The organism is Chryseobacterium sp. MFBS3-17 (assembly GCF_020687745.1).
In the GTDB taxonomy this organism is placed as follows: domain Bacteria; phylum Bacteroidota; class Bacteroidia; order Flavobacteriales; family Weeksellaceae; genus Marnyiella.
The window spans coordinates 115,344-173,014 of record NZ_JAJEWK010000005.1 but is presented as its reverse complement, the minus strand read 5'-3'; the positions used below and the strand labels follow the sequence as shown (position 1 = coordinate 173,014).

General features: G+C 44.1%; 55 protein-coding genes and 1 tRNA gene (2 of these 56 cut by a window edge). 35 read left to right on the top strand and 21 right to left on the bottom strand.

Features of this window, described 5'->3' with window-relative positions; all coding sequences use genetic code 11:
- From LKO26_RS03405 to LKO26_RS03385, 5 genes are all read left to right on the top strand, one after another.
- On the top strand, positions 1-90 hold the 3' portion of the coding sequence (locus tag LKO26_RS03405; RefSeq protein WP_227586433.1) for a hypothetical protein. Its footprint begins 597 nt before the window's first position; 90 of the gene's 687 nt are visible here — the last part of the coding sequence; the start codon falls outside the window, past its left edge; it ends in the stop codon at positions 88-90.
- Between the two features lie 57 nt (positions 91-147).
- Complete coding sequence (locus LKO26_RS03400; RefSeq protein WP_227586432.1) at positions 148-807, top strand: hypothetical protein; 660 nt, start codon at positions 148-150, stop codon at positions 805-807.
- Positions 808-946: 139 nt separating this feature from the next.
- Positions 947-1,996, top strand: a complete 1,050-nt coding sequence (queA, locus tag LKO26_RS03395) for a tRNA preQ1(34) S-adenosylmethionine ribosyltransferase-isomerase QueA (RefSeq protein WP_227586431.1) — start codon at positions 947-949, stop codon at positions 1,994-1,996.
- 94 nt (positions 1,997-2,090) lie between these two features.
- Positions 2,091-3,125 (top strand): 23S rRNA (adenine(2503)-C(2))-methyltransferase RlmN, encoded by a 1,035-nt coding sequence (gene rlmN / locus LKO26_RS03390; RefSeq protein WP_227586430.1) that lies wholly within the window; start codon positions 2,091-2,093, stop codon positions 3,123-3,125.
- 21 nt (positions 3,126-3,146) lie between these two features.
- A complete protein-coding gene (locus tag LKO26_RS03385) occupies positions 3,147-4,037 on the top strand; it encodes a hypothetical protein (RefSeq protein WP_227586429.1) in 891 nt (296 codons plus the stop codon).
- Positions 4,038-4,057: 20 nt separating this feature from the next.
- Here the strand turns inward: LKO26_RS03385 and LKO26_RS03380 are convergent, their stop codons facing one another.
- On the bottom strand, positions 4,058-5,443 hold the full coding sequence (locus LKO26_RS03380) for a peptidoglycan DD-metalloendopeptidase family protein (RefSeq protein ID WP_227586428.1): 1,386 nt from the start codon (positions 5,441-5,443) through the stop codon (positions 4,058-4,060).
- A 118-nt stretch (positions 5,444-5,561) separates the two neighbouring features.
- Between LKO26_RS03380 and LKO26_RS03375 the strand changes: the two genes are divergently transcribed.
- From LKO26_RS03375 to LKO26_RS03355, 5 genes are all read left to right on the top strand, one after another.
- Positions 5,562-6,539 carry a polyprenyl synthetase family protein gene (locus tag LKO26_RS03375; RefSeq protein WP_227586427.1) on the top strand — a complete coding sequence of 326 codons (978 nt, stop codon included), beginning with the start codon at positions 5,562-5,564 and terminating at the stop codon, positions 6,537-6,539.
- A gap of 177 nt (positions 6,540-6,716) precedes the next feature.
- A complete protein-coding gene (locus LKO26_RS03370) occupies positions 6,717-9,146 on the top strand; it encodes a thiamine pyrophosphate-dependent enzyme (protein WP_227586426.1) in 2,430 nt (809 codons plus the stop codon).
- A 118-nt stretch (positions 9,147-9,264) separates the two neighbouring features.
- Positions 9,265-10,155, top strand: coding sequence for a restriction endonuclease (locus LKO26_RS03365; RefSeq protein ID WP_227586425.1), 891 nt, complete (start codon positions 9,265-9,267; stop codon positions 10,153-10,155).
- A gap of 115 nt (positions 10,156-10,270) precedes the next feature.
- Entirely contained in the window at positions 10,271-11,662 is a 1,392-nt protein-coding gene (lpdA, locus tag LKO26_RS03360; protein WP_227586424.1) for a dihydrolipoyl dehydrogenase, read from the top strand.
- A 168-nt stretch (positions 11,663-11,830) separates the two neighbouring features.
- On the top strand, positions 11,831-13,402 hold the full coding sequence (locus tag LKO26_RS03355; protein ID WP_227586423.1) for a membrane dipeptidase: 1,572 nt from the start codon (positions 11,831-11,833) through the stop codon (positions 13,400-13,402).
- A gap of 41 nt (positions 13,403-13,443) precedes the next feature.
- Here LKO26_RS03355 and LKO26_RS03350 read toward each other — a convergent pair whose 3' ends face one another.
- From LKO26_RS03350 to LKO26_RS03340, 3 genes are all read right to left on the bottom strand, one after another.
- The gene (locus LKO26_RS03350; RefSeq protein ID WP_227586422.1) at positions 13,444-14,169 is read right to left on the bottom strand and encodes an ABC transporter ATP-binding protein; all 726 of its coding nucleotides are present in this window, start codon (positions 14,167-14,169) and stop codon (positions 13,444-13,446) included.
- A 72-nt stretch (positions 14,170-14,241) separates the two neighbouring features.
- Positions 14,242-14,736, bottom strand: a complete 495-nt coding sequence (locus tag LKO26_RS03345; protein WP_227586421.1) for a hypothetical protein — start codon at positions 14,734-14,736, stop codon at positions 14,242-14,244.
- Positions 14,737-14,889: 153 nt separating this feature from the next.
- Positions 14,890-14,963: transfer RNA gene (locus tag LKO26_RS03340), tRNA-Arg, on the bottom strand.
- A gap of 45 nt (positions 14,964-15,008) precedes the next feature.
- Here LKO26_RS03340 and LKO26_RS03335 point away from each other — a divergent pair.
- Genes LKO26_RS03335 through LKO26_RS03325 form a run of 3 tightly spaced genes read left to right on the top strand, consistent with a single transcriptional unit; the run spans position 15,009 to position 18,771 of the window.
- Complete coding sequence (locus LKO26_RS03335; RefSeq protein ID WP_227586420.1) at positions 15,009-16,055, top strand: ABC transporter substrate-binding protein; 1,047 nt, start codon at positions 15,009-15,011, stop codon at positions 16,053-16,055.
- Positions 16,056-16,102: 47 nt separating this feature from the next.
- Positions 16,103-16,747 (top strand): monofunctional biosynthetic peptidoglycan transglycosylase, encoded by a 645-nt coding sequence (gene mtgA / locus LKO26_RS03330; protein ID WP_227586419.1) that lies wholly within the window; start codon positions 16,103-16,105, stop codon positions 16,745-16,747.
- 8 nt (positions 16,748-16,755) lie between these two features.
- On the top strand, positions 16,756-18,771 hold the full coding sequence (locus LKO26_RS03325; RefSeq protein ID WP_227586418.1) for a site-specific recombinase: 2,016 nt from the start codon (positions 16,756-16,758) through the stop codon (positions 18,769-18,771).
- On the opposite strand, the gene LKO26_RS03320 is transcribed toward LKO26_RS03325, so the two are convergent.
- The 4 genes from LKO26_RS03320 to LKO26_RS03305 form a co-directional block, all read right to left on the bottom strand.
- Positions 18,768-19,061 carry a DUF721 domain-containing protein gene (locus LKO26_RS03320; protein ID WP_227586417.1) on the bottom strand — a complete coding sequence of 98 codons (294 nt, stop codon included), beginning with the start codon at positions 19,059-19,061 and terminating at the stop codon, positions 18,768-18,770. The genes LKO26_RS03325 and LKO26_RS03320 overlap by 4 nt on opposite strands.
- Before the next feature lie 37 nt (positions 19,062-19,098).
- A complete protein-coding gene (gene pnuC / locus LKO26_RS03315; protein WP_227586416.1) occupies positions 19,099-19,773 on the bottom strand; it encodes a nicotinamide riboside transporter PnuC in 675 nt (224 codons plus the stop codon).
- Positions 19,774-19,869: 96 nt separating this feature from the next.
- Positions 19,870-20,325, bottom strand: a complete 456-nt coding sequence (locus tag LKO26_RS03310) for an OsmC family protein (RefSeq protein ID WP_227586415.1) — start codon at positions 20,323-20,325, stop codon at positions 19,870-19,872.
- A 31-nt stretch (positions 20,326-20,356) separates the two neighbouring features.
- A complete protein-coding gene (locus tag LKO26_RS03305) occupies positions 20,357-20,668 on the bottom strand; it encodes a rhodanese-like domain-containing protein (protein WP_227586414.1) in 312 nt (103 codons plus the stop codon).
- A 220-nt stretch (positions 20,669-20,888) separates the two neighbouring features.
- On the opposite strand from LKO26_RS03305, the gene LKO26_RS03300 reads away from it, so the two are divergent.
- Entirely contained in the window at positions 20,889-22,334 is a 1,446-nt protein-coding gene (locus LKO26_RS03300) for an amino acid permease (protein ID WP_227586413.1), read from the top strand.
- 131 nt (positions 22,335-22,465) lie between these two features.
- Entirely contained in the window at positions 22,466-23,473 is a 1,008-nt protein-coding gene (locus tag LKO26_RS03295; RefSeq protein ID WP_227586412.1) for a WD40/YVTN/BNR-like repeat-containing protein, read from the top strand.
- A 13-nt stretch (positions 23,474-23,486) separates the two neighbouring features.
- Here the strand turns inward: LKO26_RS03295 and LKO26_RS03290 are convergent, their stop codons facing one another.
- The 3 genes from LKO26_RS03290 to LKO26_RS03280 form a co-directional block, all read right to left on the bottom strand.
- A complete protein-coding gene (locus LKO26_RS03290) occupies positions 23,487-23,645 on the bottom strand; it encodes a hypothetical protein (RefSeq protein ID WP_227586411.1) in 159 nt (52 codons plus the stop codon).
- Positions 23,620-23,931, bottom strand: a complete 312-nt coding sequence (locus LKO26_RS03285) for a hypothetical protein (RefSeq protein WP_227586410.1) — start codon at positions 23,929-23,931, stop codon at positions 23,620-23,622. The genes LKO26_RS03290 and LKO26_RS03285 overlap by 26 nt, the downstream gene beginning before the upstream one ends.
- A 114-nt stretch (positions 23,932-24,045) precedes the next feature.
- Entirely contained in the window at positions 24,046-24,456 is a 411-nt protein-coding gene (locus LKO26_RS03280; protein WP_227586409.1) for a hypothetical protein, read from the bottom strand.
- A 176-nt stretch (positions 24,457-24,632) separates the two neighbouring features.
- Between LKO26_RS03280 and hemN the strand changes: the two genes are divergently transcribed.
- Positions 24,633-25,994, top strand: coding sequence for an oxygen-independent coproporphyrinogen III oxidase (gene hemN, locus LKO26_RS03275; RefSeq protein ID WP_227586408.1), 1,362 nt, complete (start codon positions 24,633-24,635; stop codon positions 25,992-25,994).
- Between the two features lie 57 nt (positions 25,995-26,051).
- On the opposite strand, the gene LKO26_RS03270 is transcribed toward hemN, so the two are convergent.
- Positions 26,052-27,410, bottom strand: a complete 1,359-nt coding sequence (locus LKO26_RS03270; RefSeq protein ID WP_227586407.1) for a PQQ-dependent sugar dehydrogenase — start codon at positions 27,408-27,410, stop codon at positions 26,052-26,054.
- 206 nt (positions 27,411-27,616) lie between these two features.
- Here LKO26_RS03270 and secD point away from each other — a divergent pair, with 206 nt between their 5' ends.
- The 5 genes from secD (at position 27,617) to LKO26_RS03245 (ending at position 33,724) form a co-directional block, all read left to right on the top strand.
- The gene (gene secD, locus LKO26_RS03265; protein WP_227586406.1) at positions 27,617-30,514 is read left to right on the top strand and encodes a protein translocase subunit SecD; all 2,898 of its coding nucleotides are present in this window, start codon (positions 27,617-27,619) and stop codon (positions 30,512-30,514) included.
- Between the two features lie 200 nt (positions 30,515-30,714).
- Positions 30,715-31,953: a TCR/Tet family MFS transporter gene (locus LKO26_RS03260; RefSeq protein ID WP_227586405.1), complete on the top strand. Its 1,239-nt coding sequence runs from the start codon at positions 30,715-30,717 to the stop codon at positions 31,951-31,953.
- A gap of 59 nt (positions 31,954-32,012) precedes the next feature.
- A complete protein-coding gene (locus LKO26_RS03255; RefSeq protein WP_227586404.1) occupies positions 32,013-32,348 on the top strand; it encodes a twin-arginine translocase TatA/TatE family subunit in 336 nt (111 codons plus the stop codon).
- A 4-nt stretch (positions 32,349-32,352) separates the two neighbouring features.
- On the top strand, positions 32,353-32,913 hold the full coding sequence (locus LKO26_RS03250; RefSeq protein WP_227586403.1) for a phosphatase PAP2 family protein: 561 nt from the start codon (positions 32,353-32,355) through the stop codon (positions 32,911-32,913).
- A 1-nt stretch (position 32,914) separates the two neighbouring features.
- Positions 32,915-33,724, top strand: a complete 810-nt coding sequence (locus LKO26_RS03245) for a tetratricopeptide repeat protein (RefSeq protein WP_227586402.1) — start codon at positions 32,915-32,917, stop codon at positions 33,722-33,724.
- 4 nt (positions 33,725-33,728) lie between these two features.
- Here the strand turns inward: LKO26_RS03245 and LKO26_RS03240 are convergent, their stop codons facing one another.
- A complete protein-coding gene (locus LKO26_RS03240; RefSeq protein WP_227586401.1) occupies positions 33,729-34,202 on the bottom strand; it encodes a 23S rRNA (pseudouridine(1915)-N(3))-methyltransferase RlmH in 474 nt (157 codons plus the stop codon).
- Positions 34,203-34,233: 31 nt separating this feature from the next.
- Between LKO26_RS03240 and LKO26_RS03235 the strand changes: the two genes are divergently transcribed.
- On the top strand, positions 34,234-35,229 hold the full coding sequence (locus LKO26_RS03235) for a YihY/virulence factor BrkB family protein (RefSeq protein ID WP_227586400.1): 996 nt from the start codon (positions 34,234-34,236) through the stop codon (positions 35,227-35,229).
- Positions 35,230-35,314: 85 nt separating this feature from the next.
- Here the strand turns inward: LKO26_RS03235 and nhaA are convergent, their stop codons facing one another.
- The 3 genes from nhaA to LKO26_RS03220 form a co-directional block, all read right to left on the bottom strand.
- The gene (nhaA, locus tag LKO26_RS03230) at positions 35,315-36,496 is read right to left on the bottom strand and encodes a Na+/H+ antiporter NhaA (protein WP_227586399.1); all 1,182 of its coding nucleotides are present in this window, start codon (positions 36,494-36,496) and stop codon (positions 35,315-35,317) included.
- 12 nt (positions 36,497-36,508) lie between these two features.
- Positions 36,509-38,713: a RelA/SpoT family protein gene (locus LKO26_RS03225; RefSeq protein ID WP_227586398.1), complete on the bottom strand. Its 2,205-nt coding sequence runs from the start codon at positions 38,711-38,713 to the stop codon at positions 36,509-36,511.
- Positions 38,714-38,824: 111 nt separating this feature from the next.
- Positions 38,825-39,190, bottom strand: coding sequence for a hypothetical protein (locus tag LKO26_RS03220; protein ID WP_227586397.1), 366 nt, complete (start codon positions 39,188-39,190; stop codon positions 38,825-38,827).
- A gap of 225 nt (positions 39,191-39,415) precedes the next feature.
- On the opposite strand from LKO26_RS03220, the gene LKO26_RS03215 reads away from it, so the two are divergent.
- Complete coding sequence (locus LKO26_RS03215; protein WP_227586396.1) at positions 39,416-39,814, top strand: DUF3667 domain-containing protein; 399 nt, start codon at positions 39,416-39,418, stop codon at positions 39,812-39,814.
- Positions 39,815-39,822: 8 nt separating this feature from the next.
- Positions 39,823-40,218: a hypothetical protein gene (locus LKO26_RS03210; protein WP_227586395.1), complete on the top strand. Its 396-nt coding sequence runs from the start codon at positions 39,823-39,825 to the stop codon at positions 40,216-40,218.
- A gap of 49 nt (positions 40,219-40,267) precedes the next feature.
- Here LKO26_RS03210 and acs read toward each other — a convergent pair whose 3' ends face one another.
- On the bottom strand, positions 40,268-42,175 hold the full coding sequence (gene acs / locus LKO26_RS03205; protein ID WP_227586394.1) for an acetate--CoA ligase: 1,908 nt from the start codon (positions 42,173-42,175) through the stop codon (positions 40,268-40,270).
- A gap of 278 nt (positions 42,176-42,453) precedes the next feature.
- On the opposite strand from acs, the gene LKO26_RS03200 reads away from it, so the two are divergent.
- From LKO26_RS03200 to LKO26_RS03165, 8 genes are all read left to right on the top strand, one after another.
- Positions 42,454-43,125, top strand: a complete 672-nt coding sequence (locus tag LKO26_RS03200) for a YceI family protein (RefSeq protein WP_227586393.1) — start codon at positions 42,454-42,456, stop codon at positions 43,123-43,125.
- Between the two features lie 239 nt (positions 43,126-43,364).
- On the top strand, positions 43,365-44,255 hold the full coding sequence (locus LKO26_RS03195) for an aspartate carbamoyltransferase catalytic subunit (RefSeq protein WP_227586392.1): 891 nt from the start codon (positions 43,365-43,367) through the stop codon (positions 44,253-44,255).
- Between the two features lie 81 nt (positions 44,256-44,336).
- Positions 44,337-45,416: a carbamoyl phosphate synthase small subunit gene (locus LKO26_RS03190; protein ID WP_227586391.1), complete on the top strand. Its 1,080-nt coding sequence runs from the start codon at positions 44,337-44,339 to the stop codon at positions 45,414-45,416.
- Between the two features lie 102 nt (positions 45,417-45,518).
- Complete coding sequence (locus tag LKO26_RS03185; RefSeq protein WP_227586390.1) at positions 45,519-45,863, top strand: four helix bundle protein; 345 nt, start codon at positions 45,519-45,521, stop codon at positions 45,861-45,863.
- Positions 45,864-45,944: 81 nt separating this feature from the next.
- Positions 45,945-49,124 (top strand): carbamoyl-phosphate synthase large subunit, encoded by a 3,180-nt coding sequence (gene carB, locus LKO26_RS03180; protein WP_227586389.1) that lies wholly within the window; start codon positions 45,945-45,947, stop codon positions 49,122-49,124.
- Between the two features lie 242 nt (positions 49,125-49,366).
- The gene (locus LKO26_RS03175; protein WP_227586388.1) at positions 49,367-49,783 is read left to right on the top strand and encodes a c-type cytochrome; all 417 of its coding nucleotides are present in this window, start codon (positions 49,367-49,369) and stop codon (positions 49,781-49,783) included.
- Entirely contained in the window at positions 49,743-51,077 is a 1,335-nt protein-coding gene (locus LKO26_RS03170; protein WP_227586387.1) for a cbb3-type cytochrome c oxidase subunit I, read from the top strand. Before LKO26_RS03175 ends, LKO26_RS03170 begins: the two co-directional genes overlap by 41 nt.
- A 27-nt stretch (positions 51,078-51,104) precedes the next feature.
- Positions 51,105-51,527, top strand: a complete 423-nt coding sequence (locus tag LKO26_RS03165; RefSeq protein WP_227586386.1) for a DUF1801 domain-containing protein — start codon at positions 51,105-51,107, stop codon at positions 51,525-51,527.
- A gap of 40 nt (positions 51,528-51,567) precedes the next feature.
- Here LKO26_RS03165 and LKO26_RS03160 read toward each other — a convergent pair whose 3' ends face one another.
- Positions 51,568-51,786, bottom strand: a complete 219-nt coding sequence (locus tag LKO26_RS03160; RefSeq protein WP_227586385.1) for a DUF2314 domain-containing protein — start codon at positions 51,784-51,786, stop codon at positions 51,568-51,570.
- Positions 51,767-52,075: a transposase gene (locus tag LKO26_RS12795; protein WP_227586464.1), complete on the bottom strand. Its 309-nt coding sequence runs from the start codon at positions 52,073-52,075 to the stop codon at positions 51,767-51,769. The genes LKO26_RS03160 and LKO26_RS12795 overlap by 20 nt, the downstream gene beginning before the upstream one ends.
- A 567-nt stretch (positions 52,076-52,642) precedes the next feature.
- Here LKO26_RS12795 and LKO26_RS03150 point away from each other — a divergent pair.
- Positions 52,643-52,972, top strand: a complete 330-nt coding sequence (locus LKO26_RS03150) for a single-stranded DNA-binding protein (RefSeq protein WP_227586271.1) — start codon at positions 52,643-52,645, stop codon at positions 52,970-52,972.
- Positions 52,973-53,107: 135 nt separating this feature from the next.
- Here the strand turns inward: LKO26_RS03150 and LKO26_RS03145 are convergent, their stop codons facing one another.
- Together LKO26_RS03145 and LKO26_RS03140 are read right to left on the bottom strand one after the other, a co-directional pair.
- A complete protein-coding gene (locus tag LKO26_RS03145) occupies positions 53,108-54,316 on the bottom strand; it encodes a vWA domain-containing protein (RefSeq protein WP_227586384.1) in 1,209 nt (402 codons plus the stop codon).
- A 94-nt stretch (positions 54,317-54,410) separates the two neighbouring features.
- Positions 54,411-55,373: an SIMPL domain-containing protein gene (locus LKO26_RS03140; protein ID WP_227586383.1), complete on the bottom strand. Its 963-nt coding sequence runs from the start codon at positions 55,371-55,373 to the stop codon at positions 54,411-54,413.
- Between the two features lie 129 nt (positions 55,374-55,502).
- Between LKO26_RS03140 and LKO26_RS03135 the strand changes: the two genes are divergently transcribed.
- Both LKO26_RS03135 and LKO26_RS03130 read left to right on the top strand, forming a co-directional pair.
- Entirely contained in the window at positions 55,503-57,290 is a 1,788-nt protein-coding gene (locus tag LKO26_RS03135; RefSeq protein ID WP_227586382.1) for a histidine kinase, read from the top strand.
- A protein-coding gene (locus LKO26_RS03130; RefSeq protein WP_227586381.1) for a LytR/AlgR family response regulator transcription factor crosses the window boundary here: on the top strand, positions 57,287-57,671 show its 5' portion. 347 nt of this gene lie beyond the right edge of the window; 385 of the gene's 732 nt are visible here — the first part of the coding sequence; the start codon lies at positions 57,287-57,289; its stop codon lies beyond the right edge, outside the window. Before LKO26_RS03135 ends, LKO26_RS03130 begins: the two co-directional genes overlap by 4 nt.

Sequence of the window (57,671 nt, the reverse complement as noted above, 5' to 3'; positions counted from 1 at the left end):
AAGGCATCACGGAGTGGTACCGTCAATGAATTTCTTAAAACAAGCCTCGTACTTAAAATTCCGAAAAAACTATACCTGTTCGAATCATGAAGCTAAACCGCAAAAATGATAAAAAATATATTGTTATTCCTCTGTATATTGCAGTGTATGGCATACGCTCAGCAACTTTCTTTTGATTATTTTATAGATACTGAAAATGTTTTTAAAAGAAGAGGCCTCGGTACTGATCTCCGTAATTATTATCATTTTTTGAATGCTGAAACGGGTGAGACCATGTCGGTGGCAAAGATAAGTGGCGGGTATCTGGCTACAATCTACGATAATCAGAGAAAGAAACTTCATTATTTCCGCATTTACCGGTCGGGTGACATTTTCCGGAATGTGTATGACGCCTCTGTTGAATATGACAAAGAAGTAAATCCAAAGGCATTTCTGAACAATGTCTCACAATCTAATATTTCTGCGGTAGACGGCAGAATGTCTTTACTGACTGAAACCGGACCACTGCAATATGAAATAAAAGTTTTCCGCAAGCCGGAATCGCGCAAACCATCGAGCATTATCAAAATTGAACTCCAGCCTTCGGCGGTTACCTGGATTCATATGCCGGGTCTGGATGTCCGGGATCCTATGGAACAGGAAATACTGCAGCATGAACTGCAAAAAAAAGGATGTTGCTTTATGGTGAAGCATAGCGCTGTGCAGTGGACGAAAAGTAAATCTTCCAGTAATCAATCCGTCAAAGAATTTTTAAAAACAAGTCTTACACTTACATTTCCGGACAACCTGAAGATGATGAAACTTTAAACAAGTGTTTAAATAATCCCCGCGCGATTTTTAATTTTCTTTCCATATCTGGTTTTTATTAAATCAGGCAAGCCCTTGACTTTCGCTTTTTATAGTCGTATCTTTGCAGACTTAATTTTTAATAAAATCCGTAAGTTTTATGAAGACATCCGATTTCAATTTCGAACTGCCCGAAAATCTGTTGGCAGAACACCCAAGCGAACACAGAGACGAAGCTAAACTAATGGTTCTCAATAGAAAAGACAGAACCATTGAACATAAATTATTCAAAGATGTAGTAGATTATTTTGATGAAAAAGATCTGTTCATCTTCAACAATACCAAAGTTTTCCCAGCCAGATTATACGGAAACAAGGAAAAAACCGGAGCCAAGATCGAGGTTTTCCTGCTCAGAGAACTGGACAAGGAAACCCGCGTGTGGGATGTACTGGTAGATCCGGCCAGAAAAATCAGAATCGGAAACAAGCTGTTTTTTACCGAAGATGAAGCACTGGTAGCAGAGGTGATAGACAATACCACTTCCCGCGGGAGAACCCTGAGATTCCTCTACGACGGTTCTTATGAAGAGTTCCGTGCCAAGCTGAAGGAACTGGGAGAAACACCACTGCCCAAATACATTAAACGTGAAGTAGAGCCGCAAGATGCAGAACGCTACCAGACCATCTACGCAAAACATGAAGGTGCTGTGGCTGCGCCTACCGCCGGACTGCATTTCTCCAGACACCTGATGAAAAGACTGGAAATTAAAGGAATTGATTTCGCCGAAATTACCCTGCACGTAGGTCTGGGAACCTTTAACCCGATTGAGGTGGAAGACCTTTCCAAGCACAAAATGGAATCTGAAGAAGCAATTATCGACCAGAAAAATGCAGACATCATTAATAAAGCGGTAGAAGAAGGCCGCAGAATCTGTGCAGTAGGAACTACTACCATGCGCGCCCTGGAAACGTCGGTTTCATCTAATAAGAAAATCGGACCTTATCACGGCTGGACCAATAAGTTCATTTTTCCGCCGCATGATTTTGGAGTGGCCAATGCGATGATTACCAATTTCCATACGCCAAAATCTACACTGCTGATGATGATTGCCGCATTTGCAGACAAAGATTTTATTATGGAAGCCTATCAGGAAGCCATTAAGAATGACTATAAATTCTATTCGTATGGTGATGCCATGCTGATTCTGTAGAGTCATTCTCACTGAACCTTAAAACCCGGGCGCAGAAAGTGAACACCCTGCTCATTTCCTGCGTCGGTAAAGGGTTTTTATATATTGAAAATTGATGAAAGATATCCGCACTTTATCTCTGGAGCAGCTTACCGATTACTTTTTGTCCATCGGTGAGAAGCCTTTTCGTGCCAAACAGGTGTACGACTGGTTATGGAGCAAAAATCTCCATTCCATAGATGAAATGACGAATATCTCTAAAAACCTCCGGGAAAAAATTGCACAGGAATACACCATTAATCCGGTTTCTGTAGATTTATTACAGAAATCAGCCGACGGAACCATTAAAAACGGTGTGAAACTGCATGATGGCCTGCTGGTAGAATCTGTACTGATTCCCACCGAAACGCGGACTACCGCCTGTGTATCCTCCCAGGTAGGCTGCTCGCTGAACTGTGAATTCTGTGCCACCGCCCGGCTGAAAAGAATGCGCAATCTGGAAGTTGCCGAGATTGTAGATCAGGTAGCCCTCATAGACCGCCAGAGTAAACTCTATTTTGACCGTCCGCTGTCCAATATCGTGTTTATGGGTATGGGGGAGCCGATGATGAATTACAAAAATGTGGTTGAGGCTATCCGTAAAATTACCCAACCAGAAGGTTTGGGCATGTCGCCCCGAAGAATTACCGTTTCCACTTCCGGAATCCCGAAGATGATTAAAATGCTGGCCGATGAAGAGGTGAAGGTGAAACTGGCCTTATCCCTGCATTCTGCAATAGAGGAAAAACGGAATGACATCATGCCTTTTTCAGAGAAGTTTCCGCTGACCGATATCATGGAAGCGCTGCAGTACTGGTACAGCAAAACCGGCAGTCCGGTGACGTTCGAATATTGCGTTTGGGGTGGCATTAATGATACTGAGGAAGACATTAAAGCGTTGATTAAGTATTGCCGTAAAGTTCCTTCCAAGGTCAATATTATTCAATATAATCCGATAGGTGAAGGTAAATTTGATCACCGCAGTACAAAAGCCGAGGAACGATATGTAAGTGAACTGACCAAAGCCGGAATCACGGTCATGGTCCGCAAAAGCAGGGGAGGTGATATTGATGCAGCCTGCGGACAGCTGGCCAATAAATCTGCGGAATAATTTCTACATTGCTGAACCGTCATGAAAAATATTCTGCTGTTCATCGTTCTCTTTCATTATGCGTGGGCAGGTGCGCAACAAACTGATTTTCTCAGGATTAAAAAGTACAAGGTGGCCACACTTCCCGACGAGTTGCGGGAAACATCCGCATTAGTCTTTATCAATGATGCACTTTTTTCGCTGAATGACAGCGGGAATGCTGCAGATCTCTTTCAGATCGATACTGAATCCGGCAAGATCCTGCATCAATACGGAACCGGTTTGCCGCATACAGACTGGGAGGCACTCACTGCAGATGGCACATCCCTGTATATTGGTGATTTTGGAAATAATACCGGTAACCGAAAGGATTTAACTGTTTATAAAGTTCACAAAGACAGTCTGAGGAAGGGGAATTCAGATGTTGGGGTGGTGGCTGTTCCATTTTTTTATCCGGAACAGCAGGATTTTTCCTCCCGCAATCTCCGGCATAATTTTGATGCGGAAGCCATGATTTTCCTCAATGGAAAAATTCACATTTTTACAAAGGAATGGCTTTCTGCGGGAACCACACATTATATGGTGAATCCTGAGGCAACTGATGCAGAGCCAGCCAGGAAGGTGGAAAGCACAGCCACCGGCTTTATGGTAACCGATGCAGCATATTTTAATCAGAGACTCTATCTACTGGGTTACACTAAAAAAGCGGAAGTATTTCTCAGTGTTTATCATGAAACTAATCCGGGTGTTTTCTTTGATCAGAAACCGCAAAAGTATTATCTGGGAACCGCTTTTGGTGTAGGCCAGACTGAGGGAATTGCAGTCAATTCAAACGGTATTTACATTTCTGCCGAAGCCTTCAGTACACCACTGGGTACTTCCGGGCAAAGTCTGTATTTCATTCCCCATCATCAAATAAAAACCGGGAAATGATCCCGGTTTACTGCCGAATTTTAATGTAAAAGTTTAAAAGTTTCTTCAAAGTGCTCTGCAGAGATTTTCATTATGTATTGTCCCCTGGCACCATGAAACGGAAGTTGGTTCAGACCTTTCCTTAAAATGATTTTTCTTTTATTAATCAGTCTTCCCTCCATCGAATAAATTTCCAGGGTGTATTCCTGGTTGGCTTTTCCCTGATATTCGATCTGAATCTGCTGGTTTTTCACCGGATTGACCACCTTAATGGGCGACTCATTTGTTTGTCCTTCCGCAACAGAGAGCACTCCATACGTGAAATTATGGATTTGGGTCATGCCGTTTACGGTCACCGTAGCTTTCCAGGCTCCGCTCTGCCCAAAATAGGAAGCCGGCACCGAATAGTACCAGTATGATGCGGTATAAAACTGAGGCATATTAAACGTGTTGTTGTATCCTACTGAGTTATCCGGCCGGATCAGCTGAAAGTTCACCGGTGCGCCTGCAGCTATATCAGATAAAAACAGATAAGCATACACCGTTTCTCCGGCATTAAAAGCATTTTTAAACAGCGTAGTTTCCTGTACGCCGCAGCCGTTATTCAGAATCACTTCGCCACTGTGCGTAGAGATGGAATTGATTTTCGGATTGTTATAATTTTTCTGATTCTGCCACCAGGATTGTGTGGCAGAGGCCCAGGTGTTGCAGGCTCCCTGATAGGGGTCTACCAGCTGATTATTGCTGTTATACACTTCAAAATGAAGGTGAGGGCCGGTAGAATTGCCGGAGCTTCCCACAATTCCCAGATATTCGCCCTCTGCTACAGATTGTCCCACACTTTTGGTGGTCACAGAATTGTTTTTCAGATGTCCGTACCAGGCTACACTGCCATCACTGTGCTGTATATAGACCGCATTCCAGTTACTGCTGTTGAAGGCACAGTTCCGGTCATAGTTGCCGTTGCTTTTTGCGAGAATGACTCCCGGTGCCGCTGCAATGACTTCACTTTGATTGTAATCCATCTGATACCAACCGAAAGGCCAGGTGAAAATGTCAATGCCGGCATGGTTGTAACCGGCGCTCGTATCGTAAGTCCGGGTGCCGCAGTTGTAATCCTGAAGCAGATTGGGGAAATTGGGATTGTGATCCACATAATTGGAAATACTCCAGACTTCGTTGTAGGGTGCTCCGCTGCTTTTTTTTACAGGCCAGGAGAATAAGGGCGTAACCAGCCCGTTTTTGGCCATCAGTTTACCTTCTTTCTGAAGTTGTTGCCGGTTGTTTTCCAGCATTTTTTGCACTTGCGCACGCGCTTCCGGTGAAAGGCACTCTGCAGATTGAAATTTAAATTCGCCGCCGCCGGTTTGGGCCCATGCCAAATGAAGGGCTGCACAAAGTCCCAGTGTTAAAATTTTTGTTTTCATATTTGTAGTTTTTAGTCTTTCAAATGTACAAAATTATCAGTGGCGTCCTTATTTAAATAAATAATTAATTTATATTTGCTGAAAAAGAACAAATAGTCATCCGCAAACATAGAATTACGTGGCCAATATCGTAGAAGAAATTAAAAAGCCGATTGGCAGGGAGATGAAACTTTTTGAACAGAAGTTTTATGAATCCATGCAAAGCAACGTGGCGTTGCTGGACAAAGTAACCCGTTTTATTGTGACTACCAAGGGGAAGCAGATGCGCCCGATGTTCGTCTTTTTATGTGCGAAACTGGTAGGTGAGGTTAATGAAAAATCTTACCGCGGTGCCAGTATGATCGAACTGATTCATACTGCAACACTGGTGCACGATGATGTGGTGGATGAAAGCTTCAAAAGACGTAATTTCTTTTCTATTAATGCTTTGTGGAAGAATAAAATTGCAGTATTGGTAGGAGATTATCTGTTGTCCAAAGCCGTTTTGCTCTCTACAGATCACCGGGATTATGACCTGCTCTCCGTCATTTCACGGACCATCCGGGAAATGAGTGAAGGTGAACTGCTGCAACTGGAAAAAGCCCGGAAACTGGACATTACAGAGGATGTGTATTATGAAATCATCCGCCAGAAAACTGCTACACTCATTGCTGCCTGCTGCGAAATCGGGGTGCTGTCTAATGGAGCCGACGAAGTTTTAGCCAAAAAAATGCAGGATTTCGGAACGTTTACCGGTATGGCATTTCAGATAAAGGATGACCTGTTTGATTATCTTTCTTCCAATATCATCGGCAAGCCGGTAGGAATTGACATTAAGGAACAGAAAATGACCCTTCCGCTCATTTATGCATTGCGTACCGCCGCCGAAACCGACCGCAAACATTACTTTAACACCATCAAAAGGTATAATAATGACACCAAAAGGGTGAAAGAACTCATTGCATTCGTAAAGTCAACCGGCGGACTGGATTATGCGGTCACGGTCATGAAAGAATACCAGCAGAAAGCCAAGGACATCCTGAACCAGTTCCCTGAGTCAGAGGCCCGCACAGCGCTTCACAAAATGCTGGATTTCGTCATTGAAAGAAAATTTTAATTTTTTTCTTAAATTATACATTTCATTAAATAATCCCGATCTTTTTAACTATTCAATAATTGATAAATGGTTTTTCGCCGTATGTTTTCTATGAGTTCACCATATCGGCAGAACTTATTAAACCAAAGGCAGAAACCGAGTTTGTAAAATTATTATCTTTGTGCAAATTCAGATTTTATGGAAACGACCTACATAGAAACCCAGCAGATTTCTTTTGAAGACTTTAAAAACCAGATTTTAGAAGACTACCGCATCGGGAGAATCTCCCGTGAAATGTCTTATCTGGGAAGAAGGGAAGTGCTGACGGGCAAGGCAAAATTCGGAATTTTCGGCGATGGTAAGGAATTGCCGCAACTGGCCATGGCCAAGGTTTTCCGTAATGGTGACTTCCGTTCCGGGTATTACCGGGACCAGACTTTTTCTTTGGTCATTGGTGCGGTAGCCGTAGAAAGTTTTTTTGCACAGCTGTATGCAGATACCAGTGTGGAGCGTGAGCCAGCTTCTGCAGGCCGCCAGATGAACGGACATTATGCTACCCGCAGCCTGAACCAAGACGGCAGCTGGAAAAATCTGATGGAACAGAAAAACATCTCTTCAGATATTTCACCTACCGCTGGACAGATGCCGAGACTTCTTGGACTGGCGCAGGCTTCCAAAATTTATAAATCCGTACAGTTTGACGGATCAGAAAAATTCTCAAACGGGGGCAATGAGGTGGCTTTCGGAACCATAGGCGATGCTTCTACGGCAGAAGGTCATTTCTGGGAAACGCTGAATGCGGCGTGTGCCCTGCAGGTTCCCATGATTGTTTCCATTTGGGATGATGGTTACGGAATTTCTGTGCCCACCCAGAACCAGAGAGCCAAAGCGGATATTGCTGAAATGCTGTCCGGATTCCAGCGCAAAGAAGGCGAAAATCAGGGTTGCGAAATTATTCAGGTGAAGGCCTGGGATTATCCTGCGCTGCTGGATGCCTATGCCCGTGCTGAGCATTTTGCCAGAACAGAAAGTGTGCCGGTCGTGGTTCATGTGGTAGAAGTTACCCAGCCGCAAGGTCACTCTACCTCCGGCTCGCACGAAAGATATAAATCCGAAGAACGCCTGAAGTGGGAAACAGAATATGACGGACTGGTTCAGTTCAAAAACTGGATTCTGAACTATTCCATAGAAATAGAAGGAACAGAGCAGCAACTGGCCACTGCAGAAGATCTGGAAAAGATTGAAGCCGAAGCCAAAAAACTGGTTAAAGACGGTCAGAAAAAGGCATGGGAAGATTATCAGAAAACCATTCAGGATCTGAAAAATTCTGCTCTGCCACTGGTTGAAAATCTGAAAACCGAAAACAGTGCTGTTGAAGCTGAGCTGGAGCATTTCGGCAAACTGATTTCTGTAGCCAAGAAAGATGTGTTTCACCTGGTAAGAAAAGCATTGTTACTTACCCGCGGAAGCCAGTCCGCAGCTCGCACAGAACTTCAGAACAGATACCATGAGCTATTTGCTCAGGAAAAAGACAATTATTCATCACACCTCTACTCACAGTCGCAATGGAAAGCTACGAATGTAAAGGAAGTTCCGCCGGTATATTCAGAAAGCTCTGAAATGGTAGACGGACGGGTAGTGGTGAGAAACAACTTTGATAAAATATTTGAAAAATACCCGGAAACATTGGTTTTCGGTGAAGACTCCGGAAATATTGGTGATGTAAACCAGGGGCTGGAAGGGCTTCAGGAAAAATATGGCGAAATGCGTGTGGCCGATACCGGAATTCGCGAAGCCACCATTTTGGGGCAAGGGATCGGAATGGCCATGCGGGGTCTGAGACCCATTGCCGAAATTCAGTATCTGGATTATATTCTGTACTGTTTGCAGGGCATGAGTGATGATCTGGCTACTGTACAGTACCGTACAAAAGGCGGGCAGAAAGCGCCGGTAATCATCAGAACCCGTGGTCACAGACTGGAAGGCATCTGGCATTCGGGATCGCCTATGGCGGGAATTCTGAACCTGTCTAAAGGAATCAATATTCTGGTACCGAGAAACCTGACCAAAGCTGCCGGTTTTTACAATACCATGCTGCAAAGCGATGAACCTGCCGTTATTGTGGAGTGTCTGAACGGCTACCGTCTGAAAGAAAAACAACCCGATAATCTGGGCGAATTTACGGTGCCGGTAGGGAAAATTGAAGTGACCAGAGAAGGCGCAGATGTGACGCTGGTGACCTATGGTTCTACATGGAGACTGGTAATGGATGCGGCTCAGGAACTGGAAAAAATAGGAATTGCTGCAGAAGTCATTGATGTGCAGTCGCTCATTCCGTTTGACCTGGAGCAGGAAATTGCCCAAAGTGTGAAGAAAACCAACCGTCTGGTGGTGATTGACGAAGATGTGGAAGGCGGCACCACTGCATTTATGCTGCAGCAGATTATGGAAAAGCAAAAAGCCTTCAGATATCTGGATGCCGATCCACTAACGATTTCTGCAGAAAACCACAGACCTCCGTATGCGAGTGACGGCGATTATTTCAGTAAGCCCAGCGTAGATGATATGGTAGAAAAAATCTATGCCATCTTCCACGAGAGCAACCCTGCGAAATTCCCGGCGATTTAAAAGAGCAGACATACAAATAAGAAAAAATCACAGAATAATTATCTGTGATTTTTTTGCGTTATCGATCATGTTTCTTGCTCAAAAAATTGTATCTTAATACCTTAAATTATACTTCAATATGAATCAGGAAATACCAAAATTTCACGAGACTTTTAATCCGATTCTGGATATTTTATCTGATGGAGAAATTATTCATACAAGAGAAATGCAGAACAGAGTGATTGAAAAGTATTATTCTCACTTACCTAAAGAATTACTGCAGGAAAAGACCAAATCTGGTGAAATTCTTATAAATAACCGGATTGCCTGGGGTAAATCATATTTAAAGAAAGGGGGTTATATTCATTATCCGGTCAGAGGTAATGTACAGATTACCGAAAAGGGACTCGCACAAAAGACGAAGTTAAACCTTAAAGATTTGGAAGAAGACGATAATCCATCCAATTTTTATAAAACAGAAAAGGGAAATGTTAAGCAAGTACTAGCTTTGACTGAAATGGCTGGTGCATCGCCCCAAGACTTGATTGATGAAGGGTTCAGTAAATTAGAAAAAGAAGTAAAAGGGGAATTACTGGAAAGACTTAAAACAATAGACCCTTATTATTTTGAAAAGGTAGTATTAAAACTTTTGAATAGAATGGGGTACGGAGATTTTATTGAAACAGCAAAGACTGCAGACGGTGGAATTGATGGAATCATAAATGAAGACAAACTCGGCTTGGATAAAATTTATATCCAGGCCAAAAGATTTACCGAGAACAAAGTTCGAGAAAAAGATATTCGAAACTTTATTGGAGCAATGAGTGGAGATACCAATAAAGGTGTATTTGTGACCACGTCACTTTTCGACAAGGGCGCTGTAGAAAAGGCTAAGAATGCACATCATAAAATAATTCTCATAGACGGAGATCAGTTGGTCAGTTTAATGCATGAATTCAGTGTGGGAGTTCAGATCAGACAAGTTTATGATGTAAAGCAACTGGATGAGGATTTCTTTATGGAGCAGTAAAACAAATCATCAGGAACTGCCGATCTGAATTCTCTCTCATGCTTTCCGTTTTTCTGCATCAGCTTCCCATTAATTCCTCAAAAAAAATCCTTAAATTCGCACTAAATTTAAAAGAATGAACTACGATATTATTGTCATCGGGAGTGGTCCCGGTGGGTATGTTACCGCCATCAGAGCGTCACAGCTGGGTTTCAAAACAGCAATTATTGAAAAGGAAAACCTGGGCGGCATCTGCCTGAACTGGGGTTGTATCCCTACCAAAGCGCTCCTGAAATCAGCTCATGTTTTCAATTACCTTAAAAAAGCGGAAGAATTCGGACTCAATAAAGTAGAAAACCCCGGGTTCGATTTCTCCAAAGTGATTGACAGAAGCCGTGGCGTAGCCACCAAAATGAGCGGCGGGATTTCTTTCCTGATGAAAAAAAATAAAATTGACGTCATCATGGGTACTGCCAAAGTACAAAAGGGCAAAAAAGTAGCCGTAACCGATAAGGACGGAAAAACTACCGAGTACGCAGCACAGCATATCATCATTGCCACAGGCGCCCGCTCACGCGAGTTGCCCAACCTGCCTCAGGACGGCAAAAAAGTGATCGGTTACAGACAGGCATTGTCTCTGCCTCAGCAGCCGAAATCCATGATTGTAGTGGGCTCCGGTGCCATCGGCGTAGAATTCGCAGATTTCTATAATTCCATGGGAACCAAAGTAACCATTGTAGAGTTTATGCCGAATATTGTTCCTGTTGAAGATGAGGAAGTATCTAAACATTTGGAAAAATCCCTGAAAAAAGCCGGAATCGAAATCATGACCAATGCCTCTGTAGAATCTGTAGATACCAGCGGAGAAGGAGTGAAGGCAAATGTAAAAACAGCTTCGGGAAACACCACGCTGGAAGCAGATATCGTACTTTCTGCAGTGGGCATTACCGCAAACATCGAAAATATAGGGCTGGAAGACGTAGGCATTCAGACCGATAAAGGCAGAGTGCTGGTGAATGAATGGTACGAAACTTCTGTGCCGGGATATTATGCCATCGGCGATATTTTGCCTACCCAGGCGCTGGCACACGTGGCGTCTGCAGAAGGGATTACCCTGGTAGAAAAACTGAAAGGACTGCATATTGAAAAAATAGATTACGGCAATATTCCGGGTTGTACGTACTGCCATCCGGAAGTTGCTTCTGTGGGACTTACCGAGAAGCAGGCCAAAGATCAGGGCTATGAAATCAAGGTTGGGAAATTCCCGCTTTCTGCATCCGGAAAGGCGACTGCCAATGGTGATACAGATGGGTTTATCAAAGTTATTTTTGATGCCAAATACGGCGAATGGCTGGGCTGCCACATGATTGGTGCCGGCGTTACCGATATGATTGCTGAAGCCGTGGTAGCCAGAAAACTGGAAACTACCGGTCATGAAATCATCAAGTCTGTGCATCCGCACCCTACCATTTCTGAAGCGGTAATGGAAGCAGTAGCTGCGGCTTACGGGGAAGTGATTCACATTTAAAACCTGATCCGCATCAAGTTCAATATCCGTCTCTGCTCAGGGGCGGATTTTTTGTGTCGTATGGTCCGGCTGCGTTTTACTCTGGAATGTCTTAAAATTTTCATGAAAAATGATTTCCTGAAGCGAGTAAATGTTTTTTTCTAACTTTGTTTAGATATAAACTTTGCCATGAAACTTTTTGATTTTCACTGCCATCCGATTCTGAAGCAACTCTTCAGCGATGCGCCCAATATTGATTCACTGATTTACCGGGACGATATCACCTTTGTGCCCAAAGTGCTGTCTGATCTGGCTAATGTGATTGATTCTCAGATTCATCAGTCCCAGCTCGCACAATTTAATGATGAAGTGGTAGTAGGCGCTGTGCTGTACAGCCCCGAAAAGTATGTGGCGCGCGCGGTAATTCCTCTGATCTCTTACCTGAAAGCCGGCTCCCGGTATAAACTCTCGCAAAAACTGCTGGAAGATATAGAAAGCAATGCGTACACCTATTTCAGTGATTTTTTGATGAACCGTACCCTGAACAAGTATCTGGAGGCCACAGCCTCTTTTCATATTTTGCGGAAAGCGAGTTTCAAAAATCCGCTGCCAAAGGATAAGGTGAATGTATTTTTTACCATAGAAGGTTGTCATTCGCTGGTAGATCAACCCAATTACTGTGATGAACACAACCGGTATAATCCGCAGGAAATCTTGCAGAATCTGGACAAAGTTCTGGAGAAAGTGCCGGTGGTCTCTGTAAATCTGACCCACCTGCAGCAGTCCAATCTCTGCAATCACGCCTTCGGAATGCAGATTGCCGGTGTGGCAGATTTTATTCCCGGTGGCAACGGGCTGGAAGACGATGGCCGCGCAGTGGTGCAGGGTCTGTATGACCGCAATATTTGTGCAGATGTAAAACATATGAGCTATAAATCCCGCCGTGATCTGATGGCAGAATCGGATGCAGGAAGGTTTGAAAACATGCAACCGGTAGTCTGCACTCATGCCGGATTTACAGGGGTTCCCTTTAAAGAATGGGCTGGACATATTCAATACAAAAAACCTTCGGCAGGAGCGGTGTATGTGGAAACGACCAAACCTTTCAACCGAAAAAGCAATCCGCGGCGCCCCGGATTTCCTGCATTTAATCTTTCTACCATCAATTTGTTTGATGAAGAGATCGCCTGGATTGTGAAAAACGGCGGGGTCATCGGCATATCGGTAGACCGCAGAATCTTAGGATTTGTAGATAAGTTTGATGAAAAACCCACCGGAGAGAAGGGCGGTTCCAGAATCGTGGACAAGGAATACCTCTCGCGGACCGAGTGGGATGCCCTGAAAATCTCGAACGGAGATATCGGGAAACTCATTGATGATGATGAATGCATGACTCTGAAAGAACTGGAAGACTCCACAGAACGTTCTATACCGCAGCGGGATGAGTTTTTCTATGATCATTTCCTCCATCACATCAAGCATTATTTTCAGGTGTGCAAAAATTACGGAATTGATCTGAAGCAGGCGCAGAAACAACTGACCATAGGCACCGATTTTGACGGACTGATTAATCCGTTTTTCAATTATTCCAATGTACGGGAGATGACCAACCTGAAAAGCTATGTACGCCTGAACCTCAGATTCTTCCTTGAAGATCTCAGGGATTCCAAAAAATGGGTAAAGGAAATCAATCTGGATGCCTTTGTCGAAGATTTGTTTTACCGGAACGGGGTCAATTTCCTGAAATCAAGGTTGAAATAGCCTTTTTTTTAACCTTTCAGGGTTAAAATTAAACAAGGCTTTTAATTCGCTGCTTCAGAGGTGTCGGAATGTGCTGTAGTGTAATGGGCAAATGCTTCTTCCAGGCTTTCAAACTTGCCCCGGAACTCATCTACCGGTGAATCCTGAAGGATATTTCCCTGATGAATGAGAACAACGCGGGTACAAAGCGCTTCTACTTCCTGCATGATATGGGTAGAGAGAATGACGGTCTTTTCTTTCCCGATTTCTTTAATGACATTGCGGATTTCCAGAATCTGATTCGGATCCAGCCCGTTGGTAGGTTCGTCCAGAATCAATAAATCCGGCGAGTGCAAAATGGCTTGTGCCAGACCCACACGCTGTTTATAACCCTTGGAAAGCTGGGCTATTTTCTTTCCTTTTTCTGGTGTAATGCCTACCAGTTCTATGACTTCATCTACTCTTTGTGCAGAAATTTTGTGCAGATTGCCTACGAAAGTCAGGTATTCCTTCACGTACATTTCGGTGTACAGCGGATTGTTTTCCGGCAGGAAACCAATGTTCTTTTTACTTTCCGTTTCATGTTCTGCCACGTTCAGACCATTGAAAACAATGGCTCCATCTTCTATATTCAGCACACCGGTTATGGATTTCATCAGGGTGGATTTACCGGCACCATTGGGTCCCAGTAACCCGATGATTTCATTCTTGCCAATGGTAAGGCTGATGTTGTGCAATGCGGTTTGACTGCCGTATTTCTTAGTGAGACCAGTAATTTGAAGGGACATGTTTCAGCGTTATTTGCAAAAATAAAAACCCTTTCCGCAGGAATGAGTTTTCAGTGATGTTTGAGATTGAGGTTAATTTTTTGTTTCGGACCGGGGATTGATGGTGGCGGTTTTCGCAGCGTTGTTGATCCGGTCTTTGCCAAATATTTTATCGACCTGTTTCTTGGTCAGAAAACGGCTTTTGCCCACATACTTTTTGTTTTTGTTGATGTAGTGTACAAACTGCACCGTGGTCTGTCCATAATTTTTGGCATATTTCAGTCCGATGATGTCGCCGGGTAACTCCAGTTGAATTTCACCCATTGGCATATCTATAAATCCGTCAGAAATCAGTTTGTACAGCTGATCCAGATCTTTGTTGATGTCCTGAAAGGAAAAAGAGCGGAACGTATTTAGGTTGCTGTTATTGGTATCCTGATAATTAAACGTGTACTTATTTTGCTTTTTATACAGGGCTACAGAGTTGTCTTTTCCCACCTGAACCAAATTATCATTCTGCAGGACTTTAATCTGGCTGAATGCCATGGCAGAAAAAAAAGTAACCAGAAGTAAAAATGTTCTTTTCATTGTCTTTTATTAGCGAGGTTAATAATTTTTTTTCAGTTTTTTGTGTTTTGCAATGCGGAACAAATGTAATGATTTTTTTAGAAAATTTAAAAAATTAATGTGTGCCCGGCATTATAAAAAAAGTCTGCAAAATAAACTTGCAGACTTTGTAAGTGACCTCGACAGGATTCAAACCTGTAACCTTCTGAGCCGTAATCAGATGCGCTATTCAGTTGCGCCACGAGGCCGTTTTTCGGTTTGCAAATATAGTACTTTTTTGTTTTCTTTGACAAATGAAAGTGCTTTTTTTCCAAATATTTTGTGTTTTTCTGCTGCTCAGCTGTAAAAATGAACCTGCAAGGGACGGCGGGAACTGGGAAATCATCTCAGAAAATCTGAAATACAGAGCCGTGGAGGATGCCCTGGAACTGAAATCAGGGACATTTACCTTTGAAATTCCGGCTTCCGAACTGCCCTACCAAAAAGTAATCCTGCTGAATGCAAGTCTGGTGGGTTACTTTACAGAACTCGGCATGGAGGACCGCATTACCGGCATTTCCAGCCCGGAATATGTATTCTCGCCCGCCATCCGGGAAAAGATTGCCCGCAACAAGATTCATAATATCGGAAATGAACAGAAATATGATGTGGAAAAAATTATAGCCCTGAAGCCGCAGGTCATCCTGACCAACTATGTGGCCAATTTTGAAAACACCTACGAAATCCTTCGCAGGAATGGAATCCGCATCATTTTCCTCAATGAATATGAAGAGCAGAATCCGCTGGAAAAATCTGCATATCTCAAAGTATTCGGGGTACTGCTGGGAGCCGGAGAAAAAGCAGAAGAGCGCTTCGCTGAAATCAGCGCGGAATATAACAAACTCAGAGAGCTTGCTGCCACATCAGCTACTAAACCTGTGGTTCTGGCCAACGAAATGTATGGAAATCAGTGGTTCATGCCGGGAGGCCGTACCGGTCTTGCGCGATTCTTGGCCGATGCCCATGCAGAGTACATCCACGCAGATAATAACGATGACCGTGCGGTTCCCATGAGTTTCGAAGAGGTATATGTGAAAGCTCAGGGCGCCGAATTCTGGGTCAATGCCGGAAATCATCCGTCCAGAAAAAATATGTTACAGTTGAATCCCAATTATGAAAAGCTGGAAGTATTCCGCAATGGAAAAATGTATGCGGTTACAGGCCGGGAGGTGGGCAAAAGCAATGATTTTTTTGAAAGCGGCGTGGTTCGGACAGACCTGATACTGAAGGATTATATTAAAATCTTTCACCCCACACTGCTCCCGGACTATAATTTAACATATATGAAGGAATTGAAATAATTAATATTTCTATTTTTGCAGAACTTTATACCAACCAAAAGGCATTTATGTTCAGAACCCTGAAAAAAATCATCTATACCATTATCCTGGCCAATATCCTGTTCATCATCTGGGGTAAATTTCTGAATCCGCCGGTCACCATCACCCAAATCAGTGGCATGATGAAATTCGGCAAACTGGAGCGGGACTACATTGCGTATGATGAAATGGGCACTCACATCAAAAAAGCTGTACTGGCTGCCGAAGACCAGAAGTTTTTCAACCATAATGGATTTGATTATCAGGCCATTCAGAAAGCCTATACGGACAATGAAAAAGGCAAGAAAATAAAGGGAGGCAGCACGATTTCCCAGCAAACGGCCAAAAATGTATTTCTGTGGCAGGGCAGAAGCTGGCTCAGAAAAGGACTGGAAACGATTTATACCTTCATCATAGAAATGATCTGGGGCAAAGAAGTGATTCTGGAGCGCTATCTGAACAGCATTGAAATGGGGCGCGGTGTTTTCGGGATTGAAGCTGCTGCCCGGTACTATTATGGTAAAAGTGCAGCAAACCTGACTAAAAGTGAAGCCGCATGGATTGCCGCAATATTGCCCAGTCCGCAGAAATATGACCCGCACAATCCGTCAAAATATCTGCGGAACCGCCATGCATGGATTTTGAGACAAATGAATAATATAAGTTTGAAATAAAACTGTTTATGGGATTATTTTCCACTGATAAACCCGGTGTGGAATCGGTTTTGAAGAAATATTTCAGTTTTCGCAATGAGTCGAAATCACTTGAGGTTCTTACCGAAGTACTGAACAGCATTACCCGTACGCCATTTTCTGAGGTGCTTCAGTTTCTGCGTGAAAATCCGGACATCACCGCGAATTTTGCGTATTTTATTCATCATATTTTTAGTGGAAAATCATTCAACCTTTCACTTACCGAAGCCAATATTCTTTCGGAAAATGCCTTTTTGCCGGAATTCCGAAAGCGGATACTGAATAAAGTGCTGCCGCCGGTAGCAGACGAAAATACGGTGTGGCATCTCATCGATTTTGTGTCTGTGCAGACCCGTAAAGATCTGCAATACTTCCGGAATGTCTATGAAGAAGATCTGGATGAGTTTTTCCGCGTGCTCCACATCTCTGAAATCATCATCAATACGGCGGTAAAAAATGAACTATTTTTTGCCATGAATATCCTGGCCTGGCGGGTCATTGGCAATGCCATGGATGTGGAAGTGGTGAATATGGCGCCGCAGTATAAGAATTTCGACAATCCTTTTCTCGCGCTTCAGGACGAAATGGATGTGCTGACCAAAGAATTCCGGGACCGTCCGGATTTCACACTTCACTCCAAAGATCAGCATTACAAACAGATTAAAATTTATATCACCCAATGTCTGGATTATGTGGATCTGGCTTTTAAGAATTCATCCAAATTCGGCATTTCAGGTAAAATCAATCAGTCTTTACTCAAAATCCGGCAGCAGCTGAACCGGATGCAGGATATTCTGAATTTGCTGGTGCTGGATGATGAAAAAGATGTGCTGATTAAGTCCAAACAGCTTTTCTTTAACATACTTGAATATAAATCTCACAAGAATAACCTCCGCGAACTGGTAGATGACAGCACGCGGCTGATGTCTCACCTCATTACCAATCACACCGCCGAAACCGGTGCACACTACATTACCTCTACCCGGAAGGATTACCTGAAAATGCTGTGGAAAGCAAGCGCTGGCGGAATCATCATCGGTGCATGCAGTATTCTGAAAATTCTGTACAGCGAATTACCGGCTAGTGAGTTTGGACATGCTGTACTATATGCGCTGAATTATGCCCTGTGTTTTGTGGTGATTTACCTCATGGGATATACCGTGGCAACGAAGCAGCCGGCCATGACGGCAGCTACCATGGCCAAAGTACTTTCAGACGGACAGAATAATAATGAAAACTACCGCGAGTTTGCACGCTTTTTTTCCAGGCTTTTCAGAAGCCAGTTCATTGCATTTGTAGGAAATGTGCTGCTCACGTTCCCCTCTGCCCTGGCAGTCATCTACGGACTGGATGTGCTGTTTCATGAAAATTTCGGAACCGCAAAAGCAGATAAACTCTTTAAGGATATCAATCTTTTTGAGTCCAAAGCGTTATTTCATGCGAGTATAGCGGGGGTGTTCCTGTTTTTTTCCGGAATAATCTCCGGCAATGTGGGCAACCGTTCCGTGTTCTTTCAGATTCCTAAAAGAATTGATAAAAATCCTTTCCTGAATTATTTCTTTGGCGAGAAAACCGCCTCCCGAATCTCCAGATACTATGCGAGGAACTGGGCGGGAATTGTGTCTAATTTCTGGTTCGGGGTATTTCTGGGAGTTACAGGTACCATAGGAATGTTTCTGGGTCTGGATCTGGACATCCGCCACATTACCTTCTCTACCGGGAATTTTGCTGCCGCACTTTACGGCAAAGGTTTCGATGTCGGATTTTCTACCATATTCATCTCATCGCTCACCGTGTGCCTCATTGGATTTTTCAATTTTGCAGTAAGTTTCGGACTGTCCATGATGCTGGCATTCCGGTCCAGACAAGTAAATCTGGCTGATGTAGGTGGGATTTCAAAGGAAATATTCAAATATTTTAAAGAGAAACCGCTGCATTTTTTTCTCCCGATGAAATCACCTGCAGAGGTAACACCTTCGGTGGAGAAAGAAAAAACAAACGGTTAAAAAACCTGCAGGTCAGTAAATGCACTTTCCCCGAATTTCTCCTGAAATTTTTGGAGAAAAAAACTTTTGCGCATGCGGAAATCATTGCGCAGTAGCGGAGATTTCACCCGGATTTCCAGAATTTTATCTTTCAGATTCACAGATTCTATTTCACTGAAGAGATCGTCACTCAGATACTCATGTAAAAAATCCTTTACCTCGAAGGCCAAAAGTTTGTCTTCGAAACCGTGAATTTTTGCAAAAGCCCGTACCAGCTCAGAGGACTGAAATTCCCTTTTTTTTCTTGCCATGGTTCAAAATTAAGCCAATTTATGGAGATGTTGGTTATTAATTTCGTTCTTCCTCAGGTTTCAGACTCCGCCGCCATTCCAGATAGCCAATCACGGCCATGACGGTAAACACCACATACTGAAGTGAAGTGATGTTTAAGCCTTTGTACATCATCATCGGAATACAAAGCACATCGCCAATAATCCAGAAAATCCAGTTTTCCAGTTTTCTTTTGGCCATCAGCCACATGCCCACCAGGAATACTGCCGTAGTAAAGACATCCAGCCAGTTTGCCCAGTCCAGATGATCCATGCCCACAGAAATGCCGTTCATGGAAAAACCATTTTCTATAAAAGGTTTGTAATAATAAACAACCGTAATCAGAATCAGGCTGATGATGAATAATGTGGCAGAGAAGTACCATTCTTTCCGGCGGGTACGGCTCACTTCCACATGAATGTGATCTTCTGAACTGCGGGACCACAGAATCCACCCGTACACGCTCATCACGGTATAGTAGAAGTTAATGAGCATGTCTCCCAGAAGCCCGAATTTTAAAAGAATATAGACATACAGGGCAGTAGAAATGATGCCGGTAGGATAGACCCAAATGTTTTTTTTGATGGAAAAGTACACACTGGCAATACCAAAGAAAGTCGCCGTGATTTCCAGGATAATCTGAAAAGTAGTGTAGCTCTCATACGGTGCCAGAAATAACTCGTGGAAATTCATGAGGTCAAAGATAAAAATTCCCGGACAAAAAACCGCCCGGGAAAATCCACTGCAAGGAGTGTAAACAATAATTTAGCTTAAATGGATACGTGAAACCTATTGCGGTATTTTCTCCGCCGCCACCATGATATCGGGTGTTACCGTAATAGTGGATTTCATAGAGTTGGAAATGAGACAACTGGCCGCTGCTTTGTTCAGAATTCGTTCTGCCTTCAGGCGGTCTTTTTCTGAAGTTATCGTCACTTCGGGTTTCAGATGAATTTCGGTCATCAGGTATTTTCCGTCTGTCATTTCAAGTTTCCCGGCAGATCCGCAGCTGAAATGGGTAAATTCCAATCCGGAATTTTCTGCAATGGCCAGGAAGGTGGTCATCAGGCAACTGGCTGCGGCGGCAGTAAAGAGATGCTCCGGAGACCAGATGTTTTCTGCACCGCCGGTAAATTGCGGCGGAGTTGCAATTTCAATTTTTTCGCTGAGTTCCGGTGATGATATTTCTCCCGTGCGGCCTTTTTTCCAGCGGATGTCTACATGATATAAGTGTGATTTCATCATAATTTAATGGAATGGAGTTTATAATTTCAGTTTAAATTTTTTGTTTAAGGCTTGCCCAGCCGCCACCATTGTACACTTTGGTAAAGCCGGCTTTTTTTAGGATTCCGGCAGCCGTGGCACTCCGCATGCCGGAGGCACAGCAGGTAATAATGGGCGTGTTTTTGTCCTGCAGGCGGTTCAGTTTGGCAGTAAGGTCAGATACGGGAATGTTCAGCGCATCTTTAATATGTCCTCCATCAAATTCAGATTTAGTTCTTACATCCAGAATTACTGCGCCGTTTTTTACTAATGCGGAATAATTGGTTTTATCCAGCCCCAATATTCCTTTTAAGGTATTCATCATACTATTTCTTTTTTTGCTGATACAAAGATATTACGGTTATGGTTCCTGTACCGTAACATAAGTTACACATGGAGAGGTAATCCGGCTCTGATTTTTATTGTTTCGCATGAAAATCAGCTTTATAGATGGATTTAGGGAGATTTTTCCAAAGAAAATTGACGAAAATTAGTTAATGATGATTCAAATTTTATATTTTTGAAAATATTAAAAAAAATAAACGATGTCGAATCTTTTTAAAAGAAAACCTTACGAACGATTAATTGCAGAAGCAGGTGAGGATGAAAAGGGCCTGAAGCGTACCTTGTCATCAGGGGCGCTGGTCGCTTTGGGAATTGGAGCCATCATCGGTGCCGGTCTGTTTTCCCTTACCGGAATTGCCGCTGCCGAACATGCAGGACCTGCGGTCACTATTTCATTTGTTCTGGCCGCTCTGGGCTGTGCCTTTGCCGGACTCTGCTATGCGGAATTTGCCTCCATGATTCCGGTGGCGGGTAGTGCATACACCTATTCCTATGCCACCATGGGCGAATTTATGGCATGGATCATCGGCTGGGATCTGGTGTTGGAATATGCGCTGGGAGCCGCTACAGTAGGCGTTTCCTGGTCACGTTATTTCCTGGAGTTGCTTAATAAATTCGGGATTCACCTGCCCCCGGAACTGATCTGTTCGCCCTGGGAAACTTTAAAACTGGGCGATGGTACCGTTATTGAGGGAGGTATCATCAATCTGCCTGCGGTCATCATTGTATCCATCCTTTCGCTGGTGCTCATCCGTGGTATGCGGGAATCTTCCGGTATCAACAATATTCTGGTGGTTCTGAAAGTTTTGGTAGTGATTGTTTTTATTGCCCTGGGGTGGAGCTATATGAATCCGGAAAATCACGTGCCTTATATTCCGGCCAATCAGGGAGAATTCGGTAAGTTTGGCTGGAGTGGAATTGCCATGGGTGCTGCCACTGTTTTCTTTGCCTTTATCGGGTTCGATGCGGTGTCCACAGCCGCTCAGGAAGCCAAAAACCCGCAGAAGGGAATGCCGATCGGTATTTTGGGTTCACTGGTGGTGTGTACCATTTTATACGTATTGTTTTCTCATGTGATGACGGGACTGATGCCGTATCAGGATTTTGCCAATGATGCCAAACCTGCTGCCACGGCCTTTGCACAGACACCGTATGGTTTCCTTCAGACCGGACTCATTATTGCTATTCTTGCGGGTTATACTTCTGTAATTCTGGTAATGCTGATGGGGCAGAGCCGCGTATTCTATTCCATGAGCCGCGATGGTTTATTGCCGCGTTTCTTCGGGGACATCCATCCGAAATTCAGAACCCCGTGGAAAACCAATCTGTTTTTTCTGGTATTCGTAAGTCTCTTTGCCGGATTTGTACCGATTTCAGATTTGGGTCACATGGTGTCCATCGGGACTTTGCTGGCATTTGTACTGGTAAGTATAGGGGTATTGGTCATGAGAAAAACCCAGCCAGATGCGCCGCGCGGTTTCCGCACGCCACTGGTTCCTTTTGTCCCCATTATGGGGGTGCTGGTATGTCTGGGGCTGATGCTTTCACTGCCCGGAGAAAGCTGGCTGCGACTGATGGTCTGGATGGGGCTGGGTGTAGTGCTGTATTTCGTTTATGGCAAAAAGAACAGTAAGCTGAATAACTAAAAGTTGTTCCAAAACAGAATAATCCGTTCCAGCATTTGCCGGAACGGATTTTTGATTTTTAGCCTGGATAAACTCTGTAATGGCTGCATTATTATTGCTCATAATAATTCAGATTCTGTACTTTTACAAGTATGAAAAAACTGGGTTTATTTTTGTTGTCGATCTGGGCTGCCACCTTTTCTGCACAGCAGGTTAAAATTTTACTGGAAGACAGCATCAGCATCCGCGCAATTGTGCTGGAAGATCAAAAGGTGTGGTATGCAGGTACGGATTCAAAATTCGGCTATGTGAATATTTTGAGTCCGGCAGATCAGAGGCAAATCCGGCTTTCAGATCAGCAATTGCAGTTCAGAACGCTGGCGCAGGACCGCACCTCATTTTATGCCATTAATATTGAAAGTCCGGCGCATCTTTTTAAAATCAGCAAACGGGATTTAACTCATCAGATTGTATTTACAGACACCGCCAGGACTGCTTTCTACGATGCGATGCACTTTGTGAATGGACAGAAAGCATATGCATTCAGCGACGCAGATGAAAGTCTGAATCTGAAACTCCTGCAAATCCTTCCGGAGCAGAATTCCTTTGCTTTTTACCGCAAGCCGCCTTTAAAAATGAATAAAGGAGAAGCGGCTTTTGCAGCCAGTAATTCCAATCTTGCTTCAGCAGGGAAGTACTTGTGGCTGGGTACGGGCGGCGGATCTGCCAGGATTTTCAGGTTTGATCTCCAGCAGCAGTCAGCGGAAATTTTTGAAACCGGTTTCGTACAGGATTCCGGATCAGCAGGGATTTATTCCATTGATTTTCTGGATGAACAATTCGGCATTGCGGTGGGTGGCGATTATACCCGGCAGGAGGCAAACATCAACAATATTGCTACCACCAGTGACGGCGGCCAGACGTGGCAGATACAGGCCAGCGGGAAGAATGGTGGCTACAAAACCTGCGTGAAAATAAGACCGGACAGCGGCGGGCGCGAAATTGTAGCCGTGGGCGATCAGCAGGTGGAGTATTCTCATGATTATGGCCAGACATGGATCCGGATTTCAGAAGAAAAAGGTTTTTACGTATGCGAATGGCTGAATGCCAGTACCCTGATTCTGGCCGGCAAAGGAAAAATTGCGAAAATGGAGTTTTAAGTAATGGCTGTTATTAGGTCAGCCGCTCGGCCAACCCTACTAAAATTCCTTCTGCACCCCGGCTATAGCATAAACAGTAAATGTTCTCATAGTTTACCATTTCACCCTCCAGTTCGTAACCTTTTTCCTGCAGCCTCATCACCATTTCATCCAGATTGCGAACACGGAACATGATGCGCAGATAGCCCAGAATTAACCTCCGCCGTTCTGTGATCAGATAGGATTGCAGGATGATGAAATTTCGTAAGTTCAATCCTGCTGTGACTATCGGGAGTCACCATCATGGCGATTTCAACCTTTTGATTTGGTATTCCCGTCACTTTCCCTGCCCATTCATCATCAATATACATCCGGTTTTCCAGAGCAAGACCAATTTCACTAAAAAATTCAATGCAGTTGTCCAGATTATCGACCACAATACCAACATTATTCATTTCAATAAGATTCTGAACATTCATGACCTTATATATTTTAGAAAGGAAAAAAGATAAATCATACCGGCTATAAAACCTATAACGGTACCGATGTAACCTCCTTCATGCATGTAAGTAGCCTGTACATACTTTTGTGGATCATTGATTCCAAAATCCATCCATAACATTAGATTTATTCCACGGAATAAAACTTTCCAGTAAAAAACCAATGCAACTGGCGGCAAGAGTGGCAGCGATGTTAATGACAAAAGCATTGAAAATATGTGTATAGCGTATTTTTTCTTTCAGTAACAAAAAAATTAACGAATAAATAATACCTGTAATTAGGCCAACCCACCATGAGCCTACAACTCCTATTAAAGCTGCTTCAGTTCTGGGAGAAGTAAATCCCCAATAACCAACACCGGTATGACCGGACAGATAAGCACTGAAGAACTCATCTGAAACCGTGAATGAGATCTGATTGTGCGCAGCACCGAACAAAGAGGCAATAATTACAGCTGACAGTGTAATGATCAGAACAGACAACAATTTGAATATAACCTTCATATTAAGGTAAGTTTATCAAGAATAAATATAGCCAATATTTTTGAATCCTGCTCAGCTCATTGCCTACTCCGAATATTCAAGTATGACACAAATCAACCTCCCTGCATTCTGAAGCACCGGTTTTTATTTTGTATTTTTGCAAACTACTGTTTGTGCAAACCACAGCAGTAATGCATATGAAGAATTCTTTAATTGATAAATATAATATTCCCGGACCCCGATATACTTCTTATCCTACGGTTCCCTTTTGGGACGAGGCTGCTTTCACTGCGGAACATTGGAGGTCTTCGGTCATCCGCTCTTTTAATGAAACCAATGATTCCGAAGGAATCTCCATCTATATTCACCTGCCGTTCTGTGAGCAACTGTGCACCTTCTGTGCCTGCCACAAGCGCATCACCAAGCAACATTCGGTGGAAACGCCTTATCTGGAATCTGTTTTGAAAGAATGGGATCTGTATCTGCATCTGCTGGGTAAAAAGCCAAAAATAAAAGAACTGCACATGGGTGGGGGAACCCCCACATTTTTCTCGCCGGAAAACCTCAGGACTTTGCTGGAGGGCATTTTTGCCAAAGCAGAAATAGCCGAGAATCCGGAGTTTTCTTTTGAAGGTCACCCCAATAATACTACCCGTGAGCATTTGCAGACCCTGTATGATCTGGGGTTCCGCAGATGCAGTTTTGGCGTTCAGGATTATGACCCGCAGGTTCAGAAAGCCATCAATCGTATTCAGCCGTTTGAAAACGTGGAGCGCGTGACCCGCTGGGCACGTGAAATTGGTTATAAAGGGGTTTCCCATGATCTGGTATTCGGTCTGCCTTTTCACAACTGGGAAAAAATGGAATACACCATCCGCAAAACCCTGGAACTGAAGCCGGACCGGCTGGCATTTTATTCCTATGCCCACGTGCCATGGATTAAAGGAGTAGGACAGCGCGGATTTGATGAAAATGACCTCCCCAGTGGTGAGGAAAAACGTAAGCTCTATGAAAACGGCAAGCAGCTGCTGGAAGATCTCGGCTATATAGAAGTGGGCATGGATCATTTCGCACTGGAGCATGATGATTTGTACCAGTCTATGATTTCAGGCGATATTCACCGGAACTTTATGGGATATTCATCCAGCAAAACACAGCTGATGATTGGTCTGGGAATGAGTTCTATTTCTGATTCCTGGTATGCTTTTGCCCAAAACAATAAAACAGTGGAGGAGTACCAGAAACTGGTAGATGAAGGAATCATTCCGGTGACTAAAGGACATATTCTGAATCAGGAAGATTTAACCATACGTCGTCACATCCTAAATCTGATGTGCCGTCTGGAGACTTCCTGGGATGTGGAAACCGCATTTCCGGAACTTGAAAACGCACTGGAAGCATTGCGCGAAATGGAAAATGACGGCCTGGTAGAACTCACAGACCGTTCCATTAAAATTACCGAAAAGGGCAGGGCGTTTACCCGAAATGTAGCCATGACCTTTGACCTGCGCATGATGCGCAATAAACCCGAGACCCGAATTTTCTCAATGACCATCTAATTTCACCCCGGAAATAACTTCCGGGTTTTTTTATGGAGTTTTTTGAATAATGATGGTCTATTTTACCATCAGTTTCTGTGAATACACTTTCATGTGTTCTGAGCTGATGGTCACAAAGTACAGTCCGGCACTCAATCCCTTAATATCAAAACCATGTTGCTCATTAAGTGAAAACACACCTGCTTTGCGGCCATCTGCCGTAATGAGTTCTGCATGGTATTTCCCGGGCTTCAAACCTCTTACATATACCATTTCTGATGCCGGATTCGGGTAGAGTTCAAGGGTGATAGCTTCTGTTTCGTCGGTAGAAAGTGAGGTGGTGGTGAGTCGGTATATTTTTCCATTGTTCACCGCTGCTACGTACAGTTCGTTAGCGGAATCCACCCCGAAAGTAGAGAAATTATTTCCGGCAAACGCTGGTGTCCAGGTAATGGAATCATCAGCATGCATCAGCCCGATCTGGTTGGAACAATAGTCTGCAAAAAAATATTTCCCGGTAAATGCCGGATACTGAGTACCCCGGTACACATAACCTCCTGTTATGGAACATCGTCCACCGGAATGGTTATAACTGGTCACCGGGAAGGTCATGGTACTTTGTGCGGCACAGCCTGTGGTATTATAGGAGGAGTTGCCCTCATAGCACCGCCAGCCATAGTTGATCCCTGCCTGAGTCACCGGCATTCTGTTGATTTCCTCAATCTGATTCTGACCCACATCTGCAATCATCACATTCCCGGACGGCTGGTCAAAAGAAAACTTCCAAGCGTTTCTGAGGCCGTAGGACCAGATTTCAGGTGCACCTTCCGGAGTTGTGAAAGGATTACCCGCCGGAATATTGTAAGGGCCGGTAGTATTGACATCAATACGGAGCATTTTTCCCAGCAGCGAATTTTTATTTTGTGCCAGATTATTGGGGTCGCCACCGCCACCGCCATCACCGGTGCTGATCCATAAATATCCGTTACTGTCGAAATGCATACTGCCGCCATTATGATTGCTGAAGGGTTTCGGAATGCTCAGAATCTGTTTTGCGGAACCGGAATCGGCCACATCCGGATTCACCCCATTTACGGTATAGCGTTCTACGGTAATATCTCCCACACTGTTATTGTAGTACACAAAAAAATATCCATTTGATGCAAACTGCGGGTGAAACGCCAACCCCAGAAGACCTCTTTCGCCCCCGAAGGTCACAAGTCCGGAGAGGTCCAGAAAGTTGGTGAGATTAATGGCCCCGGATGGCTGAATAATTTTAATCTGCCCCGATTGCTGTACGGCAAAAAGGCGGTTGTCACCGGCGTGTGTAATTTCAACCAGATTGCTGAGTCCGGTTGCAAATTCCTGTAAAACTACGGTTTGTGCATGCATACCTGCGCAGACGGAGATGCATATCATGAATAGAATCTTTTTCATAATGATGAGAATTTGGCGTACGAAAAACCAGCAAATATTATGCTATGCTCTATATCACGAATTTTATTTTTGGATTTTAATTATTTGTGAATAAATTGAGAATCCGGACATTTATTACTCATAAAGAGCCGGTAATTGTTAAAATTATTATAAAAAGTATGAAGAAAAACATTATATTTGCGGCCTAAATTTAATGTTGTTATATAATGCAAGGAAAAGGATTTATCACGTTAGTTGCAGTTATTTTAGGATTAATATGCATCAACGAACTGCTTCCCACATGGTATGCGGGCAAGATTGAAAAGCAGGCCACTGCCATTTCTGCCGGGGATCCGGTAAAGTACCAAAAAGAGCTGGACAGACTCTCCAAAGACACGCTGAACCTGGGGATTACCAAACTGTACTACAGCAAAGCCAAGGACAAAGAAATGAAACTGGGGCTGGATTTGAAAGGAGGAATCAACGTGTTGTTGGAGATTAACCAAAGAGATCTCATTAACAACCTGACCAATTATTCTGATAATCCCATTTTAATTGAAGCTTTAAACAGAACAGACGAGGCACAGAAGAACTCCACTGCTTCTTATATCAGCAACTTTTTTGTGCAGTTTGATGCGGTAAACAAAGAGAAAGGCGCCAATCTGAAACTGGCAGATCCTGAAATCTTTGGAAATCCAAATCTTTCTGAAATCAAATTCAATACGACCGATGAGGAAGTAAAGAAAATTGTAACCAACAGAATTGAACTTTCTACCGGAACTGCCTATGAGGTCATCCGTACCAGAATTGATAAAATGGGTGTCACCCAGCCGAACGTTCAGCGGGTGCCGGGAACCGGAAGAATTGCTGTGGAGATGCCGGGGGTGAAAGACATAGACCGGGTGAAGAAGATGCTTCAGACCTCTGCAAAACTGCAGTTCTGGGAAGTACAGCAAATTCAGGAAGTATTCCCTTATTTTGAACAACTGAACCAACTGGCAGCAATAAAAGCTGACTCTATGGGGGTTGCCAAAAATACCAACGTGATGGAACTTCTGCAACTGAACAGCCTTGCAGCCAACGGTGTAGCCAATATTAAACTTTCTGATACGGCAGCGGTAAACAATTTACTGAAAAGCGATATCGCCATCAAAGCGAGACCGGCCAACCTGAAGTACACCCAGTTCATGTGGGGCTACAAACCGGAAGTTGGTAACGAAAATAATCTTGTACTGTATGCCATCCGTGGAAATGCAGCCCAGAAAGCACCCGTAGACGGGGCAGTAGAATCTGCAAACATCAGCTATGACCAGATTGGCAGAGTGGTGGTAGATATGCAGATGGACTCCAAAGGTGCCAAGGACTGGAAAACCATGACCGAAAAGAACGTGGGCAAACCGGTGGCTGTAACTCTGGATAATGTGGTGTACACCGCTCCAAATGTAAACGAAGCAATTCCAAGCGGAAGAACACAGATTTCCGGTAACTTCTCTCAGGACGAAGCCCAGGATCTGGTGAATGTGCTGGGTGCAGGTAAACTGCCTGCCGGTGCCAAAATTGTACAGGCAGAAGTGGTAGGACCTTCACTGGGTGCAGAATCCATTCAGTCCGGTATGTGGTCATTCCTCGTTGCATTTCTGGTCATTGTGGTGTACCTGATTTTCTACTACGGCGGTGCAGGAGTGTATGCGGTGATTGCTATGCTCATTAACCTGTTCTATCTGATGGGAATTATGGATTCTGTAGATGCCACGCTTACCCTTTCGGGGATTGCCGGGGTGGTGCTTTCCATGGCCATGTCCATTGATGCGAACGTAATTGTATATGAAAGAACCAAGGAAGAACTCTTCCTCGGAAAAAATATAAAAGAGGCCTATAAAGAAGGTTTCAACTTCTCCATGTCGGCCATTATAGACGGTAACCTTACATCATTGCTTACCGCCATTGTACTTTATATCTTCGGTACAGGTCCTATCAAAGGATTTGCGGTAACCCTGGGAATAGGTATTATGATGTCTATGTTTACCTGCGTACTGCTTACCAGAGTCATGATTTTCAGCAGACTTTCTAAAGGAAAAGGACTTTCTTTATGGACGCCGCTTACCAAGAACATGTTCAGAAACACTTGGATCAATTTCATTGGAAAGAGAAAATATGCGTATATATTTTCAGCCCTGATTACAGCAGTTTGTCTGATTTCCATCTTTACACAAGGTTATAGATATGGGGTAGATTTCAACGGAGGTAGAAGTTATGTGGTGCGTTTTGACAAGCCTGTGAGTTCAGAAGATGCAGATGAAATCCTGCAGAAAATGTTTGTGAATGAAGATGGGGAAAGCAGTGCTGTAGATGTGAAAACCTTCGGTACAGCAGACCAACTGAAAATCACCACCGACTATAAGATCAATGAAGAAAGTGTGGAATCTGATATGGTAGTGGAGCAGAAGCTTTACGAAGGACTGAAGCCGCTCTTTCCTGCAGATGTTACCCTGGAGAAGTTTAAAGGTGCAGGTGACAGTCCGGTGGGCATCATCAGCTCTGTAAAGGTAGGACCTACGGTGGCCGATGACATCAAGACCGGTGGTGCGCTGGCATTATTTATTGCACTGGCAGGAATCTTCCTGTACATCCTGCTTCGTTTCAAGAGATGGCAGTTCTCTACAGGTGCTGTAGCTTCATTGATTCACGATGCCATTGTAATTCTGGGTGCTTACTCACTTCTGAAAAACATCATGCCGTTCAGTATGGAGATCAACCAGGACTTCGTGGCCGCATTGCTTACTGTACTCGGATACTCCATTAACGATACCGTAATTATCTTTGACAGAATCCGTGAATATCTGAAAGATAAAAAGGCACTTACCCTGGAAAACCTGTTCAATGATTCTATTTCAAGTACATTGGGAAGAACCTTTAACACGGCTTTTGCAACATTCCTGGTAATTCTGGCCATCTTCATCTTCGGTGGAGAAAACCTGAGAGGATTCCTGTTTGCATTGCTCATAGGGGTGGCTTTCGGTACCTATTCTACATGGTTCATCGCTTCCGCAGTATCTTACGACTTATTGAAGAAAAAAGGAGTGAAGGGTGTAGACAAGAATGCCGAAACCGTAACCAAAGATTAATCATCTACAACATTAATATCAACCGTCTTTCCTTGCAAAGACGGTTTTTTTTGTGGCCGTCTTCCGGAATTAATGATGAATGTTAATGGAAACGGGACCGCTGTCAGTGAGAAAGAGTTGTAATAAGGTACTATACTTTAAGAAAAATTTCACATGCTGTGCTTCATTTTCTGAGGGTTTTAATGCGTAACTTTGCCGCCGTGAAAAAGAACAAAAAATCAGCAGCGGTCGGATTTATTTTCATCACGCTGCTCATTGATATTACCGGGTGGGGAATTGTCATTCCTGTGGTTCCAAAACTTATTCAGGAGCTTATTCACAATGCAGACCTCAGTGTGGCGTCACAGTACGGCGGCTGGCTCAGTTTTGTGTATGCGTTCATGCAGTTTCTCTTTGCCCCGGTGCTTGGCAACCTCAGTGACAAATATGGCCGGAGGCCGGTCATTCTTTTTGCCTTGCTGGGATTTGCACTCAATTTCTTTATCCAGGCCTGGGCGCCAACTATTTTCTGGCTTTTTGTAGGCCGTATTTTCTCCGGAATCACCGGCGCAAGTATCACCACAGCAAGTGCTTATATTGCCGATATATCTGATGATACCAACCGCTCCAAGAACTTTGGGATGATAGGTGCTGCCTTCGGACTGGGGTTTATCCTGGGTCCTGTTCTGGGCGGATTGCTTGGCCAGTATGGAGCCAGGGTGCCGTTTATTGCAGCCGGAATATTGTGCCTGCTGAATTTTCTTTACGGTATTTTTGTACTGCCTGAAAGTCTGGAAGTGAAAAACCGCCGCGAGTTTAACTGGAAACGGGCTAATCCTGTAGGCTCACTGCTCAATATCCGCAGGTATCCGAAAATTATGTACCTGATGGTGGCCTGGTTTCTGGTCTATATCGCAGCCCATGCAGTGCAGACCAACTGGTCGTTCTTCACCATGTACCGTTTCGGCTGGGAAGAAAAAATGGTTGGGATTTCATTGGGGGTCATGGGTGCTATTACAGCAGTAGTGCAGGGTTTTCTGATTCGTAAAGTTCATCCCAGATTCGGCGTAGAGCGCAGTATTCTGTATGGAATTGTTTTTTACTGCATCGGGATGATTCTGTTTGCATTTGCCAACCAGCCGTGGATGATGTTTGCCATTTTGCTGATTTATTGTCTGGGCGGTATTGCGGGACCGGCACTGCAATCTGTGATTTCATCCAAAGTAAGACCGGATGAGCAGGGCGATATTCAGGGGGCGCTCACATCCGTGGTCAGCATCACGTCCATTATCGGTCCGCCACTGATGACGAATGTATTTTACTATTTCACGCACGATTCGGCACCGTTTATCTTTCCGGGAGCACCTTTTTTCCTAGGATTTTTACTGATGGCTGCCAGTGCCTATTTTGTATATGTGGTGTTTCACAGAAACAAAAATAAGACGGTAAAAAATGTATAAAAGCCTTAACCGGAACTTTGTAACAGAGGTTATTCAGCAAAAAAATGTAATTTAGCAGCATGGAACTAGCATTCAGCGAAATATTAGTCATTGTACTGGCCATTGTGGTACTTTTCGGCCCTGATAAAATACCCACTATTGCCCGGGATTTAGGTTCGGGAGTACGCAAGATGAAAGGAGCTATGGAAGATATTAAAACCGAAATTCTGAAAGAAACAGACAACCCTGTCTCCGAAATAAAACGGGAAATAGAAAAGGTAAAAGACGCTGCCAGAGAATATGATCCGACGAGGGACCTGCGGAAAGATTTTGATGTATTCGGAGACCAAAAAACCACAGAGAAACCGGTGAAAAATCAACTGGATGATGCCCACGAAGGGCCGGTAAGCAGATAAAGCAATGCACGAAGTCATTCTGAAAGACAAAGAACTGTTTCTGTTTCTCAATACCCTGGGAGAGACCCGTTATGATCCGTTCTGGATGATGATTTCAGAAAAATGGATCTGGATTCCGCTGTATCTGGTTTTTTTGATTCTGTTGCTCAGAAACTTCCGCTGGCGGGCTATGATTTACATTCTGATTTTCATTGCGTTGGGCGTTACGGTTTCAGACCAGTTGGCCAATGTGTTCAAACTGGGTATAGAACGGCTGAGACCCTGCCATGATCCCGCACTGGACAATCTGATGCGCGAAGTGAAATGCGGCGGTATGTACGGTTATTATTCCGCCCATGCTTCCAGTACATTTTTTATTGCTAACTTTATGACGATTTTGCTGCGGAAGAAGTACGGCTGGTTTCCGTTTTTCCTCTTCCTGTGGGCAGCAATGATTTCCTACAGCCGAATTTATCTGGGTGTTCACTTTCCGCTGGATGTCCTTACGGGTGCGTTATTCGGCTATTTGATCGGCGGATTTTTTGCGACATTGAGTTTAAAAGTCATTCACAAACAAACGCTTTAACATGAAAAAAATTCTATTCCTTGGATCCGTTTTTTGCTTTGCATTATCTACGGCGCAACTGCAGGACTCCAAAGCCGCCGCCGAATGTTTTAAAAAAGCTGATTATCCGTGTGCAGAAGCCGCCTACAAAATTCTGGCAGACAATGAGAGAATTGGTAAACTGAAAGCTGAATTTTACAATAATCTGGGCACAGCGCAGCGCAGACAGGGCAAAAACGAAGACGCCTTCAGTTCTTATATGAATGCGCTGAAAGCAGATGCCAACAGCCTGCTTACCTATACCAATCTCAGTTCCATCCATGCGCAGCGGGGCAGTAAGCAGAAAGCGCTGGACTATGCCAATCAGGGTCTGATACTGGATTCGGAAAATCAGGAACTCTATATCACCCGAGCCAAAGTGTATGAAGACCTTAAGAAAAATGATCTGGCGGAAAAGGATTATCAGTACCTGATTTCCATTGCGCCGGAAAACCTCATCGCCCGCACTAATTTCGCTTCATTCAAAAAGAATCAGGGGAAGCTGGAAGACGCCATGAAAGACCTGAACGAGCTCATTTCCCAAAAACCGGAAAGCCTCCTGTATAATAACCGTGCCGATGTATTTCTGGCCATGAAGAAATATAAAGAAGCTTCCGCAGATGCGGATCGTGCCATCAAACTGGATCCGAAATTTCCACTTTCGTATGTCACCAAAGCCAGAATTTTCTTCGAGACCAATAAAAATACAGATGCCTGCATCAATGTGGATAAAGCGGTTAAAACCGGTTTTGAAAAATACCTGATTCAGGATTTACTGGCAAAATGCAAATAGGCGGTTAATCGTTGTGATAAGGCTTTCCTTGCAGAATCTGATCTGCCCGGTACAATTGTTCCACAAAGAACAGGCGGATCATTTGGTGGGTAAAGGTCATTTTGGACAATGAAATCTTTCCGTTGGCACGCTCATGAATTTCGGGTGCAAATCCGTAGGCGCCACCAATTACGAAATGCAGTTGTTTTACAGAAGTGTTCATCCAGTGGTCTATACGGGCGGCAAATTCGCGGCTGGTGTATTGTTTTCCGTGTTCATCCAGCAGAATGATAAGATCGCCAGCATCGGTTTGTTGCAGGAGTAGTTTTGCTTCTTCCTTTTTCAGCAGGTCGGGGGTCAGATTTTTTGCATTCTTTACATCTGGGATTTCGGTGATGCTGAAATTCCAGTGGCGGGGCAGCCGGTTTTGAAAGTAATGTACCAGTTCTTTAATCTGCCGGTCATCTGTTTTGCCCATGCACAATAAATTGATTCGCATTTCTTATCTTTGTTTTGCAAATATACTTTGTATGAGGTTAAAAACCCCGGGGTTCATCAGAAAAATTCATTCGTTCCTGGATGGGATTCATATTCCGTTTCTCGGCGTTTCTCTTTGGAAGATGTTCGAAATTTATATACAGGGCGTCTTTAAAAACAAGATCGGACGCACTGCAGCAGCCATTTCCTGGAACTTCGTATTTTCCCTGTTTCCCTTTATTCTCTTTCTGCTTTCCATTTTGCCGCTGATGCCGCAGTATGACAAACTGCAGTTCTATATTTTTGAGGTATTGATTCACAATATTTTCCCGGGAAAAATAGAGGGTGATGTCATTACCTACATTCAGGAAACCATTATCCCGAATACCGCATCCATCGGGAATATCACCATTATTCTGGCCTTGTTTTTTGCCACCAATGGTACGTTTGCCCTTATTGACGGATTTAATGAGCATACAGATGAGAAACATCATGATGTAAAGGAGTTCATCACGGCATTTTTCATCACGCTGGGTTTCATCAGCATTGTTTTTGTGTCACTTTTTGGCATGTATTATTCAGAGGTTGTGCTGAAACTTTTCACCCCATCCTATGATATTTCCTGGTTTGTAGACAACCTTACCAAACTCATCGGGTTCATCTCTTTCCCGCTGTTTTACTTTATTTTGCTGGCATTGTTTTACTGGGTGGGAACGGTGAAGATTACCCGGTTTAAGCAGGCGGTCCCCGGAGCCATTCTGACTACGGTTTTATTTGTGCTCACCACGTATCTGTTTGCCATCTATGCCCGGAATTTTGCCCGGTATAATGTGCTTTACGGATCCATTGGAACCATGATTCTGTTAATGGTCTGGGTCAATGTCAATGTATATCTTCTGCTTTTTGGCAATGAGCTGAATCTGGCCATCCGCAGGGTGCGCATGGACAAACTGATTTCCGATGAACTCATGAAGGAAGCTCAAAAGTTTGAAGCAGAACCTTCATTACCCGAAGAGCCAGGCAGTGACCATGAACAAACCATCACATAGAAAATGACCGAAATCCTGCTCATGATGAATCACTGTGCCGACCAGTATCGTGGTATTTGCTTTTGAAACCGGTACTTATTTTCCGCTAAACAGATTTCCCGCAATTTTGCACTGGAACATCTGAGGTCTCACCTTTAGTGCCGTGTTTTAGCAACATAAACCCGGCAATCCCTGAAAGTACGGATGCGATAAGAATCGCAAATTTAGCTTCGTCCTGTACCGCCGGAGCGCCCTTAAAGGAAAGCAGTGCAATAAAAATAGACATGGTAAAGCCAATGCCTGCGAGGAAACCGATACCCACCAGATGCCGCCAGTTGCTTCCTGCGGGAAGTGTACTGATTCCCATTTTTACTGCAATGGCCGAAAACAGACAGATTCCCGTTACTTTTCCCACGGTCAGTCCACCGATGATGCCAAGACCCAACGTAGAGAGCAGACCTTCTGCCATGCCCGTATTAAATATGATGTTGGTATTAGCCAGCGCAAACAGTGGCATGATGATGAAACTCACCGGAAAGTGAAGTTTCTGTTCCAGTTTTTCCAGTGGTGAAATTGCCGTTTCAGAGGCATTGGTAGGAATGGTAAAGGCCAGCAGTACCCCGGCAATGGTAGCGTGAATGCCGGAATGATGCATGAAATACCAAAGGAACACCCCAGGAATCAAATAGAAAATATGTTTTTTGACCCGGAAAACATTAAGCAAAATCAGCAGCAGCAAAATTCCTGCAGCGAAGAGCAGATAATTCCAGTGCAGTTGTTCGGTATAGAAAAGTGCAATGACCAAAATGGCGCCAAGATCATCTACAATAGCCAGTGCGGCCAGGAAAATCTTAACGGCGGGTGGCACCCTGCTGCCCAGCAGGGAAATAATGGCAAGGGAAAAGGCAATATCTGTAGCCATTGGTATGGCCCAGCCGCGGCTGTATTCAGTCTCATAGTTGAAACCGGCGTAGATCAGTGCGGGAATCACCATGCCGCCCATAGCTGCAACAATGGGAAGCAGCGCATTTCTGACGGAGGACAATTCGCCTTCCACTACTTCTCTTTTTATTTCCAGGCCTACCAGCAAGAAAAATACGGCCATAAGGCCATCATTGATCCACACCGAAACGGAATAGGGACCCAGCGGAGTTTGCAGGATATTTGCAAAGTAATTTCCGGCTCCGGAATTAGCCAGAATAAGTGACAGTACAACGCAGAATAGAAGTAAAAGTCCAGATGATTGATTGCTGTGTAGAAATTTTCTGAAATAAGTAGTAAGAATCATATAATATAATGGTTAAACTCGTTGTACCTTGGAAATTCCGCTGATGGCCTTCAGTTGTTTGATGGTTTCTTCCAGCTGATGTTTATTGCGGACTTCCAGATTAATGGTTCCGGTAAAGATGCCGTCATTGGAGGCGATGCTCATGCTCTTCATGTCAATACTCATTGCATTACTGATGACCTGGGTAATGTCATTAATCATGCCCATACGGTCCAGACCCTCGATTTCAATTTTAATTCTGTTTTTAAAGCTCTCGGCATTCACCCATCTGGCCTCCATGACCCGGTAATCGTATTGTGCACGCAGGTTGATGGCATTCGGGCAATTGTCATTATGTACTTTGATTCCTTCGGAAATGGTGATGAATCCGAAGATTTTGTCGCCGGGGATTACATCACAGCATTTGGCAAAGGTGTAATTCAGTTTTTCCTCGTCCTTGCCAAAGACAATCATGTCCAGATTAGACTGGGCAGGCTCCTCGAAGGCTACATTTTTGGCCGGTGATTTCCGGAAACGGTTCAGCAGGTTATTGAATACGTTTTTGCTTTCAATATATTTCCGCAGATCACCGGTATCCAGCGTGCCATCCTGAAAGAAGAGAAACAACTCCTGAGAAGTCTTCAGATTAAAAAACTTCTGCATTTTGTTGACTTCATCATCAGTGAAGTTAAGTTTGGCATGTCTCAGTTTTCGTCTGAGGATTTCTTTGCCTTCTTCCACCAGATTATTCTTCCGGGAATTGAGGTAATTTTTAATTTTGGACTTTGCCTTGGAGGTGACCACAAAATCCAGCCAGTCTGCTTTCGGTTTCTGATTTTGTGAAGACAAAATTTCTACCTGATCACCGTTTTGCAACACGTGTGAAATGGGCACCAGTTTGCCGTTCACCTTGGCTCCCAGGCATTTTGTGCCCAGATCCGTGTGAACAGAGAATGCAAAATCCAGGGCGGTAGAACCCACCGGAAGCATTTTGATCTCGCCTTTCGGGGTGAAAACAAAAACTTCCTTGGAGTAGAGGTTCAGCTTGATATTGTCCAGCAATTCCGTGGTAGAGAGATTTTGCTGATTCTCCAGCACCTCTCTGATGGCGACTACCCATTGTTCAAAATTGCGTTCGTCTGTATTGGCATTATATCCTTCTTTGTATTTATAGTGAGCGGCCACACCTTTTTCGGCAATATCGTCCATTCTTTCGGACCGGATTTGTACCTCAATCCACTTTTTATCTGGTCCCAGCACGGTGAGGTGGAGGCTTTCGTAGCCCGTGGACCGCGGTTGCGTAATCCAGTCACGCATGCGTTGCGGATTAGAGTGATAGAGATCTGTGACAATGGAGTAGATTTTCCAGGCCAGAAATTTTTCGTTCTTCGCATCAGATTTATAAATGATGCGGATGGCATAATTGTCAAAAACCTCTTCGAAGGAAACGCCTTGTTTCTTCATCTTCCGATAGATGGAGGAGATGGCTTTTGCGCGTCCTTTAATGGTGAAATTCAATCCTTCGTCCTGCAACCGTTCAGAAACTTCCTGGGTAAATTCTTCAATGTACATTTGTCTTTGTTCATTGGCGAGTTCCAGTTTAGAGACAATCTCGTTATAAACTTCCGGATTATTGTATTTCAGGGAAAGATCTTCCAGTTCAGATTTGATGTTGTACAGACCCAGCCGGTGTGCCAGCGGGGCATAAATATAGACGGTTTCAGAAGCAATTTTCTTCTGCTTGTCCGGGCGCATGCTTTCCAGTGTCCGCATATTGTGCAGCCGGTCTGCAATTTTAATCAGAATCACCCGGAAATCTTCAGAAAGGGTAAGCAGTAACTTGCGGTAGTTTTCAGACTGAATCGAGATGTTCTGGTGGTTCATGATGGAGATCTTGGTAAGCCCAGTGACAATTTTGGCAATTTTGGGTCCGAAGATTTTCTCCAGATCTTCTTTGGTATATTCAGAATCCTCAATAACGTCGTGTAATAGGGCACATGCAATGGAACTGGCGCCGAGGCCAATTTCGTTGGCCACAATCTTGGCTACTTCTATCGGGTGATAAATATAAGGCTCACCGGTTTTCCTGCGCTGGTCCTTATGGGCATCCAACGCAATATCAAACGCTTTCCGGATCAGTTTGTTCTGTTCCTCATCCAGAGTGCGGTACGTATTGGAAATCAGGTCCTTGTAGCGGGCCAGTATTTCTTTGTTTTCCTGTTCTAAATCATAAACCATCTGCAGTAAGCTTTATGCAAACGAAAATACAAAATTCATTTGAATTTTCGCCGGTTTAAATGTAAAAACCGATGCGGCTTGCTGCAGACGGGAAAGGGTATGTAACCTTTTTTAGTCGTTTCCGAAGGTGTGGACTTCAGCATTCATTCCTTCGTGGAAATTATGGCGGTTTACACGGGTATTGCCGTCAAAAATTTGTTGTCTGGAATGAATAGAAATAATTCTTCGCAACTCATCCGCATCATTCAGCGGTGAGGTAATTTCTTCTGTATGATGGACTTGGTAGAATTTAAAGATATTCTGTGCCATTTGCAAATCATACTGATCCTGAAGGCGCACGGCAATCATCAGTGGTGCGTGCTGCCCTTCCTGTACAATCAGATTCTGTGGTTTGATGCCGGCAATCTTCAGACTGTTTTCGGCTTTGTATAATTTTTCCTTGTCAGAAAAAAAACCAATAAAGTTATTTGTCGTCATGGTGAAGTGATTTGGTTAAGACAAATTTTACGAAAATTATCCGATATATCCAACTATTTTAACTAATATTTAACTAATAATCAATATAATTAGTTATTAACTGGCTGAAATAAGCGGTATGGCTTATTCTGAGTAATTCCTTATAATCGATGATGAACATGAATGGATCTGGATGGCTGAACGAGAAAACTTTGTATATTTGGTTTGCTGAAAACCTGAACCGACATGAATCCTTCCACTTTTCTGAATTGTGGGAAAAAACTCACCGATACTTATTGTGCCTGCTGTGGTCAGAAAGCGGACACCTATCGCATTTCTTTTAGGCATTTTATTTCCCATGATTTGCTGCACGGCACCTTTCATCTGGACAAAGGGATCTTTTTTACCGCAAAGGAGGCATTAATTCGCCCGGGAAAAGCGGCACTGGATTATATTTCCGGAAAAAGAATCCGGTATTATAATGTCTTTCTTCTGGTGCTGATGACGATTGGTTTGCTGCTCCTGGTGAGGCATTTTTATCAGGAAAGCCTTGTAGATTTGGGTAGATATACGCCAAGTGGTGCCGCCGAACTGAATGAAGCAAGCCGCCGGATGGATGATTTTTTCAGGAAAAGAGCAAACTGATTATCTTTTTGTTTGTGCCGTTTTCTGCCATCAATACTTTTCTGATATTTAAAAGAAAAAAACTGAACATCAGTGAGCACTGTATTATTTCGGGCATGTTGCTGCTGGGCACCTTGCTCATTATCCTTTTCGGAGATGTGATTTTTCTTGTCGATTTGTGGTGGCCTTTCAGCCGGATCGTCGGAGATGTGCTTATTTTCGGAATATCACTTTCGGTATTGGTGTATTGCGTATATGGCTTGTATAATGCTTTTGGCAATACCTACCGTCCGCTCGGATTTATATGGTGGTTTATGCTCTACTTTTTACTGTTGTTTCTGGAAGTTTGCATTTTTATTTTTCTGCTTTACGGTTTTGTTTCCGACTGGAAATTTGGCGATATTATCATCACTCCGGTCAGTTGAAAATAAAAAACCCTGCGCATGACAGGGTTTGTGGTTTAAGATTTCAGTTTCAGACTCTTTCATTTTTAATGCTTTCCACCACATCCGGATCCAGAAGGGTAGAAGTATCCCCGAAATTATCAAAATCACCTTCTGCAATTTTCCGCAAGATACGGCGCATGATTTTTCCGCTGCGTGTTTTGGGCAGTGCCTGCACAAACTGAATTTTATCCAGCTTTGCTATGGGTCCTATGGAATCAGCGATCAGGTTATTGATTTCTTTTCTTAGGTTGTCCCGGTCGCGGCCTTCACCGGTATCTTTCAGAATTACATAGCCGTACAGGGCGCTTCCTTTCACATCGTGCGGGTAACCCACAATGGCCGATTCTGCCACCGCAGGATGCTGATTGACGCTGTCTTCTATAGGTGCGGTGCCCAGATTGTGACCGGAGACAATGATGACATCATCTACACGGCCTGTAATCCGGTAATAGCCCACCTCGTCCCGCAGGGCGCCGTCTCCTGTGAAGTATTTCCCCGGGAAAGCCGTGAAATAGGTTTCCTTATAGCGCTGGTGGTCACCCCAGATGGTTCTGGCTATGCCCGGCCACGGAAAACGGATGCAGAGATTTCCATCTACCTGGTTTCCGGTGATTTCATTCCGTTTTTCATCCATCAATACGGGCTGAATTCCCGGCAGCGGCAGTGTGGCATAGGTAGGTTTGGTAGGTGTTACAAACGGGATGGGCGAAATCATAATACCACCGGTTTCAGTTTGCCACCACGTATCTACGATGGGGCATTTCCGCTTGCCTACGTGATCATTGTACCAGTGCCAGGCTTCATCGTTGATGGGTTCTCCTACAGATCCGATGACACGCAGGCTGGATAAATCATGTTTTTCTACCCACTCATAAGATTCTTTGGCCAGTGACCGGATGGCTGTAGGGGCGGTGTAGAACTGGGTCACTTTATGCTTTTCAATTACCTCCCAGAATCGATCCGGCTCCGGATAGGTGGGTACCCCTTCAAAGATTACGGTGGTAGCACCGTTGGCCAGCGGACCATACAGAATATAGGAGTGTCCTGTAATCCAGCCAATGTCTGCTGTACACCAGTAGATGTCGTTCTCACGGTAATTAAATACATTTTTAAAGGTGTAGGCGGTGTACACCATATAGCCGGCACAGGTGTGCAGCATACCTTTGGGTTTGCCGGTAGAACCGGAAGTGTAGAGGATAAAGAGCGGGTCTTCTGCATCCATGATGACTGAAACGAAATCTGACGGTGCTTTTTCATACAGAGGTTGCAGCCAGAGATCGCGGCCTTCTTTCATGTTGATTTCGCTTCCGGTACGCTTCACGACCAGAACTTTTTCTACTGTAGGGCAGTTTTCGGTGGCTTCATCTATAATTCCTTTCAAGTCTATGGCTTTACTGCCCCGGTAGCTTCCGTCTGAACAGATGATTACTTTGGCGGCACAATCGTTTACCCGTGAAGACACGGCCGAGGAGGAAAAGCCTGCAAATATAACAGAGTGTACAGCGCCCAGCCTGGCACAGGCCAGCATGGATACGGCCAGTTCAGGAATCATGGGGAGGTAAATGCAGACTCTGTCGCCTTTCTGTACACCCAGATCGCGAAGTACATTGGCCATTTTGCACACGCGTTCATGGAGTTCATTGTAGGTGATGTGTTGTGCGGCTTCTTTGGGGTCATTTGGTTCCCATATGATGGCGGTTTTGTCTCCGCGCTGATTCAGATGGCGGTCTATGCAGTTTTTGGTAATGTTCAGTTTGGCGTTTTTAAACCATTTGATCTGAGCTTCCTGCATGTCGTATTCCACAACCTTGCTCCACCGCTGGTACCATACAAAATTTTCATCGGCAATTTTATCCCAGAATTTTTTGGGATTTTTGATTGATTTTTTGTACTGTTTGTAGTAATCCGGAAGGTCATCTATATAGTAATTTCTCATAATAAGATTGTATTTTAACGGGTCAAAGTGTGCAGTTGATCTTTTTGTAATCCGGATATTTCCCTGCAGGCGTCACGAAAGATGCCCGTGCATTATTTGTTGTGCGGAAATCCGGTTGCGTGGCAGATCAGTTTGCGTTTATAAAATTAAAGTATTTTTCGGTTCGCTGCATATAATTTAGACCATTATGCTTATTCATTTTATCTATCATACCAATTAATGGGTGAACATCTATAAATTAAAGTACTATCTTTGCGAAAATTATTTAAATTTTATTTATGAAAAAAAATATTTTAGCAGTGTTTGCGCTTGCTACATTGTCATTAACATCTTGTAAGAAAGAAACTACCGCTGCTGCCGAAGGAGCAGAAACTACAGAAGTGGTGGCTGCAGAGGGTACCAATTATGCCATTAAAGCAGGAGAATCAACCATTAACTGGGAAGGTGGTAAAATTTCAGGAGACAAACACCTGGGAACCATTAATCTGCAGGAAGGTAATCTGGTAATGAATGATGGTAAACTGGTAGGGGGTACACTGATACTGGACATGAACTCTATTACCGTTACTGATCTTACAGATGCAGAAATGAAAGGTAAACTGGAAGGTCACCTGAAAGGTCTGGGCGATGATGCAGAAAGCCAGGATCACTTCTTTAACGTAAAGACATATCCTACTGCGACACTGGAAATTACCAATGTAACCGAAGAAAACGGTAAGCAAATGGTAGAAGGTAACTTCACCATGAAAGGAAAAACCGACGTAGTAAAATTCCCGGCAACCATTACGGAAACAGAAACAGGAGTTACTTTGGCTACAGATGAATTCACCATAGACAGAACAAAATGGGGGGTAAATCACAACTCAGGTACAGTGATTGCTGACCTGGCAGCAGATAAAGTAATCAATGACGAGATTAAACTGAAAGCTTCTGTAGCTGCAGTAAAATAATCTCTGTTGTATTTCTACATACCGCGCACATTTCTCCGGAAATGTGCGTTTTTATTTATAGTAAATTTTCCCAGAAAATCTTTTTCCCAAATCAAAAAAAGATGTATCTTTGCAGCCAATGAAAAGACAACTTCCATTTGACGATTTACACGCTGGCAAGTTTGCCGATGATCACCATATTTTTTTAATTTAACGAAGCTATTTTGGCTTCGTTTTTTTTTGAACACAAACGAATAATTATGCTCACAATCACAGATTTAAACCCAAAAAAAATTGTAGAACTGCTTCAGATGGCACAGGATTTTTCCCAGGGGAAATCATGTAAAGCAAAGGATGAAATCTTTGTTTCCAATCTGTTTTTTGAAAACAGTACCCGTACCAAAACCAGCTTTGACATCGCTCAGCGAAAACTGGGATTGCAGGTTGTTCCTTTTGATATTAATGCAAGTTCTGTGAATAAAGGTGAATCTCTGTATGATACCGTGAAAACACTGGAAAGCCTGGGCGTAAACCTGGTAGTAATCCGTCATAATAAAGACCGCTATTACAAGGAACTGAAGGACATCAGCATCCCCGTAATCAATGGTGGAGATGGTACCGGCAATCACCCGTCTCAGTGTCTGCTGGATCTGATGACCATCCATCAGGAATTCGGAGAATTCAAAGGGTTGAAAATAGGCATTGTAGGAGATGTAAAGCACAGCCGGGTGGCCAATTCCAATGCAGAAGCACTGCGGAAACTGGGAGCCAAAGTATATTTTTCGGGTCCATCCAAATGGTTTGATGAAGGCACGCTGATAAACGGAACCTACCTCTCACTGGACGATATGGTGAAGGAGGTGGATGTACTCATGCTGCTCAGAATTCAGCATGAAAGACACGGTGAAAAAATGAAAATCTCCCTGGATCAGTATCACAAAAAATATGGTCTTACCAAAGAGAGAGAGCAAGCTATGAAACCCGGTGCCATCATCATGCATCCGGCACCCATTAACAGAGGGGTAGAGATTGATTCTGATCTGGTAGAGTGCAAGCGGTCCCGAATTTTCAAACAAATGCAGAACGGCGTTTTTGCACGCATGGCCATCCTGAAGGATGCGCTGGAGCAGCAGGGATTCACGTTTGAATAAACTTAAACAGAAAAGAAAAACAGCGGATTGCCGCCATAAATTTGAGGTATAGCACTTTGTACCCATCTTCAGGAAAGAAAAATGAGAAAGAAATTAATATTAGAATCAGGTGAAGTTTTTTACGGAAAAGCCTTCGGGGCAGACCAGGAAACCACCGGCGAAGTAGTGTTCAACACCGGGATGACCGGTTATCAGGAACTGATTTCAGATCCCTCATACTGCGGGCAGATGGTGTGCATGACCTACCCGCTGATTGGCAACTACGGAATCAACCGCGACGATTACGAAAGCATTGAGCCTGCCATAAAAGGGTTGATTGTGAAGGAAATCTGCGATCTGCCTTCCAATTTCAGAAGCCAGATGACGCTGGATGAGCTTTTTAAAAAGAAAAACCTATCCGGAATTTCCGGAATAGATACCAGACGCCTTACCAGACTGCTGCGTAATGCCGGAGTGGTAAAAGGAAAAATTGTAAGTGCCGATGCTGATGAGCAGCAGGTCATCACTGAATTGCAAGGACTGGAACTCCACAAAAACCAGGTTGCGCAGGTGTCCACCAAAACAGCATATGCCAATCCGGGACGGGGATTTAAAGTGGTTTTGGTAGATTTCGGTGCTAAACTGGGCATTATCCGCGAACTTTCTCAGCGAAATTGTGACATCATTGTTGTATCACACGATACCACTGCGGAAGAAATTATGCTGATGGATCCTGATGGAATTATGCTCTCCAACGGCCCCGGCGATCCGCAGGATAATCCGCAGGCGCTGGAAATGATCCGGACCTTACTGGGGAAAGTTCCAATTTTCGGAATCTGCCTGGGACACCAGCTGATTTCACTGGCCTGTGGTGCTACAACCTATAAACTGAAATTCGGACACCGTGGTGGTAACCATCCGGTTCTGGATCTGAAGCGCAACCGGGTAGACATTACCTCCCAGAATCACGGCTATGCCGTAGATCAGGAATCCCTGAAAAATACGGATCTGGAAGAAACACACATTGCCCTGAACGACAGAACCAACGAAGGTGTAAAACATAAAATTCACCCTTGCTTCTCTGTGCAGTATCACCCCGAAGCCAGCCCCGGCCCGGAAGATACCAACTACCTCTTTGATGATTTCATAGAGATGATGGGAGCGTGGAAGGGAAGGTCTTAGATGCCGGATGTGAGATATCAGATGTCAGATTACAGATATCAGATTGCAGATGTTGTCTGAATTCTGGAAATAAAGTTACACGAATCAAAAAACGAAAATAAGATGCACAATTTCGAAAAATTGATTTTTTGGCAGAAATCTATTGATCTTGCGAAAGGAATCTATCTTCTTTGCCTGCAACTGCCTGCAGATGAGAAATTTGGTTTGATTTCTCAACTAAAGAGATCTGTGGTTTCTATTGCCTCTAATATTGCAGAAGGTGCCGGCAGAAACAGCAATAAGGAATTTTCTCACTTTTTAGGTATTGCCAATGGGTCCAGTTTTGAACTTCAGACACAACTTATTCTGACAAGAGAATTGGGTTTAATTCCGGAAGCAGATATAAATCCTTTGATATCACTAATCAACGAGATTCAACGGATGTTGTACAATTTAGAAATGGTTTGAGTTAGCAGAACTCCCTTATCAAATTTAATATATTAATCATCTGATATCTTACTTCTGATATCTGATAGTCTTAAAATAGAAATGAAAAGAAACGATATAAAAACTATTCTCGTAATCGGCTCCGGGCCCATCATCATCGGGCAGGCTGCAGAGTTCGACTATGCAGGCACACAGGCTTGTCTCTCCCTGAAAGAAGAGGGCTACCGGGTCATACTCATCAACTCCAACCCGGCCACCATCATGACCGATGTGGAAATTGCCGATAAAGTGTATATTGAACCCATCTCACTTCAGTTTGTAAGCCATATCATCCGCAAGGAAAGACCGGATGCGCTGCTGCCTACACTGGGTGGACAAACCGGACTGAACATGGCCGTGGAACTGGAAAACTCCGGAATTCTGGAAGAATGCAAAGTGGAAGTGCTGGGAACCAAGCTTTCGGCCATCAACAGGGCTGAAGACCGCGACCTTTTCCGTGAGCTCATGCGTGAACTGAATGAACCGGTGCCGGAATCTGATATTGTAAATACCGTGGAAGGTGCATTGAATTTTGCCAATGAAATCGGGTATCCTGTAATTGTTCGTCCGGCCTTTACCATGGGCGGAACCGGTGGCGGAATTGCCGCTACCGAAGCAGAACTGAAAGAAATTACCGAACTCGGTCTGAAATATTCTCCTGTAACCCAGTGTCTTATTGAAAAATCCATTGCCGGATTCAAGGAAATTGAATACGAGGTGATGCGCGATGCTGCCGATAACGCCATTGTGGTGTGTAATATGGAAAATATAGATCCGGTGGGCGTTCATACCGGAGATTCCATTGTAGTGGCGCCTTCACAAACCCTTTCGGACCGGGAATATCAGCTCCTGAGAAACGCTTCACTGAAAATTATCCGTGCCCTGGGAATAGAAGGAGGTTGTAATGTACAGCTGGCACTGGATCCGCATTCATTTGACTATTATATCATTGAAGTCAATCCAAGGGTTTCGCGCTCGTCTGCACTGGCCAGTAAAGCGACCGGATATCCCATTGCCAAAATTGCCGCAAAGATTGCTGTGGGACTTACACTGGATGAAATTATGAATCCGGTTACCGGGAAAACCTATGCCTGCTTTGAACCGGCACTGGATTATGTAGTGACCAAATTTCCGAGATTCCCGTTTGATAAATTTGAAACTGCAGACCGCCGCCTTTCTACCCAGATGAAAGCCACGGGTGAGGTGATGGCCATTGGCAGAAATCTGGAAGAATCTCTGAACAAAGCTATTCGCTCACTGGAAACCGGCATTAAACATATCGGTTTGAAAACCAAACAGGCAGAAGCCCTTACTGATGCCGATATAGAAAGAAGAATTAAAGTATGTGATGACGAAAGGCTCTTCATCATCGGCGATGCACTGCGCAGAGGGTATGACTGGGAGCAGATTGTGGAATGGAGTAAAATTGATAAATTCTTCATTTGGAAAATCAAAAAACTGATTGACTTCGAGACCACCATCAAAGAAAATAAATTCAGTACCGAAATTCTGAAAGAAGCCAAGCAACTCGGTTTTGCCGATGTGAATATTGCCGTACTCTGGGAAATTTCAGAACGGGAAGTCTTCAATTTCAGAAAGCAAAACGGCATTATGCCAGTCTTTAAAATGGTAGATACCTGCGCTGCAGAGTTCGAATCTGAGACCCCATATTTCTACGGAACCTACGAGGAAGAAAACGAAAGTGTAGTTTCGGACAAAGAGAAAATCATCGTGCTGGGATCCGGCCCTATCCGCATCGGGCAAGGAGTGGAATTTGACTACGCTACCGTACATTCCGTATGGGCCATCAAAGAAATGGGCTACGAAGCCATCATCATCAATAATAATCCCGAAACCGTATCTACCGATTTCTCCATTTCAGACAAACTCTACTTCGAACCGCTTACGGAAGAAGATGTCATGAATATTATAGAACTGGAAAAACCGAAAGGAGTCGTGGTACAGTTCGGCGGACAAACCGCCATTAACCTTGCAGATAAACTGGCTGCCCACGGCGTACAGATTCTGGGAACCACGCTTGAAAATCTGGACCGTGCCGAAAACCGGGACAAATTTGAAAAAGCATTGCAGGAACTTGCCATTCCGCAGCCGCTGGGTAAAACATCATTCTCCAAAGAAGAAGCCATTAAAATTGCCAATGAAATCGGCTATCCCGTGCTGGTAAGACCCAGTTATGTACTGGGTGGCCGTGCCATGGAAATTGTGTACAATGAGACCGAACTGGCGCACTATATGGAACATGCCGTAGAAGCCAGCCCCGAGCATCCGGTACTGGTAGATAAATATATGGTAGGCAGGGAAATAGAAGTTGATGCCATCTCTGACGGCGAAACCGTAATCATTCCCGGAATTATGGAACATATAGAACGTGCCGGCGTACACTCCGGGGATTCCATAGCTGTTTATCCGCCTCAGAATATCTCCGAGGAGGAAATTCAGACCCTGGTAGATTATACCCAGAGACTGGCCAAAGGGCTGAATGTAATTGGCTTGATGAACATACAGTACGTGCTGTTTCAGGGCAATGTATATGTGATTGAAGTGAACCCGAGATCATCGAGAACTGTTCCGTTTTTATCTAAAATTACCGGCGTACCGATGGCGAATCTTGCTACCAAGGCAATTTTGGGCGAAAAACTGAAAGACCTGGGTTACCAAAACGGCCTGGTGCCCAATAAACCCGGTGTGTTTGTGAAAGTACCCGTATTTTCTTTCTCCAAATTAACCAAAGTGGACATTTCTCTGGGTCCCGAAATGAAATCTACCGGAGAGGTAATGGGCAAAGATACCACACTGGAAAAAGCACTCTATAAAGGTTTGGTAGCCGCCGGAAGAAAAGTGCCCATGCATGGTTCCATACTCTTTACTGTGGCCGACAAGCATAAGCAGGAAGCAGCAGAACTGGCTGCAAGATTCCACGAGGTGGGCTTCAGAATATGGGCTACCGAAGGTACTGCGAAATTCTTTGAAGCACAGGGAATCCCCTGCAAAATCGGTTATAAAATAGGAGAGGAAGACGAGAACTTGATAGACCTCATCCAGAAAGGAAAAGTGCAGTATGTGGTGAATACCACTACCAAAGGCAAACAAGCCGAAAGAGACGGCTTCCAGATCCGGAGAATGAGTGTGGAAAACGGGGTGCCGTGCCTCACGTCTATGGATACTGTAGAAGCCATTCTGAAAGTAATAGAAAGCATGAGTTTCAAAATGGAAACCATGTAAAGCAGGAAACTGCATTATACAATATAGGGTAAAGTAAAAGTGAAAGGGAATTTTATCCGGGCCCCGAAGGTTTTTAAACTTTCGGGGTTTTTTGTGTTTTTCAATGTTGATAACAGCAAATTCGTCCGGCTTTCCGGGTTATTTTGTACGACATTTTCCGGAAATATTTTTCTTTATTTTTGAATCGGATAAATTTGTCCGTTTTAAAACTTCTTGTTACATTTGTTCCTCAAAATCATCTTATGAAAGATGCAGGAAAAATAGGAATCTTCGGGACATTGTGTGTGCTTTTCTTGGGCTATAGTTTTTATCTGTACCACCTCGGCACGGACTCTACGGTGGAGGCAGGAGCATCTGCAGACCATGGAAAAAAAGTGTGGCAGGACAAAAACTGTATTGCCTGTCATCAGATTTATGGATTGGGCGGCTATCTGGGTCCGGATCTCACCAATACCTATTCTGAAAAAGGAGCGGATTATATCAAAGCATTTCTACGGTCAGGTACCCGGGTGATGCCGGACTTTCAGCTGTCCGAAAATGAAATGGAACATCTGATCCGTTACCTGCAGCACATAGATCAATCCGGAACCGGAAGGCCTCACCAACTCAAAATATATCATGATGGAACCATTGGTCAGCCGGAATCCGCCGGCAAATAAATTCTTCCTTTTCGCCCTGTTTCTTCTGGGCAGTACATTGATTTTCGGACTTACCGGTGCTTTACAGTATGTGGTTCCGGGTTTGCTGAAAGCGCAACTTTCCTTTGAAAAAGTGCGGCCATTGCATGTTACCTCTGCCGTATTCTGGATTATTTTTTCGGCTATGGGTGCAGTATATGCTTATCTGCCCCAGCGCAATGGCAAAAGAATATTCTCGGTAAGGTTAATGAACATTCAGTTTTATCTTTTCGCTGCCACCATTCTCGTCGTACTGGCAACCTATGTTCTGGGGATTTTCGGGGGCCGTGAATATTGGGAGTTTCATCCCTTTCTGGCCATTCCTGTGGGACTGAGCTGGATTTTTTTCATGATCAATGTGTTCCGCTCCGTCGGGAGTTTCAGAAAACTGCCCGTCTATATGTGGATGTGGATGACGGGAGCTGCGTTTTTCCTTTTCACCTTTGTGGAATCATATCTTTGGCTCATCCCTTATTTCCGGTCAGATATTGTGCATGATATGACCATACAGTGGAAGTCTTACGGCTCCATGGTGGGTTGCTGGAATCAGCTTATTTATGGCAGCAGCATCTACCTAATGGACAAAATAAGCGGTCACGAAAAATACAGCTATTCCCGCATCGGTTTTGCGCTGTATTTCCTGGGGTTATTCAATCTGATGTTCAACTGGGGACATCATATTTATACCTTGCCCACACCCCAATTTGTGCAATACATTAGCTACGGAGTAAGCATGACGGAGCTGATACTTTTAGGAAGAATTATATGGCTGTGGAAGTCGTCTTTAACCACTGCAAGGAAGCACTACCACCTCTTTTCTTACCGTTTTCTGCTGGCGGCTGATGTGTGGATTCTTCTCACTCTGGTGGTCGCCATCATGATGTCTGTGCCTGCTATTAACGCTTATACGCACGGAACCCATATTACAGTGGCTCATACCATGGGGGCTACCATAGGCATTAATTCCTTTCTGATTCTCGCGTTTATGTTTGATCTGTTTCCCCTAAAAAACAGAATCTCGGCCAGCAGGTTTAATTTTGCATTTTATGCGGTGAATATTTCGCTGTTGGTGTTCTGGATTGCTTTGCTCACGGCGGGAGTGCTGAAAGCCATCTGGCAGATGCATCATCCCGACATTCCTTTTGCCGTAATGATGAGCACCCTGAAACCTGCTTTCCTGATTTTTCTGGCCGGTGGTGTGGGCGTGGCCGCAGCGTTGGGCATCATCATCCGGAAAATCGTCAGGTATCACCGGGCAGAGGAGGATTTTTCCTGAATGTGTATCTTTGTCCAAAAGAGTACTATGTCACAAAATAAAACACAGCCCACTGCTGTTTCTGTTGAGGATTTCGTGCGGGAGTCAGATCCCCGGAAGACCGATGATTCCTTTCAGCTTATCCGCATCATGGAGCGGCTCAGTGGTGAGCCGGCTACCATGTGGGGCCCGTCCATTATTGGCTTTGGCAGCTATCACTACAAATATGCCAGCGGCCGCGAGGGCACCATGTGCAAAATTGGTTTTTCGCCCGGTAAATCTGCTTTTTCGCTCTACGTGTTACATTGCGACAGTGAGGTGGAAGAAGCTCTGATCTCACGTCTGGGCAAAATCAAAATGGGGCAGGGGGCCTGCATCTATTTCAAAAAACTCTCGGATTTGGATCTCAGTGTTCTGGAGGAGCTCATCAGCCATTCCCTGGCAGAAACTGCCCGCAAGTATCCGGATTAGAGATTTGATTTCAAGGTGTAGGGGGATAAAGCGTTCATGATTATTCATGTTCGTTTTCGAATATCATTCCACTTTCCTGGTTCATTTTCAATCTCTCTTCGGGGCTCATTCTTTTCCTCAGCACTTTTGAGGTGTAGGCACCTCTCACGATGTCCTTATCAAAAAACATCCAATCGGTGATATCCTGAAACCGTATTTCTATGGTATCTCCCAACCGTACTTCCTGTGTGGAGATGGGATTATTGTCTACCGTAACCATCTTGCCAATAAAAGTTTTCGTAGCCTGTTCCTTTAGTCTTTATCCATTTGTAGGAATGTGATTTTAGTTCTTCCAACAGTTTCATCAGGGCTATCTTTTTGGAAAGCATACAGAGAATGTGGATATGGTCGGTGTAGCCGCCTACCTTGATAACCGTGTATTCGAGTTTATTGCAAATACCACCGAGATAGGCGTGCAGTTCTGCCTCTATAGGTGAATGTATCAGCGGCGCACGATGTTTGGTGCTGAATACGAGGTGTATGTAATTTTTTACGAGCGACTGTCCCATATGTTTTTGTATTCCGCCCCTTCGGGGCTTGTTCTTTCGATGGGTATCACCCATCGTTAGCATATCTCGCCCCAGCGGGGCTTTTTTCAGATGATGATTTCATTTTAGCGGGGGGCGTTACCGCCTCATCCTTTCAGGGCTGCCATCGTACAGCCCTGAAAGGGCAGTATTCACTAACATAGGGTGTAGCCCTATGAAGTGGCAACGCCACGAAACCAAGCCCTGAAAGGGCGATATACTTCTGTGTTATCATGCCAGAAACGCTTTATCAGTAGCCATTCCGCAAAATGCAAGCAATCTGTCAGTACAAAATTGGTATGACCCAACACCCATACAAGAATACAAATTTCTTCCCGGTGAACCATTGACCAAATAACTTTGTGAAGTTGGATTTATTTCACATAGCAAATAGTTGTTTTATACTTCTTTATCCGTTTTCAAACGACTACAAACGGTATTAAATGTTTTTCTACCGACTATTTTTCTCCGGTTGTTGAACCTTTGCAGCAGAGATTTGAGAAAAACAGTGCGTCTCGGATCTGAGTCTAACATTTAAATTTTAAAGTCATGTCATTAAGAAACAGAGTGACCCTGATAGGGCACACAGGAAAAGAAGTAGAAGTTTTCAATTTCGAAAACGGAGGAATGAAAGCAAGCGTTACGCTGGCCACCAATGATTTCTACACCAACGCCAAAGGCGAGAAAGTAGAGGAGACCCAATGGCACACCTTGGTGGCGTTTGGTAAAACCGCAGAGATCATGCAGAAGTACGTGCAAAAAGGTAAGGAAATCGCCGTAGAAGGCAAGCTGACCTACCGCAGCTATGAAAAGGACGGTCAGAAACTTTACCTTACAGAAATCCGGGTAGATGAACTGGTGCTCCTGGGCAGCAAGTAAATAAATCCCGCAGCCGGCGTGCAAAACTGCCGCCGGCTGTGGTTTTTAAACAATAATTAAAGGATGGTTAAGAATTGATAAGGGGTATTCCCAAATATGTATCACGCCGTGGTTCCATCAGCATCTGTCCGGGTTTCAAAAGCTGAATCCCTTTACCTTTGCCAGTTCATGGATGGATTTTTCAATGGCTTTTCCCAAATCATCGCCGGTGTTTTCGCCGCGTTTTTTCAGCTCTGAGTCCATGTACGCCTGACGCTGCAATGCCAGATCTGCAATGTCTTTCTGGATTTTGCTTCGTTCACGGGATTTGGTTTCTATAATTTTGGCGATTTCTTCTTTGGATTTACCCTTCATTTCTGCAGGAATATCTTCCGCTTTCATCTGCTGAATATAATTTTTATCACGCTCCACTTTGTCCACCAGATCCCAGGAATCTGCCCGGTAGGCCTCCTTTTTCGATTTTGAGATGGACCGCTCCACCGCATTGGCGCGGGAGTAGGAAGCGGCGTTTGCATCTTCACGGTGCTGGGACATTTTCTTCATTTCGCCCATTCTGCCGTAGCTCACATAGGTGTCATTCAGTTTACTGTTCAGCTCAGAAATGCGGATGTCATACGGCGTTTCTATAAAAATCACTTTGCGGTCAGAATCAATATTGAAATATTGGCCGCCACCCCGTTGGGCACCGTCTTGCCAGTGGGTTTCAATCCCTTCCCGGCGGTTGCCGCAGAAAATGGTGTTGACGAAAATCTGCTGTTCCCGGGCCGCAGAAATGGCGGTTTTGTAATTCACGCCTTCCTGGTTAAAGGCCTCGTTGCCGGCAATGTAGATGAGTTTCATTGCTTTGCTGTTGCCGTTCCAGTCCAGCGCAGATACGGCATCTTTGATTACAGCACCGCAATATTCGGTTCCACCGTTGGTGCGCAGGGAGAACAGTTTTTCTGAAATCAGATCCAGATCCTGCGTGAGCGGTGTCACTTTGCGTACCCAGTGTTTCTGATCCAGCCCGTCATTGCCATATTCATAGAGGGCAATTTCAATTCGGGGTGTTTTTCCTTCAAATTTCAGTGTGGAAAGCGTATTGACAATATTCCATAAGCGGGATTTTGCCTGTTCTATAAGGCCGTCCATGGAGTTGGAAGTATCCAGTAACAATGCTACCTGTACGGTGTTTTCGGACAATTCTGCCGGTAATTTCTCGCTCTGAAGTGGTGTGGTCGCAAGTGAAACAGTTTCCCGCACAGCTGCGGAATCTGAATTTTTCTCCGGAAGAATGCCGGTAAATGCAAATGAGGCAATGCCTGCTGCAATCAGGCTGCTGTGGATGAGGATTTTCGTTTTCATATCAGTTGATTTTAGATGAGTGTAAAGTTAAGGTCATCACCGGTGCGATTTTGGTAAACTTGGTGAACAGGCATTTTCACCGGCTGAATGGTCTTTATGGTTGGATGGATATATTTTTCAGTTCGCCCGCGGGAGTCAGAATGAAGTATTGTTTGTCTGATTTGGACTCCTTTTTCCGAATCACAGATATTTTTACTTCATATAAAACCTGAATAACGGGTTCCAGAACCACAGGATTGACTACAAAATCAAACTCCTTGGCCAGAACCGGCTGGTAAAAAAGGGTAGTGGTTTTGGTTTCAGTATTTACATTTGAAGGCCGGGTGAGCTGCAGTGAGTTGCTTTGATAAGCCTGATAGGATTTATACATCTCGGTGGGAAGAAAAACCTGATACTGCTCGCTGAAAGACCGGTCTTCACTACTGAAACTTTTTCCGGTAAGAAGTTCTGCATTTTTCAGTTTTTCCAGCACCAGAGCGGCAGCCCGGCTGGCCAGGTTCTTTTTAATCTGCTCCAGTTCTGCTGCATAATAATCAACTTTAACCAGATCATATATTTCATTATCGGCCATTTTTTCTACGAATTCATCCATCAGAAGCGGATTGGTAAATTTAATATGGATGTTTTTCTTCAGCTCAAATCCTGCGGGGATCTCATTATAGGTTTTTCTGCTGAAGATTTTCTTCTGCACTTCAAATTCGTAGGTGGGAACAAATGAAATCATGTCCACATAGGTCTGCACTCCGGGTTTATTCTTAAGGGTTTCCAGCGCTTTTCCTATCCGCTCGTTAATGAGCCGGTTGGCTTCTTCCTGGGTTTTTGCGGCCTGGGTCACACTGAATACCGCCACGTAAGCATCTGCTTTTACATTGGCCATTCCTTTTACCGATATCAGGATTTCATTCTGATTGGGATGGGGCGTATTCAGTACATTACCGGCAGGAACGGGTGGTGAACTGTAGTTTGCATTGCCTTTGTAATTGATGTTGCCCGATATCTGGGCAGCAAAGCTTCCCGTAAAACCTAAGAACGTGAGGATGATTAATGAGTTTTTCATGAAATTTATTGGATTAATGGTACAAACCTATGATTTAAAGACGCCTGTACCCGGCACAACTTGGTGAATCACGGGCTTCACTGGGTGAATGAAGCGTGTGCGGACCGGATATAGTTATATATTTGCTTTGTGAAAAGTTTAAAGTTGTTCTACAGCACCCTGCTGATTTTTTTCTCTGCTCAGGTCTTTGCCCAAAGTAAGGGCGAGGTGCGCACCATAGAGGAAGTGGCGGTAAATCTGGAAAAAGCCCTCAAAAGTAAAAATGAACAGGCAGAGGCTGCCGCATACGTGGAGCTGGGCGATTTGTATATAAACCGCAATGACTATGCACGCAGTGAAAACTATTACCTGAAAGCCAGAGTTCTGTATGAACGCCTGAAAAATCCTGAACAAAGTGCCGTTATTTCCAGGAAACTTGGCGTACTGAAAGAAAAGCAGCGGGATAATGAGGCAGCCGCAAGCTATTATTCAAAGGCAGCGGAGGCAAGTCGCAAGGATGCCAGCACAGAATTGAATCTGAATGATGCCAAAAGGGTAAGCAGTAAATCTGTGAGCAAAAAGAAAAGTGTCGTCGCCCAGAATATGCAGATCAATGCAGAACGGAAAAACAACAATGAACTGGCGCAGGATTACCAGAATATGGCCGAAATTAATGTGCAGCAGAATAATATCCCTGAGGCTACAAAAAATCTGGAAACTGCCTACGACCTGAGCAAAAAAGAAGCCCCGGAAAAAGCGCTTGAAATCAATAAAAAAACCGTAGATCTGCTGGTAGATCAGAATGATTTTTCACAAGCTATTGAAAAGAAAAAAGAAGTCCTGGAGGAGGATTTTATTCAGCAGAACAGCCTCCGGAAGGTGACGCAGTTACAGGAACTGGCAGATGTCTATCTGAAAAGCAATGACCAGGCGCAGGCAGCAGAGATGTTCAGAAAATCCTATGAACTGGCACTCGCCGAAAACCATACCCGCCAGGCCCACCGCAGCCTCATGAAACTGGATTCCCTGTACACAGCAAATGGCGATACCGGTTTGTCATTGTCGCTGTACCGGGATTTTCTCTCGGCATTACCGCAGATTCTGGAAAAAGACAGCACGCTGGTAAACGCACAGACCATGAAGAATATAGAGGAAAGGATTGCCCGGCTGGAAAATGAAAAATTGTTGCAGCAGGAACTTCTGCAAAGACGCAATCTCATCAATTACCTTCTGATTGCCGGACTTTTGCTGGCCTTCGGTTTCATTGTGTATGCATTACTCACCCAGAACAAACTTCGCCGGCAAAATAAAAAAATCGAGTTGCAATCCCTGCGGCGCGAAATGAATCCTCACTTTATCTTCAATAGTTTAAATTCTGTCAATCAGTTTATTGCAGAAAATAACGAACTGGAGGCCAATGCTTACCTGACCAAATTTTCCAAACTCATGCGCGGCGTGATGGAAAATTCCAAGAACGATTTCATTCCGCTTAGCCGGGAATTGACTTTGCTTACCAACTATCTGGATCTGGAAAAAAGCAGATTTCAGGATAAGTTTGATTATCAGATTTCGGTAGATCCGGAACTGGTTACCGGAGAAATAATGATTCCGGGAATGCTGATTCAGCCTTTTCTGGAAAATGCGGTGTGGCACGGCCTGCGCTACCGTAGCGACTCCGGATATTTGAATGTACATATTTCTAACGGAGACCATATTTTAACCATTACCATAGAGGACAACGGCATCGGCATCGGTAAAAGTACGGAGCAGAAAACTGACCATCAGAAGCAGCACAACGGCCGCGGTATGAAAAATACCCTGGAGCGCATTCAGTTGCTGAATGACCTGTATCACCGGAATATTTCGTGTGATGTAACTGATAAACAAGACGGAGACGGGGTTTTGGTCACCTTAAAAATGAAATACGGAAAATCATGAAAATTAAAGCCATTATAGTAGATGATGAACTCACGGCCAGAAAAGTGTTGCGCAATTATGTGGGGAAGTACTGTCCGCAAGTGGAGATTCTGGGTGAAGCAGAAAACATAAAAGAAGCGGTTCCGCTCATTGCAGACGTCCGGCCGGATCTGGTATTTTTGGATGTGGAAATGCCCTACGGCAATGCGTTTGATGTGCTGGAAGCTACCAGGGATTTTCAGTACGAAACAATATTCATCACTGCATTTTCAGAATATTCGCTGAAAGCACTGAACCTCAGCGCATCCTACTACATTTTAAAACCTATTGATATTCAGGAGCTTATTACTGCTGTGAATAAAGTATCCGAAACGCTGCAGAGCAAAGAAGAGCTGAACCGCA

What these genes read in the sequence shown, in the direction of transcription:
- LKO26_RS03400 (WP_227586432.1), top strand. Translation starts at nt 148, where the DNA reads ATGGCATACGCTCAGCAACTTTCTTTTGATTATTTTATAGATACTGAA.
- queA (WP_227586431.1), top strand. Translation starts at nt 947, where the DNA reads ATGAAGACATCCGATTTCAATTTCGAACTGCCCGAAAATCTGTTGGCA.
- rlmN (WP_227586430.1), top strand. Translation starts at nt 2,091, where the DNA reads ATGAAAGATATCCGCACTTTATCTCTGGAGCAGCTTACCGATTACTTT.
- LKO26_RS03385 (WP_227586429.1), top strand. Translation starts at nt 3,147, where the DNA reads ATGAAAAATATTCTGCTGTTCATCGTTCTCTTTCATTATGCGTGGGCA.
- LKO26_RS03380 (WP_227586428.1), bottom strand. Translation starts at nt 5,443, where the DNA reads ATGAAAACAAAAATTTTAACACTGGGACTTTGTGCAGCCCTTCATTTG.
- LKO26_RS03370 (WP_227586426.1), top strand. Translation starts at nt 6,717, where the DNA reads ATGGAAACGACCTACATAGAAACCCAGCAGATTTCTTTTGAAGACTTT.
- LKO26_RS03365 (WP_227586425.1), top strand. Translation starts at nt 9,265, where the DNA reads ATGAATCAGGAAATACCAAAATTTCACGAGACTTTTAATCCGATTCTG.
- lpdA (WP_227586424.1), top strand. Translation starts at nt 10,271, where the DNA reads ATGAACTACGATATTATTGTCATCGGGAGTGGTCCCGGTGGGTATGTT.
- LKO26_RS03355 (WP_227586423.1), top strand. Translation starts at nt 11,831, where the DNA reads ATGAAACTTTTTGATTTTCACTGCCATCCGATTCTGAAGCAACTCTTC.
- LKO26_RS03350 (WP_227586422.1), bottom strand. Translation starts at nt 14,169, where the DNA reads ATGTCCCTTCAAATTACTGGTCTCACTAAGAAATACGGCAGTCAAACC.
- LKO26_RS03345 (WP_227586421.1), bottom strand. Translation starts at nt 14,736, where the DNA reads ATGAAAAGAACATTTTTACTTCTGGTTACTTTTTTTTCTGCCATGGCA.
- LKO26_RS03335 (WP_227586420.1), top strand. Translation starts at nt 15,009, where the DNA reads ATGAAAGTGCTTTTTTTCCAAATATTTTGTGTTTTTCTGCTGCTCAGC.
- mtgA (WP_227586419.1), top strand. Translation starts at nt 16,103, where the DNA reads ATGTTCAGAACCCTGAAAAAAATCATCTATACCATTATCCTGGCCAAT.
- LKO26_RS03325 (WP_227586418.1), top strand. Translation starts at nt 16,756, where the DNA reads ATGGGATTATTTTCCACTGATAAACCCGGTGTGGAATCGGTTTTGAAG.
- LKO26_RS03320 (WP_227586417.1), bottom strand. Translation starts at nt 19,061, where the DNA reads ATGGCAAGAAAAAAAAGGGAATTTCAGTCCTCTGAGCTGGTACGGGCT.
- pnuC (WP_227586416.1), bottom strand. Translation starts at nt 19,773, where the DNA reads ATGAATTTCCACGAGTTATTTCTGGCACCGTATGAGAGCTACACTACT.
- LKO26_RS03310 (WP_227586415.1), bottom strand. Translation starts at nt 20,325, where the DNA reads ATGATGAAATCACACTTATATCATGTAGACATCCGCTGGAAAAAAGGC.
- LKO26_RS03305 (WP_227586414.1), bottom strand. Translation starts at nt 20,668, where the DNA reads ATGATGAATACCTTAAAAGGAATATTGGGGCTGGATAAAACCAATTAT.
- LKO26_RS03300 (WP_227586413.1), top strand. Translation starts at nt 20,889, where the DNA reads ATGTCGAATCTTTTTAAAAGAAAACCTTACGAACGATTAATTGCAGAA.
- LKO26_RS03295 (WP_227586412.1), top strand. Translation starts at nt 22,466, where the DNA reads ATGAAAAAACTGGGTTTATTTTTGTTGTCGATCTGGGCTGCCACCTTT.
- LKO26_RS03290 (WP_227586411.1), bottom strand. Translation starts at nt 23,645, where the DNA reads ATGTTCCGTGTTCGCAATCTGGATGAAATGGTGATGAGGCTGCAGGAA.
- LKO26_RS03285 (WP_227586410.1), bottom strand. Translation starts at nt 23,931, where the DNA reads ATGAATGTTCAGAATCTTATTGAAATGAATAATGTTGGTATTGTGGTC.
- LKO26_RS03280 (WP_227586409.1), bottom strand. Translation starts at nt 24,456, where the DNA reads ATGAAGGTTATATTCAAATTGTTGTCTGTTCTGATCATTACACTGTCA.
- hemN (WP_227586408.1), top strand. Translation starts at nt 24,633, where the DNA reads ATGAAGAATTCTTTAATTGATAAATATAATATTCCCGGACCCCGATAT.
- LKO26_RS03270 (WP_227586407.1), bottom strand. Translation starts at nt 27,410, where the DNA reads ATGAAAAAGATTCTATTCATGATATGCATCTCCGTCTGCGCAGGTATG.
- secD (WP_227586406.1), top strand. Translation starts at nt 27,617, where the DNA reads ATGCAAGGAAAAGGATTTATCACGTTAGTTGCAGTTATTTTAGGATTA.
- LKO26_RS03255 (WP_227586404.1), top strand. Translation starts at nt 32,013, where the DNA reads ATGGAACTAGCATTCAGCGAAATATTAGTCATTGTACTGGCCATTGTG.
- LKO26_RS03250 (WP_227586403.1), top strand. Translation starts at nt 32,353, where the DNA reads ATGCACGAAGTCATTCTGAAAGACAAAGAACTGTTTCTGTTTCTCAAT.
- LKO26_RS03245 (WP_227586402.1), top strand. Translation starts at nt 32,915, where the DNA reads ATGAAAAAAATTCTATTCCTTGGATCCGTTTTTTGCTTTGCATTATCT.
- LKO26_RS03240 (WP_227586401.1), bottom strand. Translation starts at nt 34,202, where the DNA reads ATGCGAATCAATTTATTGTGCATGGGCAAAACAGATGACCGGCAGATT.
- LKO26_RS03235 (WP_227586400.1), top strand. Translation starts at nt 34,234, where the DNA reads ATGAGGTTAAAAACCCCGGGGTTCATCAGAAAAATTCATTCGTTCCTG.
- nhaA (WP_227586399.1), bottom strand. Translation starts at nt 36,496, where the DNA reads ATGATTCTTACTACTTATTTCAGAAAATTTCTACACAGCAATCAATCA.
- LKO26_RS03225 (WP_227586398.1), bottom strand. Translation starts at nt 38,713, where the DNA reads ATGGTTTATGATTTAGAACAGGAAAACAAAGAAATACTGGCCCGCTAC.
- LKO26_RS03220 (WP_227586397.1), bottom strand. Translation starts at nt 39,190, where the DNA reads ATGACGACAAATAACTTTATTGGTTTTTTTTCTGACAAGGAAAAATTA.
- LKO26_RS03215 (WP_227586396.1), top strand. Translation starts at nt 39,416, where the DNA reads ATGAATCCTTCCACTTTTCTGAATTGTGGGAAAAAACTCACCGATACT.
- acs (WP_227586394.1), bottom strand. Translation starts at nt 42,175, where the DNA reads ATGAGAAATTACTATATAGATGACCTTCCGGATTACTACAAACAGTAC.
- LKO26_RS03200 (WP_227586393.1), top strand. Translation starts at nt 42,454, where the DNA reads ATGAAAAAAAATATTTTAGCAGTGTTTGCGCTTGCTACATTGTCATTA.
- LKO26_RS03195 (WP_227586392.1), top strand. Translation starts at nt 43,365, where the DNA reads ATGCTCACAATCACAGATTTAAACCCAAAAAAAATTGTAGAACTGCTT.
- LKO26_RS03190 (WP_227586391.1), top strand. Translation starts at nt 44,337, where the DNA reads ATGAGAAAGAAATTAATATTAGAATCAGGTGAAGTTTTTTACGGAAAA.
- LKO26_RS03185 (WP_227586390.1), top strand. Translation starts at nt 45,519, where the DNA reads ATGCACAATTTCGAAAAATTGATTTTTTGGCAGAAATCTATTGATCTT.
- carB (WP_227586389.1), top strand. Translation starts at nt 45,945, where the DNA reads ATGAAAAGAAACGATATAAAAACTATTCTCGTAATCGGCTCCGGGCCC.
- LKO26_RS03175 (WP_227586388.1), top strand. Translation starts at nt 49,367, where the DNA reads ATGAAAGATGCAGGAAAAATAGGAATCTTCGGGACATTGTGTGTGCTT.
- LKO26_RS03170 (WP_227586387.1), top strand. Translation starts at nt 49,743, where the DNA reads ATGATGGAACCATTGGTCAGCCGGAATCCGCCGGCAAATAAATTCTTC.
- LKO26_RS03165 (WP_227586386.1), top strand. Translation starts at nt 51,105, where the DNA reads ATGTCACAAAATAAAACACAGCCCACTGCTGTTTCTGTTGAGGATTTC.
- LKO26_RS03160 (WP_227586385.1), bottom strand. Translation starts at nt 51,786, where the DNA reads ATGGTTACGGTAGACAATAATCCCATCTCCACACAGGAAGTACGGTTG.
- LKO26_RS12795 (WP_227586464.1), bottom strand. Translation starts at nt 52,075, where the DNA reads ATGGGACAGTCGCTCGTAAAAAATTACATACACCTCGTATTCAGCACC.
- LKO26_RS03150 (WP_227586271.1), top strand. Translation starts at nt 52,643, where the DNA reads ATGTCATTAAGAAACAGAGTGACCCTGATAGGGCACACAGGAAAAGAA.
- LKO26_RS03145 (WP_227586384.1), bottom strand. Translation starts at nt 54,316, where the DNA reads ATGAAAACGAAAATCCTCATCCACAGCAGCCTGATTGCAGCAGGCATT.
- LKO26_RS03140 (WP_227586383.1), bottom strand. Translation starts at nt 55,373, where the DNA reads ATGAAAAACTCATTAATCATCCTCACGTTCTTAGGTTTTACGGGAAGC.